A 44,065-nucleotide genomic window follows, 5' to 3' on the forward strand; every position below is an offset into this window, starting at 1 on the left:
AGTGTTCAAGCTCTTTACTGCAATTGAGATTGCCATTGAGATTGCTTGCGGATTTTAGGATTACCACTCTATACACTCTTGCCTTCTTTTATATGGATATATGGATGAAATGGCTTGAATAAGTGCACAGAGTACACAGCATAAAGCTGCACGCAATTTGATTGATTGCCACGTTAGAAATAGAACTGTCTGTTTTGTGAATATCTGTATCGTTGCCAGTGTTCCCTAACTGACCGTTATACAATAAAGAAGCGTGGGAACATTGAATATTACTACTGTGAGGCTCTGGACTGCCTAAGGTGAATAATAAACAATGCCCACGCCAGATATGTATATAGTTCACCCTACAGAGGTGAATATATAACACTGACGTGAGCGTCCTTGCCTATTATCTTCACCTTTTGAAATTGTCCAGATTTCACAGTAAGATAATATCTTAAACGCTCTTCGTTAACTAATATGTCCTTCCAACTTCCCAACGCATTAGGCTGTTAGAATTGCTGCAAAGTTACGAATTTACGTTTGATTGGCAAGAACTTATTGTTTATTAAATGCAGAAAGGCATTCCTACTCCATAAATCAAGGTTAGGAGCAAATTTGTAAAAGGTCTATATAAGTAGAATTTTATAAATTTACTCCCAACTTGAATTGTAGGCTTAAAAGGCAGTTCCGCTCCATTCTTAATAATTGGTGAGCGCAACCGCCAGTAATCAAAAGCTAAGGCAGTCATAAGTATTAAGTAGTTCTTCCTGCCTTAATCCCAAGTATCTCTTGGTAATTGATACACTGGAATGATTGAATAGCTCCATGAGTTTGACAAGTGCAAGCTCCGAACTTTCGCTGTTCATGTTATAGACCTGCCTGCCGAAAGTCTTTCTAAGGCTGTGGCATGAGAAGTTGCCTATATGCAGCCTATACTTCCTTTTAACCTCCTTGAGGATTACATTTATCCTCTGTATGGAATAGACCGTACCTTTCCGGCTAACCAATATAGGCGCGTCTATGCCTATAGGACTGATATGCTTGTAGCAGTCACAGATATGCTTCTGTAGCTGCATGTTAATTCTCACAGTCCTTTGCTTTCCCGTCTTGATTTCGATAACGGTAAATTCCTCCGCATTTAATATCTGATTCCAGCGTAAAGCCAGAATGTCAGATATTCTTAAGCCAGTAAAACAGCCCAGAGCAACAAGAAGCGAGATTTTATAATTCCCGTCTTTGGCTAACTTCCTTATCAAGTTCATTGCCTCGCTCTATTGCAGATAATCTGCGGTTGTACTTGAATATTTAAGTGACATAACGTTCAGTCTTATAATGAAATGAATAAAAGTGAATATCATTTTTAAGTTGGAATATCCAACTTATTGATAATCAAAGGAACATTCACTAATAATAGAAGTGAACATTTCTCCCATTAACAGTAAGAGGACACCTATACCTTGTTATATAGATGTCCTCCATACCAAGCTATCCTTTAACAATGGCATAGCCCAGCAGCAGGATATATCCTACCGCTATAAATGGAAACAATGCCATTGCAATGAAGAATACCAAAGTAGCCAGTAACACATAGAATAAATTCCGTAGCATAATCTCCAGTTTTGAGAAACCAGTAATAGGATATAATTCCAGATACAGCTAAGAGAGAAACCAGCTGTATCTTTCATCACCATGCAGAGCGGATGCAATGCCCGTTGCCAGTTCTGTAGCGTTGTAGGCTCTATCCAGAAAGCTGTCTATGTAGCTGCTCTTGTTGCTGCCAGTAAGCAGGTTGTAGAACTTCCACATGGATAGGTCACTGCCAAGACAGCCAAAGTTCTCATCATTAATGTAGGCTTTAGCCACACTGTTTACTTGTGTATCAGTAAGCAGCATTCTGGGGATAGCCTTCTGATAGCCTTGTGGCAAGCACTGATAAAGTCGCATTCTTCCAAGTAACTGGCAGAATTGATGTTCTGTCATACTGGTATTGCCAAGTGTCTGCATCAGATGTATGTGCTTGGCAGGGTCGTACTTGTTGAACATTTCCAATACGGCACGATATAATTCGTTGGTATTGGTTACTTCCAAACAAGTAAGATAACCGTCCGTAGATACACATAAATTGGTGCAGACATTACAAATGAAGCCTATGAACACCTTAAAACGCTCTGCACCCTTTTTACTGTACAGATTGGTATGGTTATAAGCCCTAACTCCACCTATGGTAAGGGTCAGCCTATTACCGTTCACCGTCTCGTAGATGGTAGGTATTTCAATCACGAAAGCGCAACGCTCGTAATAAATGGTCTTGTCACTCTCCAATAACTGATTGGCAGGCTTATGTATTGCTTCTGGAATACGACCTTTGATAACGTGTGACACCCTTATATCCGGCTGCCCTATCCGTTCACCGTTAAAGAAAGTATGTGCGGCATCCTGCACCGTTTCAATGAACGAGACGTGCGACAATGTAGCCTCGTTGTCTTTGGCGAATACTGGAATTATGCAGTCGTCCCTCAAATGCTGTAAAGTCGCTTCAACTGTATTAGCCTCTATGAACAGAGGTCGTTTCCCCTTTGTATCGTCCGTTACAACCGTTGCATCCTCTGCAAATTCGCCTAAATTGCTGTTCCTTCTCTGTGCCATGACTGGCATAATCTGTAATGCTTCCATAATCTGTAAATTATTAAGTTGATAATTAGAAATTTCTCCATCTGAACGCCATATAAACGATAATGTACAGCACTATGGCAAACATTGCCTGCGGTGCTGTAATGAACGGTACAACGAGTATTGCACCAATCGTCAGAATTGCCTTTAAATCTTCCATAAGCGATAATTTATTGGTTAGTAATAAGTGAATTAAAGGGAATAGCACGCTTTATAGCGTAATGCCCCATAGACTTCCGCAATTGTGCTCTGTAATACACAGACATTACTGTAGTAGCCAGTAATACCGTAGCCAAAGCGTTTGCGGTCTGGAATGCGATTGCGTTAAACCGTTCATTTCCCATCTAAGAGAGGTGAGGGACGTAGGAGTAACATGACAATAAAGCGCATAATATACACCTCATGCCTGCTTTCTGGCTGATAATTGCACTTTATGCAGTCTTGGTAACTGTATGGAAAGAGTTCCCGTATCTGGAAGGGAGGGGGTACTATTTAGACACTGCCTAATTTGAGTTGGGGTATAACAAGAAACTCCAGACCCGTTTAATAGTCTGGAGTTCAATCCTACTCAATCAATGCCTTAATTTCCTTTATGGTTCTATACCTTCTCAACGTCTGCCCAAGCTGTTTATATCCCTGCTCCAAGAATGGATATTTATCTGTTATCACCCTTAATTCCCGTTGCTCATTGTCCGTTAGGGAAAGCTTCTCCTTCAAGTCACAGAAGCGTTTGAGGCGGTCTCTGAATTGTGGCGGTTTGAGAGCATCCTTTACTGCACTGTCATCTGCGATACTCCACTCATACCCTTTGGTTACTGTCATCCCCAATTCCTTATAAGCCTCTTGCAGTGCTTCGGACGACCTATATACTATATGTGTAGTCCAGTGTTGGTAGAGCTTTAACTGGGCAACCATGTCATTGACTTCGTATCTGCCATCCTTCTTGATGATATATGTATGGACGCCCAGTCTTTCAAACTCCTTATCCTGCTGCTTTAATATCTTTATATCAGTCTCCCTATTCAGTTGCTCCACCCTTCTGCGAGCAGTAGCAAGTTCGTCCTCTATCCTCTCCTCCATCACATCAAACGGAACGTAGTAGTTGACAGCCTTTGCATTGAAGATATGGACTATCTTGTTTCTGAAAGGGTTGGACTTGGTTCTGATACGTCCTGCAATCTGGGGAATATCCATGTCAATGCTGATTAGGGTATGCTTGTTGTAGCCGTCACTGACGATAAAGCATATTGCCGTCTCTGAATAATAGTCCACTCCTTCAAATGCCTTGCAGGTCACGAATGTAAACCGTTTAACTGGGGCTGTTGAACTGGAGATTTCAAAGCCTTCCAGCTTGTAATGGTTCATCTCGTCGTCAGCGCATATAATCCTGCACTCATCATTGGTCAGCTTGGCTTGTTCAAGTATCTCCTTAATCTCCCTTACGCTGTTGACAAAGAAATATGCCTCCTCACTCTTAATCCCGTCCAACACAAAGTGACCGTTGTCTTTATAATGCTTGATAACATTAGCTGCTGTAGTGCTTGCTTTGACACATGGGCAGGGGTAGATTGTAATCTTATCCACTATCTGCCAGTTGGCAATATATTCCTTCATTTCGGCAAATACTTTGGGCTTAAATCGCTCTGGGATAGGAGTTGCAGTTAAGAAGCAATGAGACTTGAAGCATTTGAACTTCTCTATAATCTGATTTATTACCTTTGTCCTAAAGCCATACTGCTTTAACAAATTGTGGTACTCATCCACAAGTATCTTGAATTCAAGCGGATTAATGAGGTCAATCAGTTTATCCACCTTGTCATACGTACAGATTATCTTCTTAACTCCGTCCTTAGCAAGAAACTTGTTCAACTGGATTTGTACTATCTTAGTGAACTTGCCATATAAACCAAACAGTCTGTCATTAGTAGGACTTACGCCTGCTTGGATTTGTGACTTCTTCCAAGCAATGTCCCTGCCGTCTTTATCCTTAGGTGGGTAGCACTTATTGATTACCAGCTCTGTTGTAGGTACGGCAATAATGTAATTCTCGTCATTGGTAAGCGCTATTGTAGTAGCACCGCATCCCGTCTTTACCTTGTTGAAGATGCAATTCTTTGGGAAGTCGTCCATAATGAGGAAACCGTCCCGTTCTTGAATATCTAACTTTATCATAAGTTATCTTTTGTGATTTTAAATATGTTACCTGTGACCCTAATTATTGGACTTTAAATAATCCTAAACTCTGAATACTGGGGTAACTGACCGTTTTATATAGAGGGAATTCACCACTTTCTGGGAATTTCAACTCTATCATCATTTCTACTTGGTGATTGGAAAACAGCTATCTGTGACCCCAATAATCAGACTACAGATTACTCTCAACTTCAATTATTAGGGTAAACCACCTTATTATATGGGGGAAATTCACCACTCTGGAAGAATTGGGAGCAGAAGAGCCAACCTCTCACATTGGCTCCGGTTCTTATTAGCGGACTTCTTCCGCTTCCAGATAAGGAATGTCCTCATCTGCATCAGTGGAGGCTGTCCCAGTCCCTTCAACTGGAATGATAATAGGATTGCCATTCCGTTCTCTTATCTTCTTGAACTGCTCCATCACCAAACTCTCATCCAGATTTCCATGCGTATTGAACATTGCCGCCTTGTCATTCTGGGTGATGGTCTGGAATATCTTAATAGCTTCGTTGGCGTCTCCCGCAGTTGTTTTGATATTATTAAATTGCTGAATTAGGTGTCTCTTGGCAATATCCTTGTCATCAAAGCCTTTATCCTTGCAGATTTGGATGAACTTGTTGCCTATCTCCATATTATAGGCTGGAATGATAGGCTTCTTCACCTTCTTTCCTTTCTCATCCTTCCCAGAGCATAATAGAGAGAAGTCAGACTTTGATATGGCGTTATTATTGCCACAAAAGATAAGGTTCAGTGTTGAGATTGGATAACCGTCTGGGTTCTTCTCGCTCTTTATCAGTTCGTTATACCGTTGCAGGAATTCACTGTCTGGGTTAATATTGGCTGCACCACGTACATAATCTGGGGTAGTCCATTCCTTCTTGGTAATATTAATCTCGTTGATATATTCGGCAATGGTTTCATTCCCTTGCAATTCAACTTCAATGGCAGGGACATCTATCGTTTCCTTTCCGTTCTCCGCTGCCCATTCATTATAGAGGGCTGCGGCAATAACCCTATGCTGACCGTCCAATACAAGGAAATATTTGGCAGCATCTTCCGGCTTTATATCTTGCCCATTAATATCAACCAAGCTAATATCGCCAGTTTTAATTACATCTTCCGCCTTAATGACTTGTATCTGCTCTGCCTTTCTGTAGCCTTTGACCTTCATCATGGCTAATATCTTCTCTACATTGCCCAAGTTGATGGAACGATTAATACCCTTAGCGAAAGCTATGTTTCTTACTTCATTATTAGCTACAATATTAATTTGTAAATAAATTTTCTTCATAATTGTTTAAATTTAAATTAATAATTAAGTTTATAAATTGGTGCAATCTTCAACTTGGCGCCTTATCGTTTCTGATTACGTTGCAAAGTTGGGGAATACTTAGAAGGTGGGTTATAAAGAATAGAATGCGATTTGAAGGGTATTCTTTATATATAAGATAGCCAAATAGTTAGATATTATAAGGATATAAAAAACTACCACGTGATTACATGGTAGTCTGTGAGGATTGGCAGCATATTGCTTACCAGAGGTATTCTGTGGATTGATTATTGGGAGAGAAATTGTAGTCCTCTATCCGCTTGGGCTTCCATTGCGGTTTGTAGCCTTGCTTCACCAAGTAGGCTATAGCGGCATTGGTGTAGTTCTCGTCATTATTGAAACTGTCCGCTTCAAATAATATCTCCATGTAGCCTAAAGTCATACGTATCTGCTCGCTTCTGGTCTTTAAGGCTGAACACTTCTGCAAGAGATGGAATGTACCGTACATGATTAAGTTGCAGGCTGCATTATTGGCTTTCCTGCCTTTCCTTTCTGAATACACCTCCTTCAATTCCGCTTGCGCCTCTTCCAGACTGTCAACTCCCAAGTAAATATGCAGGTAGTTGTCAAGTAAGTCAGTCAGCCAATAGCAGGAGTTGTCAAGCCTAATCTTCTTTACCCCGTTATCAATGGTGATGGAATTTAGTGCCCTTACCTCCTCCTTTCTGGAAGGTGAGTATCTCTTGGTGTTCAATAACTCAAACAGCTTCAGCATTTCTGGACGGACTTGTTCCAGATACGGAAGTGTATTCTCTGAAATGGCAATCTCCGTATGAAGTTCATCCTTTACATGCTTGTCATATATGGCAGCTACAAACAGAAGGGATATTCCTATTACTTCATCTTCATCTGATACGCCATACTCCTCCAGAAGTTCCAATATTTCAGTCAGTATCTTATCATTGGATAGGGTTATGAATACTTCGTGCTCTGTATCCATGATGAAACTGGCAGCATCAAACAGTGTACTTGTTGAGGCTGGTCTGGGGGCATAGCGGTGATAGTCAAAAGCACCGTTATCCACCGCGTATTCATCCAGATACGGGAATGGCATACGATACTTGGAAACTATCTCCTCACCTGCCCCATTAGGGTAATGAAGGTGGTATGCTGCTTGTAGTTCATTTAAGAACATGGCACGTCTGTAGCCAAAGCATTCTGCCAGTATAGGCTCTAACGTCCTCAACTCTGGAATTGGTATTGAGTAGGTTATCATGTCATATCTGTATTAGTGCCGTAAAGATAAATAATGCCACTCCATTATGCAACAGAGCGGCATTATAAATTAGAGTAAATGCTTCATTACATCATTCCTTAGTACAGAATGTCCCCATTAACTTATCCATTTCTTCACCTATACACTTATCAACTAATTTAGCATAATGTTCAGTCATTCGTGTATTAGAATGTCCCAACATTTTAGACACCACAATTAAGGATATATTATTAGCTAAAGTAACCGTACTTGCAAATGTGTGTCTTGCTGTATGATAGGTTATTCGTTTATCTATGTGACATAGAATAGCTATATCCTTCAAATATAGATTTATATCCTTATCTGAATATATAGGCATTAAGGTATCTCCACCTGCATACTTATCAATCAACATTTTAGCATTAGGTAATAATGGAATACGAGCAAGAACACCAGTCTTTACCCTCTTCTTCTTAATCCACATTCTTCCTTGATTATCACGTTCTAAATGTTCAACCTTCAATGTTTTAACATCAATGTATGATAAGCCAGTATAACACGCAAATAAGAACATATCCCTCGTCCGCTCAAGTCTGGGTAAAGGAGAATTAAAGTTTATAATTCTGCGCAGTTCATCTTCATTCAAGAAATCAGGAGATACCTCTTGCCGCTCCAATTTATATGATGCAAATGGATTAAATGCAATCTTATTATTAGCAACAGCACGATTTACCACCTTCTTTAATAGTGATAAATACTTCACTGCCCCATTCTGAGATAATCCATGTTCTGATAGCAACCATATACGGTATTCTTCAATGAAATCACGATTTAATTCTCTTAAGAACATATCATCACGATTATATTTAGATTGAATAAATTTCTCAAGAAGTGATAAGCCATGCTTTGAATTAGCGTATGTCCCTTTAGATATTCCACAGCCAATCTGTTTATGCTGCATTTCATTATGTCTCTTATAAACGTTAAGAATAGTTTCTTCCTTTATCAGTTCCACCTTATTTAATAAGGCATCACGAAGTAACATAGCTGTTATAGCAAATCCATGCTTCACTAACTTAATCTCTTCCTCATAAATTCGTACTCTCAAACTCTTTAGAAATTCATTCAATACTACAGCCTCAGAATTTGTACCACGTACACACTGTTTATCTTTATTCCAATTCTCCAATGCAACTAACTTACCAGTTGAGAATACAGTTCTTTCATCACCCACAGCTATTAATACCTCAATTGGCGCTTTACCTGCCTTATTCATTTTACTTGCCCTAACAGTAAATGATAATGTATAGTTACTCTTATTTATCATATTCCATAATTTGTGACGTCACAGTGACGGAATACATAAATTACCGTCACAGACATCTATTTAATTCAATATCAAATAGAGTATAATACTCTATATTACAATATATTACAACAACATATACATTTCTAAACCGTCACAAGTTTACGTATGACCGACACAATGGGTCGTATGCACTCAGACGCTCAGTTCGCTGGTTCTTCATCAGTTCCTGCTCACGTGGAAATGATGGGATTCCTCGGTATCGGTAACAACCCGATGGTAGGATGTACAGTGGCTTGTGCGGTTGACGTGGCTCAGGCTTTGAGCAAGTAAGTAGCAAGTAAATAATTACATAGAAAAAGAGGATAGCCTTCATTGGCTATCCTCTTTTTCTATCTACCCACAATCGCCACCTTTATCACCCCCTCCAGCCTATTCTCAAAAATACGGTAGGCTTCGTCAATTTCCTCCAACGAGAAACGATGTGTGATAAGCGGTGTGGTATCTATCTGTCCCGCCGCTATCAGGCGCAGTATCTCGGCACAATCGCACCCATCCACACCACCGGTCTTGAAGACAAGATTCTTGCCATACATCTCCGGCAAGGGCAATAACTGAGGCTGGTCATAAAGCGCCACAATGGTGACAATGGCATTGGGACGGGCACACTCCCATGCCAAGCGGAAAGTATCTTCCGTGCCGGCAACTTCAAGTACGACATCTGCCCCACCATGGTCACTATGCTTCCTCACAAAGTCTTTGCAGTTTTCCGGCCCAATGACCAGCACCTCCGGATAATGCTCGCGGACAAAACGGATTCTTTCGGCCGACTGCTCGCAGACAATAATGCGACGGGGTTTCTTCAGCATGGAACAAAGCAGGGTACAAATACCCGTCGGCCCGGCACCGATGATGAGTACAGTGTCTTCCTCGGTTATTTCGGAGATACGGGCAGCCCAGAAGCCGGTGGCCAACACATCGCCTACCAAGAGCGCCTGCTCGTCGCTTACCGTATCGGGAATACGGTTCAGTCCCTGGTCGGCATAAGGCACACGTACATATTCCGCCTGGCCGCCATCGATACGGCACCCCAAAGCCCAACCGCCATTGGTGTCGGTACAGTTGTTCACATATCCGTGACGACAAAAGAAACATTTACCACAAAAAGTCTCCACATTCACAGTCACACGGTCGCCGGGCTTTACCGACTCAACTTCGGCACCCACCTGCTCTACGATGCCCACCATTTCGTGTCCTACCGTAATTCCGGGTACGGCGCGCGGTACACTTCCATGCTTTATATGCAAGTCACTGGTGCATATGCTACCCAGTGTCACCCGCACAATAGCATCACGTGCATCTTCCAATACCGGTATCGGTTTCTCAAGCAATCCGAACTTTCCGTGTTCAATATAAGTATATGCCAACATAATATATGCTTTTTTGAGTTATCACTTCTAAACGCGAAGTTGCCAGAAAGCAACAGCCGCTGCGGCCGCCACGTTCAGCGAATCTACACCGTGCGCCATGGGGATACGAACCACATAGTCGGCTCCCGCAATCGCTTCGTGCGAAAGACCATCTCCCTCAGTACCCATCACAATAGCCAACCGGGGCTCGGTCTTCAAAACGGGATTGTCTATGGAAATGGAATTGTCCGTAAGCGCCATGGCCGCCGTACGGAAACCCAACTCACCGAGCGTATCCAGAGGACCGTCCATCCACGTCCACGGCACAAGAAAAACCGTTCCCATTGAAACCCGGACCGCACGACGGTTCAGAGGATCGCAGGAATTACGCGTCAACAGCACAGCATCCATGCCAAGAGCTGCCGCCGAACGGAAGATGGCCCCAATATTGGTGGTATCCACCACCCCGTCGATAACCACAATACGCCGGGCTCCCCGGCAGACGTCCTCCATACTCTTCGGAACCGGACGGCGCATGGCACAAAGAACACCACGCGTCAAAACGTAGCCGGTCAGCTCGGCAAGCAATTCCCTACCGCTTGTGTAGACGGGTATATCGCCACAACGCTCAATGATTTCAGCAGCATCCCCATAGATGTGCTTGTGCTCACACAAAAAGGCCAAAGGCTCGTAGCCGGCATCCAGAGCCACCTTGATAACCTTAGGACTCTCAGCTATAAACAGCCCTTTGTCCGGCTCAAGGCGGTTGCGCAACTGGGCTTCGGTAAGGGTACTGAATATCTCCACACCGGGATGGGTCAAAGATGATATTTCGATAACAGGCATCGGATGATTTACTATTTGACGATTACTATTTACAATTCATGGCAGAAAGCCCTATAACCCCTTTATTGTCTTCATCAGTTGTTCTCCCAGTCCGATGGTATATCCTTGCGATACAAAGACCACCCGATTGAAAGTATCGGCTATGATGAATATCGGCAGGCTCTCTTTGTGCTTCAACTTCATGCTTTCTGCAATCTGCGCAGCGATACCGTCCGTATCTATACCATAAATAATGGTAGAGGGCAAATCGGGGAATGACTCGCGGGCGAACTTGCCGGCTTTGGCCTCATCAAGGAACAGCAACACCATCTTACGCCCCCACTTCTCCAAATCAGCCTTGAATGAAGCGATGTCGCGCAACGCATGATTGGTTGGCTCTTGGTTGACACCCAGAATGCCTACGACAAAGTAACCGCGCCCACAAGCCTGCAGCAGACTCTGCCGGGCTGCGGAGCCGGCGTCCGGCAGCGGAGTGAAGAGAGACTCCGAATTAAAGTTCCCGATAACCTGCACCTCATCCTCGCTCTCGCGCATCACCAATTCAATTTCCGTTGTCTTCTCCGGCAGAATATTGAAAAAGGTGGTTTTAGAAAGTACCGCACCGCTGGCAAGGCGTGTACCGGTCACCAAAACATAATCTCCGGCCTCCAGAGCTGTTCCTTCCTTCAGCAGATTGCTCCATGTAGTACCGCCGCCCATATCTGCATCGCCTTCGTCATAGGAAAGCAATTGCAAACTGCCCTGCGGGGTCTGTTTGGAAAGAGTGAAATGAGAATAGTATTTCGGGTTATCCAACGAACGGATAGGCTTATAGGAAGCCACCAACTTTCCCTTCGAAGCAATTCCTTCTGCCATAAAGACCGGCTCTTCCGAATGATGGTTCAAGTCCACATCCATCGCACCATCATCCCCTATCAACTGTACTTTGCCGGTCACTCCGTTGATACGGGCAGGGATTGCCATGCTGCGTGCCATGGAGACGAAGAAAATGTCACGGCTATGGGCATCAGCCACACGGGCCTTCCAGACCCCTTCCGGAGAAATGGGAGCCCCTCCCAAATTACAGTCATTGTCTACCCGGATATTTTGGGCCACCCATGCCACCAGTTTCATCGGTTCTGCCTTGTATGCCTCAGCATCTTCCTTTGAGACGGCTTTCTTGAAAAATCCTTTATAGGGGGTCAGCATCTCGTTGCTTACGCGTGGATTGCGCACATATCTGCGGAAATGGTCGGCATTCTTGCACATACGGGATTGCATGTGGTCCATCAGAACTTCCAGTGTAACGTCGCGGAGGTCTTTTGCCGAAATCCGTTGGAGCAGGTCCAGACCTCCTCTTTTGGACTTTTCAGAGCGCAACCGTGCCATGAAGTCGGCAATGACCCGATGGTTTCCTCTGGAAGCGACCAGTATCCGTGAAACGGCATCTTCGTCGAGCTTGTACCGCCGGGCAAAATAACGCGCCGTCTCATCCGTCATGAACATAGACACATAAGCGTTGCGGATGGAATCTTCATGGACCATGCGGCGGTCATTCGCCGCACGCTGTTCGGGCGTAACCGCCGGCAACTCCGCATTTTCGGGGGGCGGCACAAGTTCAAAATCTACCGCATGGCCGTCGCCGGCAGTCTTATCCATCTTCACAACCAGTTCATGGTCCTTACCGAAAGACAGTTTGGCATAGCCGAATTTTCCGTCTTTGGAAGCCCATACCAGCATGTCACCCTTACCGGCCGTCAAAAAAGCCTTTCCCTCTGCATCGGTCTGCTTCCGGGCTACAGTATAGAACTCCGCATAATTATAGAGCTTGAACTCCACACAAGCATCAGACACCGGATTTCCATGTCCGTCCATGACCGTAACTGTGGCCTTAGCCGTCGGTGCATAGTTACCGATTACATTGATTTCCGTATAAGTAGGAGTGACAGACATCACTTCCTCCGCTCCTTCATAACGTCCGAAGACCTTGGTATGCATCAGCATACCGCGACTGGCCGGAGCATTGAACCAACCAAGGTTGAGTACCGGTTCGGGTTCGCAGGCTCCAAGAAAATACCATTTCCCGTCTGCCCATGCTTCTACCCACGCATGATTGTCGTCGGTATGCGCCCACCGGGGTGTGTAGACCTGACGGGCAGGGATACCCACCGAACGCAAGGCGGCAACCAGCAAGGTAGATTCCTCGCCACAACGCCCGTATGCCGTGCGTACCGTTGCCAAAGGCGAACTGGTACGGGCATCGGAGGGAGTATAGATAGCCTTCTCGTGGCACCAGTGGTTCACCTCCAGAATGGCATCATAGAGGGACAGAGACTTGACACGATTCTTCAGTTCTTCGTAAAACACTACCCGTGCACTGTCCAGATGCTCATTGTTGACCCGCACCGGAAGTACAAAATGACGAAACAAATCCGCAGGAATAACTTTTCCCCAAGGCATCTCATCGGCAGCCTTTTGGGAGGCGCGCACGTTCATCAGATGAAATTCTCCGGAATAATCGGCAATGTCTGCCAAAGGCATATAGGCATAAAGGAACTCCAAAGCTTCGCGTTCGTACGACGTCAAGTCCGTATCGAATATGGCAAACAAATCGCCCTGCGGCAACCTTTCTTTTTTTTGATTGAAGTCTTGCTCCACACGTTGGCGGTAAGAAGTGTCTGTAATGAAAGAACGTTTGCCGCAAGAGGCAAGCAAACATACCAGTCCGAGAAATCCCAGAAGTCGTGCAACTCGTTTCATAACGCAATTATTAAGGTTGAGCCACAAAAATAGTGTAAATCGTCCGCAAAAGAAAATTAATTCCCGTTTTACTTACATAATCACTCTACTTCAGATGTATCACCAAAGTCGTGTCTCCGGAAAAAGTGAAGCTGCATTTGTCATAAGACGGCAGACCCATAACGCCTTGAGCATCATTGCTGAACCCGTACTTCTCTGTAGGAATGCCGAAAACGGCAGTATCCAGTTTCCCGTTTCCGTTCTCGTCTTGAAACAACGAAATGGCATACGTACCCGTAGGTAACCCCTGGCAAGGAATGGAGAGCGACGTATCTTTCACATCTATCCGGAAGGCGGTCAAGGGTTTCTTCATGAATGTTTCTTCCGAATTGTAGATGGCGACATAGAGATGCCCCTCCACCTTTTCAATGTCACACACTTCAATAGTCAGGTTCTGGGCAAAGAGCAGCTGGGCGGCACTTTGCATTACAAATACTAAAAAAATAATCATTGCTTTCATCTTTGTTTATTTAAAAAGGGTTATTGTCTAAAAATTGGATACATCGTAGGCGGCCTTCTTGCCTAAAGTCACATATACTCCTACATAGAAAAAATGGTCGCTGGAAGCCAGGACAGCCTTGTTATCCACCTTACCGAACTCATTCTTCCGGCAAAGGATATTGCTGGTGGAAGCATGGATGATTACCTTCTTGCTTGCCAGGAAGGTCACACCCAAATCCAGACTGTTATAAGGCTTCACTTCATCGTTCATCAGACCCGGCAGCATGGGGTTATGATAAGGACGTCCGCTACTGAAACGGTCGGTCACGCTGACAATGGAACGCAGGCGAGGCAAGGAATACTTCACCACCCAGGCTGCATTATGCCGTGTAGCATACTGAGGAGTAGTCAGTTCCAGATACTCCCGATATTTACGTTTGGCTATATTATAGGTATAGGATAACTGGTATTCCAGATTCTTGAAGGACGCTCTATCACGGAAGAACAAGTCTATGCCTTTGCTGTGTCCATAACCGTTGGAGGTCAAGAATACAGCTTTCGTATCGGCATCCGTTTCCTCCAATGCCAGACGGTCATAATCCTTATAATAAAGTTCAGCTTTACAGAAACGCCCTTCATAGTCGTACTGAACGCCCAAATTGTACTGCATACATACTTCCGACATCAACTGCGGCCGACGCACCAGACAGTTGTTCTCGGGCAACTGTGTGTATCGCCCTACAATCCCCGACAGCATCATGTTTCCCCAATAATAGTTCGCCGCCAGCCGGGGAGAGAAATTCATCTTACGGCTCGGAGAAGTGTATTCCGTGCGAAAAGAAAACTCCATCTTCAATTGTTCCATCGGATAATAAGCCATCGAAAAGAAACCCGCACCAATGGTAGGCGACATGCGATTGCTGTCATCCGTCCCGCACAACAGATAATGATTCCTGTAATTGCGGATATAGCTCTCTATCCCCATATCCAGGCGGAATACCGATGACAGCCGTTTGAAAACTTTAGCCTTCAGATGCGTCTCTTGCTGACGTTCCAGCCAGTTATCACCCGAAACAACTGCTCCTCCGATTCTCCGGTTATAGTAAGAATAGGCCGCCCCTGCAAACCAACTCCACTCTCCGGAAGTATGCCTGCGAAAGGTTGCATTTACATAGATATTGTCTTCACCCAGCCCGAACAATCTGCGGTTATCCCCTTCGTAAGTGGAAAAGTCCGTCCGGTCGTATTGTGCGTAAACCTTCCATACCACTCTTTCATCAAGAGTATAACGGAACTGGACAGCTCCGGAAAACATCCGGTAAGGCTTCTCGAAATCCCTCCTGCCCGAATAAACCTTGTCATACAAACCCAGGTTCTGATAATTCAAGTCAACAGACAAGGATCCTCTGTCAAAAGTCTTTGTGCCCCCTCCACCAACACCGACAACGGAAGCGTTCACTCCGACTTTATCGACCTTGCTGTAATCTTTTGTTTCCAATGGCAAGACTGCCGAAAGCGCTTCTCCATATTCTTGTGAAGCGCCTCCCGAAGCAAGGTTTACCCCACTGAACATAAATGTAGAGTAACGGCTGCGAGCAGGGGTATTTATTCCGTTCGAAGTATAGGGATTCAGTACATGCATTCCATCAATAAAAGTCTGCGTCTCGTAACTGCCTCCACCACGTACCAGCAATTCACCGGTTTCACCCTGCACTTGCGTACCGGGCAAAGTCTGCAATGCCTTGTATAAATCACCGTTCGCACCGCCCACCGTGACCAGTTCCACCGGATGCATATCGCTCCAACGGCTGTTGGCAGCAGGAGTTCTGGCTCCTTTTACCACTACTTCTTCCAAAGCGACACTGTCTATATTAAAATTCAGACGTACTGTATCGGTCACTGATTTCTGCGCTACGGAAGGCTGTGTATAAAGTAATACACCCAATATCCCAAAGACTGTTTCCCGTTTCATATCTTTACATTCGTTGTGTTTCCTGCCGCAAACATAAAGGAAGGGTATAAGACAAAAAAATATCCGGGACAGACAGCCCGGATATGTGACAACCAACAAACTCTTTGTGACGAACAACGTATTTCTGTGACGAGTGACTAACTCTTTGTTCGGTTTTCAATCAATGCTTTCACCTCTTTGGCGTATGCGCGTGAAACCGGAACATCTTCTTCGCAACCCTCCAGATTCAGCTTATATCCCTGAGAGTTTCCATCTACTTTCACCACCATCCGGATGTTTACAAGAAAGGCCCTATGGCAACGGATAATAAAAGGGCAAGCAGAGACAGCTTCCTCTGCCTGCTTCATGGTGGCACGCAACAATCTCCATGTAATTTTCTTTTCTTTATCCGAATCTGAACGGTAACCTACTTTTACGTAATTCCCCTTTGCCTCTGCATAAAGGAAATCTCCGGCCTTTACTTCCAGCATTTCTTTGGTGCCACCGGCAAACACCAACGCTTCTTCCGAGGAAAACACCTTGTCTTCCAAGCTCGCTATCCCAACTTCCGGGGATATTCTCCTTGAAAGGTGACCGTTCATCTCCATAGCTTCTTTCAGATTGCGGGTCAGTTGCAAATTGCGGTTCCACATCAGAAAAAATATGGTAGGAAAAGGTGCCAGCACCATTACCCAAGACAAAGCCAGAAAGAACAACCGCTTGTCCAACCACATTCCCATCAACCATGATTGATAGGCCCAAATCCCCACTGCTATCAGCAACAACATCAGCAGCAAATTCAACACATGCTTACCCAATGTCCAGTTCTGCTCCTTGTAATAAGCAGGAAATAATGCCGGAAGCAAATAGGTGAAAACTCCCGAAGCACCTGCCGCAATCAATGCAGAACCGGCAACCACCCCAAACACACTTCCCTTTATCCGGGAAATACCGAACGGCTGAAGTATATATAATATCAGAAAAATAATGGCCGAAGGTATCACTACTGCCTTCCAGCGTTGATAAAACGTAGGATAAGGACTCCGCCAAAGTTCCACCAATTTCCCCATAAGTATATAGTCTCTCTTGTTTACATGGTAATATATGCAAAGATAATACATTTACTCAACACATGCTCATACAGATACTATATTATCAATCTGTTTTATCACACGACAAGGATTTCCCACTGCCACACAATTCGCAGGAATAGAACGGGTAACCACACTCCCCGCCCCGATAACGCTGTTCCTCCCGATGGTGACACCAGGCAAAATGACAACCCCTCCACCAATCCATACTCCATCCTCTATTCGTACAGGTAAGGCATACGTACGGCAGATTTCTTGTTCTTCCGGACAGTCCTGCACCATACGTTCATCTACTTTGGTAGAATGGGTTGCCGTATATATCTGTACATTAGAGGCTATTAAGACGTTGCTACCTATGTCAATACGATTGTTGTCCACAAAGGTACAATTCATGTTGACAATTACCTTGTCGCCCATAAAAATATGCTTGCCACATTCACAATGGAAGTCAATATCCACATGCACATTCTTGCCTACATGTCCCAACATCTCACACAACAACTCCCTCCTGCGCTTGCTATCGGCATAATCTGTGGCATTGAATTGTGCCAGGAGACGTTTTGTACGCAAAATCATCTCCACTATTTTCGGATCCCTGCTTCCTATAAAAGGTTCGCCAGCCATGCACTTTTCATATTCTGTTTTCATACGCATCCTGTTTTTGCGGACAAAAATACAAAACTCTAATGTATAGGAATTTATCCTATGTTAAAAAATACCCCTTTGCCCTGATACGACTCAATGATTGTTGTGTAATGCCAAGGAAAGAAGCGATATGTCCCAAAGTCACTCTATGAAAAAGGGCCGGACACTCACTCATTAATTTTTCATAACGCTCATACGCAGACAAGTTGAGGCGAGATATATGAATATCTTGTAAGCGAAGAAAATTTTCCTGTTGTAACACCCTCATCCAATTTGCAATATCTATATCTGACTTATACAACTCATTAAGCGTTTCAATGGAAATAGAATAGACCAGTGTTTCTTCCAATGTTTCCACGTATTCAAAGCCTGCTTTGTTCCTATATAAATCCCACGAGCCACAAGCTACATCACCTTCCATAGAGAACCATGTCGTTACTTCTTTTCCATCGTGCAAGGTGTACGAGCGTGTCATTCCCTTCTCTATGAAGTGGACTTGCCTATCAAATTGTCCTGCACGGATAATAAGTGTTTTGACAGGAAACACTTGCTTTTCAAAACCATGTGCCAATGTCGCCAATGCTTCATCTGAAACCGGATAATAAACTCTTATTGTTCTGACAATATTCTCCATACTAAAATATCCCTTTTTACAAAGGTATAAAACAAGGAAGAGTTTGCGAAACTTGCGTAACATATTTGTCATATATAGATTGCAAAATCTAGTATTTCTAAAGAAAATAAAGGATGAATGGCTATTTTTTATGTTATAAAACACATTTCTCGCAAACATTTCGTATCTTTGCAACGTTATAAGATAAAAGAAAAGATGTAAAAACCCGCTTTCCGAAACGCGGAGAGCACAAAAAGATGAGAATTATGAAAAAGAATGCAAATGAAATTTTTATGTTACAGTACCAAATCAAACGCTATCAGGCAATGGGTAATGGAACAATGTGTCAAACACTGAACGGTAAACTACAAAAGCTGCTTGCAAAGCAGTCACTCGTAACCATGTAAAAAAACACCTTTAAATACAATGAATAAAGGGCAGGGAACTTTTCAGTTCTCTGCCCTTTTTCTTTTTTATCCATCTATACTAATGGTTAGCACCAACAACAAACTCACTTTGCATCCTTATCTCCCTACCGTCAACCGAAATTCCTTGTAGGGTAATTATATATATTCCGTTCATATCCGAAGTATAAAAGTTGAGTGTACCCATAGCGGAAGTTATCTCCGGATTCCAATAAAGTGTATGCCGAAAATCCGGTAAGCGAGAACCGGCTTGTTTCTCTGAATTGTATGATGGAGCAACAAATGCGATTCTCTTTTGTGGAAACTCATAAGAAAACATCTGTGAATTCTTATCCAAACGTATATCAGGCAATGTTCCCCGATGGGTTATAAACGAAACAATTCCATCATACAACTCCCCGCCAAAAGTATATTTGCCAGTATAACGATGTATATAGTGTATCAAACGGGCATCATAGTTCAGAATGGTTTCATGGTCATCAAACGGAATCCCGTCTAACAACACCAGTGTTTTCATATTACTGAATCTCCTTATATCCGGTTGCAGTATCCGGATGACATCTTTACCTTCCAGCTGACTGATACGTATTCCCTTGACAAATTCCACAAAAACATCCCTCACAGTCCTGAAACGAACATACTCATCCAGATTATAAGTGGAAGCGGGAACAAAATCATAAAGTTGTTGCAATATACTCTTGCTATACGAAGAATCTACCGGCAAAAGAGAATGTAATTGCGCGCTGAAACCACGCTCTATCAAGTCTTCTTTCCGAAATGACACACAGACTTTAGGAAGTTTTTCCGCCAACACCCCGACAAAAGGAGAAATAAGCTCCAATCGGCAGGGACTTTCCTCCTCCGGTAATGCAGTTAATACAATCTCCTGCATATCCGTTATTCCGGTCGTATAAAAAGCATAAATAGCGTCAGCCTTAGGCTGTCCGCCAAAGACACGAATATCCTTGCCCACACATGCCAGACGTGCATTTACATTGTCAGCAGGCGCTCCCATCAGCCTGCCGGTTACAATATGCCCTTCACACTCTGCAGCAAATGACCGTTCCGGAACACTTGTATAGTTCTTCTGCCCGTCGGCTGATATTGGAAACCCCTTTAGCACATAGTCTTTTCGTACTACGGACAAAGTAAGCTCCTTGACATCAGCAGGCAGATTGGGTAATGTCAAGGCTACTTTACTCCGGTTCCCATAGACCGATTTATCTGTCCATAAGTCCGCTCCGGAAAGCTGATTGCCGGAAGCTTGTGAAACGGTAATGGAATCCGTGAAAAGTTCCACATTATCCTCCTCTGTTGTCTGAACAGTATTAAGCAAGGCTATATACTTCTTTGGGAAACAAGCCATAGGATAGTTCCTCATATAACGCGTATATGCCGTCAGTTGGTAAGCTCCGGTATGCATGACTTGCGGAAGTCTGATACGTCCCCATCCATTCCCGTTCTGCAAGTCGATTTTACCTTGTGCGTATACCAGCTTCGTGTCACTTATCTCTACATAAGCTACTTTGCTTAATACGCTTCCACGAGACAAGGAATCCGTCACACAAACTTTTATCCACAAATCTTCTCCAGCCACATAGCAGTCCTTGTCTGTATAAATACGCATATTCTCAACAATTTGAGCGTGTAATCCCAATACAAGAACCCAACCTATAATACAAAATATCACTCTCTTCATATCATTTCAATATTAATTCATTTCATCCGGCCAGAAGGAAGGCTTTTCCAAGCTGGCACCTAAATAGCGTACGTCTGTACAACCTCCGGAAACCCATGCATAACCTACCATCAATGGATAAGCAATAGCATATCCCATCACATATAAATCCATGTACGAATCTGCCCAACCTCTAAATTCTTGGCAATAACCGTCAGGAAACCTATAATATATATCATCGGCAGAAATGAAAATACGATATTTTGCCACATTCATGCTAACTCCCACATAACCAACTACATTTTTGCCTGAATTGTTGCAAATAATATTCGTAGGAAGTTCTGAAGGCTGAGGAATAAACAATCCACCCATTTCTTCATTGATTTTTATTTTCTCCTGATAATATTCGTACTCGCCCCTCGAAATCTTACGCTGTTTCACCAAAGTGCTATAATGATGAAAGACACGGTTATTATCTGCCTTTATAGAATAGAGCCACTTATCCTTCAATTGAGTATCCTTATTTGTTCCTATATTACCTACTATGATTTTAGCCGACTTATCATGACACCATCCCCGTGCATATGATGTAGCATCAAAATCAACCACCTCATCAGTGGTAGGGTCATAACGGAACTTGGGATTATATACTGCCCTCACTTCCCAATCTTCCTCGTAACTCCAGAAATAACATCCGCCATCTTCACTCCGCATAGAAAAGCGGATAGAGATGTCACCGTATTTTTCCGGTTGCTCGTAGGTAACGTCATTTATTGTTTCTGTCTCCAATGGATATTGAGGCTCCGAAGTATAAATATCCCCTTCATACACAATTTTCAGACTATAGCTGGCATCTTTATTCAAAGAGCCAATTACAACTTGGTATTTTCCATCTCCCAAAGAAGTGCCATTAAAACAAGAACCATCACTTCCTACTACACTGACTTCTGCATCTATCTTGTTATAATCCTGAGGAATTCCTTCTACATTCAAAGGAAAGGAACAGCTCAAGGAAAAAACGACTGTACTATCTGATATGATGTTACCTTCAACTATAAGCACCCTCGTACTACTCTCCGGCAAGTGCGCATTGAATTTATCCACACAACTGCCAATAGTGAGCCACAACAAGCATATCCATGTTACTATATATTTTGCATTATTCATCGCTTTTTCTTATTAAAACAGATTGATTTCAACTGGCCAGAAGGAAGGCTTTTCCAAGCTGGCACCTAAATAGCGTACGTCTGTACAACCTCCAGAAACCCATGCATAACCTTTGAATCCCGTACGTGGGTCCGGGTCCGGATATGCAATGGTATACCCCATCAAGTATAAATCTAAAAATGTATACTCTTCTTTCAGCCCTTTCGCTCCCTGACAATACCCCTCAGGAAGCCTATATTGTATATCATCTGTAGAAATGAAAATGCGATATTCCGCCACATTCAAACTGACACCAACATATCCAATGGCCTGTTTATTTGAGCTTTCACATCTAATGTTCGACGGCAATTCCGAAGGCTGGGGAACAAACAACCCGCCCATCTCCTCATTAAGCTTTATTTTCTCCTGATAATATTCATATTCACCCTTCGAAATCTTACGTTGTTTCACTATAGTACTGTAATAGCAAGAAAAACGAATATCGTCTGCTTCAATGGAATAGAGACACTTATCCTTTACACGATTATCCTTGTTTATTTCCATATTACCTATTATTATCTCGGACGATTCACTATGACACCATCCGCGTGAGTATGGTCTAGCATCATAATCAACGATCTTATCTGTTTCGGGGTCATAAGCACACATAGGATTGTATACGGCCCTCACCTCCCAATCTTCTTCATAACTCCAAGAATAACATGCAGCATCTTTGCTTTGCATAGAGAAACGGATACTGACATCACCATACTCCCCTTGCTGTTCGTAGGTGACATCGTCTATGCTTTCCGTTCCTATCGGATATTGAGGTTCGGAAGTATAGATATCTCCCTCATAGACAATCTTCAAGCTATAGCGGACATCCCTATGCAATGTTCCGACAGCAACCCGGTACTTTCCATTACCCAACGCAACACCCCTAAAACTGGAGCCATCCTCACCGGTTACACAAACTTCAGCATCCACCTTATTGAAATCAGGAGGAACCCCTTCCACATCCAAGGAAAAGGAACGGCTCAAAGAAAACACGACAGCACTATCCGATATTATACTACCTTCAACTATGAGAAGGCCGATACTACTTTCCGGCAAGTGGGCATTGAACTTATCCACACAATTACTAAGGAACAACCATAACGGACATATACATATCACCCAATATACTTTATTCTTCATACCCTTTCAGAATTTAATATTATAAGTAACAAAAGGAATGGGAGCACCGAATATGGACATCTTGTATCCTTGAATCCTACCCTCCTCGGACACAAAATAGACAGAGTACACATTCTTCCTTCCGGTCAGGTTATAGATACCGAAAGAAAGGGAACTGTGGGTCAACAATGTCAGGTGGTGACTGGGTTCAATATTGAACGACAAATCCATACGGAAATAGTCGGGAACACGATAACTGTTACGGTCGGTATAGTAAACCTGCATTTTCTTCAAACCCTGGTCGTAGTATTGCCCGGCAGGAATTGTGGTGGGACGGCCCGTACTGTAATCCATATTGAAAGACATGCTGTAACGGCGGGTAAACTTGTAATTGCCTACAAGCTTGAAGTCATGCGGCTTGTCATACTCGGTCGGATACCATTCTCCACCATTGATGGGACGGGCTATGCGCGGATCATTCTGACGCAAGAAAGTGCGCGAATAAGTATAGCTCATCCACCCGTTCAGTTTTCCAGCCGGTTTTTTCACCTGGAATTCCACGCCGTAAGCATATCCCTCCGTATTGATGACATCCGTCTCCAGATGGTGGTTCATCAGGATTTGGGCGGAACTGCGATAATCCAGATAATCAATCAGCTTTTTGTAATATCCTTCTACAGATAATTCCAGAAGTTGCCCCGGCGTATTATAGTAGGCGCCTGCCGCCACCTGCCAGCCACGTTGAGGCTTGATATTGGGGTCGCTCAGCTTCCAGGTATCTGTAGGAGACATAACGGCAGTATTCGATACCTTATGGATATACTGCCTCATCGTATTGAAACCGGCCTTTACGGAAAAATCATCTGTAAAGGCATAACGTGCCGACACTCTGAATTCCGGTCCGTGATAGGTCTTGATGACCTTTCCATTCCCCGCCGTGATAGAATCCGCCACCGAAGACATGGAGGGCAGTATACCTTCCTGATATGTATAGTAAGTGCGCGGTCCCAAAGCATTGAGCATGGAATAGCGTATACCCGCATTGATGGAGAGCCTGGAAGTTATATCCCATTCATCCCCTATATAAACGGCACTTTCCAGTGCTTTATCCTTTTGCAGTTCATCATATCTTACCAGCGAATTAGGCCCCACCGGCTCGTAGGTCCCGGAATTCACATTATACAGCTGGCTCATCAAACCGAAGTTCACCGCATGGCTATTGCCGGCTTGATAAAGAAAGTCCGCTTTTCCAAACCATTGGTTAATGGCAAAAGACAGCCGTGCGGCAGACGCTTCCTCCACCGTTTCATCATTTCGGTAATCGTAGTGGTCATAACCGAAAGAGAAGTTTCCGGTCAGCTTTTCTGCAAAGACGGTCCTCCAGTTTGCCGAGAAATTCATATTGTTGTAGGCATACTTCTCATTGTCATTAAAGGCAAAACGGTCGTGACTATAATAGCCATAGACATTCAGCTTGTTGCGCTCGTTCACCGTATGCGAGAAGACAGTCCCCAAATCATAGAAACCGGCTTTCCCATCACGATACCCGCTTTTGTTGGGCAATGTCTTCATTATCCAGTCCGAATAGGTCGTACGTCCACTCAGCAGAAGGGAAGTCTTTTCCTTAATGATGGGAATCTCGAGATTCAACTTACTGGTCACAAGCCCGATACCTGCAGAACCGGTAAACTTTTCCTTGTTCGCCTCCTTGCTGGTGATGTTCAGTACGGAAGCGATACGCCCGCCATACTGGCTGGGGATACTGCTCTTATAAAGTTCCGCATCCTTTATCATGTCCGAATTAAAAGCCGTGAAAAAACCGAAAAGATGATTGGGGTTATAAATCGTTCCGTTATTGAAAAGAAGCAGGTTCTGGTCAGCGGCACTCCCACGCACATTGTAACCGCTTGATGCCTCCCCCACTGTCTTGATGCCGGGAAGTGTCTGTATCATCTTCAGCACATCCACCTCACCCATAGCCGTAGGAATGTTTTTCAGCAGGGCAGGCTGCAGCTTCTCCATTCCCAACTGCACACTTTTCACGTTCTGTATACGCCCCGAAACAATAAGCACCTCATCCAGCATATGGTCTTCCTCTTCCAACTCGATATGGACAATGCCTTCACCATAAAGCATAAATTGCCGATGGGTCACTTTGATATTCATCCCACTGATTTCAAGAATATTATAGCCTGCAGGCAGGTCAATGGTAAATTCCCCCTGACGGTTGGTCGTCGTAGCTACCCACGGCTCTCGATGAATGATGTTGATACCATCCAGATTCTGGCCGGTCTTAAAGTCAGAAACTCTTCCGGTCAAAGTTATCATATCTCCGGGGGCAGGCTTGTACTTGTTTCCTATCTCATAGACCTTGTTTTCTGAAGAAGACTTCACAATAGGAATGTATGAAGGCAATAGTTCCTCATCCGTCTCCAACTTTTCCCCCATCAATACCGGTGGCAGCGAGGTGGCCAGAAAAACCTCCGGCAAGACAAATATTCTGTCACCATAAACCGTCACCTTATAGATAGTAGCTGCCAAAGCCTCTCTCAAGTACTCGGCAGTGGGGTTCTTCACCTCTGCCCGCTTCACTTTAAAAGGAACCGTTATCGTTGTATAAATACGGCAAGACGTGCCCTTTTCTACTGCATCCATCAATTCGAATATGGAAATGCTGTCCATAGCCATCTGTTGCTGTGCAAACATGCCGAAAGGCGACAATAGGAGGAAAAAGGCTACTGTATATTTAAGATTATGTGCTTTCATATTATTTTCCATGAATTAAGGAATCAATATATTCCGTTAACCGAGTCATTGCCCGGACACCGCCATCTTCCTTGAAGTCCAGCCGCTCTTTCCGGCAATAAGCCTTCAACTGCTTCTTGTATGTAGGAAAAAGTTTCAAGAAACCCGAACGGGAAGTTATCACATAATCGGTTCCGCCACTGCGAAGACTGAAATAGCTCTTTTTCTTGAACCGGCTGTAATAAAGATCGTTTTTCTTCACCTGAGACTCCATTGTGGATACGATATACTGTGTCAGGCACATTTGCGGACTATCATATAGCAACGCAGCGAAACAGTCACCCTGCGGTACAAACTTCTGTCCTTCTATGACAAAATAATCCACTTTCCGCATATCTACCTGCAAGGTTATCCGTTTCTCCGGAGTAACCACAATCAGACTCTTTTTATAGGTATCATAACGGAGCTGCAAATCCGAGTAAAGCCATCTGCCATAACAGACAGCCCCCTCGCGAAATTCATCCGTATTCCAATAGGGATGGTTAAGATACTTCTGCTGGTTATAATTTTCCTCTGCCTTACCGGAGTAAAGAGCAGCATAATCTCCTGCCGCTTTTCTGAATTCATCAAAAACGGCTTGTTGTGCACAAACCAAAGATGGAAAACATAGGACGCATAGTAGCGTGTAAAGGTGTGTTTTTCGCATATATATGAAGTGTTATAGGTGAGGATAATCACAAATATAACATTTCACTTTTAAAAATAAAATTATTATTATATATAATTCAAATAAAAACAAAAAATAGAGCCATAATCGGATGCTAAACACAAAGCTAAACATTTAGCATGCAAGCAGAAGCACATTACAATAAGATTAAAGCACCATTCATCCTCCACCATCAATTATACTTACATATATTTATAAAAAAACGATACAGCACAATCGCTCAAGCCGCAACAATATCCTTCCCGAAAGGAGTCAATGCCAGCCCTGCCAGCTTAAAGTGTTGGATACCGAAAGGAATGCCTATAATGGTGATGCACAGCAATAACCCGAATCCCAAGTGCGAAAGGCAAATCCAAATGCCGCCCAAGAATATCCAAAGAATATTCATCAGCACATAGAGGCAACCGTTGGAACGTTCCCCGCTACGAACCTCTTTGCCGAAAGGCCACAAGGCAAGGCTTGCCATTTTCAAGGTCTGCATACCGAAAGGGATGCCAATAATGGTGAACATCATCAATAAACTTGCAATAAGATACTCCACAGCAGTGATGATACCTCCAAACATCAACCACAAAATATTCATAAAACAGCCCATAGCTTTCCTTTTTTTAATACTGAACACAAATATAGCATTATTTATTTGAATGGTCCGTCTCCCAGTCACTAAATTCAAAACTCAGTTGTTCCCAGACTCCCTTCTCCTCCTCTTCACGGGGATTGGAAACGGAAAGTCCAATCAAACGGATAGGATGATGTTCATAATCCACTTCCTGCAGCAACTGCTTTGCCAAAGGCAGAATCACGTCAAGGGCACCCAGCTCCTTTGTTTGGGTCATACTGCGGGTAATCTGGCTAAAATCATGAAACTTGATTTTCAGCGTCAGCGTATTCCCGCGGAAATTGGTGTGCTCCAGTCGCCCCACCAGCTCCACTGCCGCATGGTACAGCTCTATAATGACGGATGAACGCTTGCTGATGTCCTTCTCCAACGTATGTTCGCAACCCACAGACTTGCGGATGCGGACAGCCTCTACCGGACGGGTATCGATGCCACGGGCAAAATCATAATAGACTGTCCCCACTTTGCCAAATTCGCGGGTCAGCATCTCCAAAGACTGCATACGCAGCTGTTCCCCGTTGTGAATCCCCAAAGTGTGCATCTTCTTCGCCGTTACCGGTCCCACTCCCCAGAAACTTTCAATGGGCAGCCGGGCAACAAAGTCCAGTGCCTGGGCAGGATGTATGGTGCAAAGCCCGTCCGGCTTGCGGTAGTCCGAGGCTATCTTGGCAAGAAACTTATTATAGGATATGCCGGCAGAAGCCACCAGATTCAACCTCTCCCGCACCTTCCGCTTTATCTCCTTCGCGATGTCTACAGCCAATGGAATGCCCGGTTTATTCTCCGTCACATCCAGAAAAGCCTCGTCCAGCGAAATGGGCTCGATGACATCCGTATATTCATGAAAGATTTCGTGTATCTGGCGGGAAACGGATTTGTAGACTTCCATCCGTCCCGGGATAAAGATAAGTTGGGGGCACAGCCGCTTTGCCTTCAGTGACGACATGGCAGAACGCACCCCGAAACGCCGTGCCTCGTAACTGGCTGCCGCCACTACTCCCCGTTCCTCCGCATGACCCACGGCAATGGGCTTGCCCCGCAATGCAGGATTATCACGCTGTTCTACGGAGGCGTAGAATGCGTCCATATCGATGTGTATAATTTTTCGTCCGGTCATTCTTCTTTCAACTCCCCGATACAAAGATACACTAATTTTTCTTCATCCGAAGTATCCGCCGATAGACATAAATGAAGGCTGGTATTAAAAAGGCATCTGCAAAAATCCATGCAGTAGGGTCACCAAAACACACGGCCAGATAGCCGAAAGCCGGAACAGCCAGCAGGCTGACCAGTATCCGGGCAATCATTTCCGAGACACCGGAAAGCATGGCAAGATTGGTATATCCCACCCCCTGGATAGTGTATCGCAGGATGCAGAGCAGTCCCAGAACCGGGAAAAAGGAAACGGAAATGTGCAGGAACAACTCCGTATTCTTTAAAATCTCCAACTCAGAGGCATCTACAAAGAGCAGGACAAAAGTCCTGGCACCGAACATCAGTACACAGAAAGTGAACGCCCAATAAACAATCATCATCAGGGTGCTTGCCTTGACTCCCATCCAGATACGTTCCGGCTTGCCCGCACCGTAGTTTTGCCCGCTATAGGTGGCCATTGCCATGCCCAGACTCTCGAAAGGACACATGAAAAACATCTTGATACGCATGGCTGCCGTGAATGCAGCCACACAAGCCGTACCCAAAGCATTATTGGCGCTTTGCAGCATAATGCTGCCAATGGCAGTAATGGAAAATTGCAGTCCCATGGGTACGCCGATGTACATCTGTATGCGTGCCAAAGCACCGTCGAATTTCCGCTCGGCTGGCGTTGTCTTCAGAATGTCGAAACGACGCATCATATAGATGTAGCACAATATGGCCGAGACGCCTTGTGAAAATACGGTAGCGATGGCAGCTCCTGCCACTCCCCAACCCAGTACCAGAATGCAGAACAAATCGAGCAGGATATTCAGTACCGTAGAGAGAAGTAGAAACCAAAACGGCGTCTTGCTGTCACCCAATGCACGGATAATACTGGACAGCAGATTATAGAAGAAAGTAAAGGGAACCCCGATAAACGTGACAAGCAGGTAATAATAGGCTCCCGTGAATATGTTCTCCGGCGTACTCATCATGTGCAGAATATCTGCACAGTAAATGCTGGTAACCACGGCAATGACAACAGACATCACCGCAGCCAGCTGCAGGCTGACAGCCACATAACGGCGCATCGTGACATAATCCCGCGCACCGAACTTTTGCGCCACGGGAATGCCGAAACCTCCGCAACAGCCATTGCAGAATCCCAGAATAAGAAAAACGACCGAAGTGCTTGCCCCGACTGAAGCCAAGGCGTTGATACCCAGAAAGCGCCCCACGATGGCTGCATCCACCAATGAATAGGTCTGTTGCAGCAGATTGCCGAGCAGTAAAGGCAAAGTAAAGTTGAAAATCAACGGAAGAGCCCGTCCTTCCGTCATTTCTCTGGATGTTGCCATAAATCTAATACCTCCGAAATTGGGTGCAAAAATACGAAAAGATAGCGTTTACAGACTTGACGAAGGTCAAATTTAATAGGGAAGCTTAAGGAGAAGGAAGGCGAAGGACAAATCGTTCCATTATGGGGAAAATATTATTCCACCACTGGGAAAAAATCGTTCCACCATGGTGGAACGATTTTTCCTCCACGATGGAACGATTAAATCTATGCAGATTCGGAGCTTAGTATTTACACTCGCGAATTATCTCTATCAGCTGCCGGAAATCTTCGGGATGAACATCTCCGATATTGCCGATACGGAAAGTGTCGGCTTGCGAAATCTTTCCCGGATAGATGACAAATCCACGCTCTTTCAGTTGTGTGTAGAAAGTTTTGAAGTTGAAATCGGCATGAGGATAGAGGAAAGAAGTAATAACGGGCGATTGAATCTCGTCCGGCAGCAACGTTTGGAAACCGAGGGAACGCATGCCGTCCACCAGCACGCGGTGGTTCTCGCAATATCTGTTGTGACGGGCCTCCACACCGCCCTCCTCTGCCAGTTCGTCCATGGCTTGCTTGAAGGCGCGGACCACGTGTGTGGGAGAAGTAAAACGCCATTTGCCATGTCCTTTCTCCATGGCTTCCCATTGGTCGTAAATGTCGAGAGAGAGTGACTTGGAGACGCCCTTGCAGTGCAACAGCTCGGAACGGCGGGCGATGATGAAGCCAACCCCCGGAACACCCTGGATGCACTTGTTGGCACTGCTGATGAGGAAGTCTATGCCCAGTTCGTGTACATCGAGGGGAACACCGCCGAAGCTGCTCATGGCGTCTACAATCAGTTTCTTGCCGTGCATCTTGACGAGGTGGGCTATCTCCTTGAGGGGATTGAGCACGCCGGTAGTGGTTTCGCAATGCACCACGGCAACGTGGGTGATTTCGGCATTGTGCGAAAGATAGTCGTCGACGTAGCTGACGGAGACTTGCTCTGTTTCGTCAAAAGCAAGCATGTCGTACGAGATGCCGTGATACTCGGCGATGTTGCCCATGCGGTCGCCGTAGGCGCCGTTGCTCAGTATGAGGAGTTTGTCGCCAGGCTTGATGACGCTACCGATGACGGCTTCCACACAATACGTGCCGCTGCCTTGCAGGAGGATGGAAGTATAGTCGCCGGTATGCTGGGTGGCGAGGGAGACGAGGGACTTGCGGATTTCTTCCACAATGTGGAGGTTGTAGTCTTCGTCCCAGGTACACCAGTCGGTCAGCATGGCTTCCTTGACGGTTTGTGAGGTAGTAAGGGGGCCGGAGGTAAGGAGAATGTAGGGTTTCATATGCATTGAGTTTTTAAGTTTATACGTTTATAAGGGTTACAAAATCTCAAGTTTACGGTTTATCTCGGCGATGACTGCGGGGAGCTCGGCAATGGTATCGACCACATAGTGGGCACCGGCGGCAAGCATGCGGCGGCGGACATCGGCCTTACGGGCTTCGAGCTCATCGGCAGGCAAGGAGGAGACTTCCTCTTGTGTCAGTCCCAGTTCGTTACTGCCGAGGACTACGCCGACGGTCCATGCTTTGGCATTGATACCCTCCTTGATGTCGGCGATGGTGTCGCCATACTTCAACACACAATCTACGGAGGGGATGGCGAAGTCTGCCATATTCTTATATATCATGTAGGGAGCAGGACGGCCTGCAGGCAACCCGTCGGGAGTGACGCAATTATCTACCGCATAGCCTTTGGCTGTGGCGGCAGGCAGCACAACATCCATCATAGAGCGGGTATAGCCGGTGGTGGAGCCAATGCGGATACCTTGCGCACGCAGTGCGGAAATCGTTTCCACCACACCGGGAATAGGGTCGGTATAATCTTCGAGCGAGGCAAACAACACCCGTTGGAATTCGGCATAACGTGCCTGCACGTCTTCCTCACCAGCGGGACGGCCGAATTTCCGTTCAAATTCCGCACGGACACGCTCTATATCGAACAGCGCACGGATTTCTTCTACTTTGGTCAGCCCCATGTGCGCACGTGTTTCGGCAGCAGTGACGGGAACGCCGATGGCCCGAAAGCTCTCGACAAAGGCGGCGACGGGAGCAAAGCAACCGTAATCGACGGCAGTTCCTGCCCAGTCCATAATGATACATTCAATTCTTTTCATACGATATATTATTATTATTATTCAGTCTCAAGAAGCAAGGAATTGCCCGGCCGGGACCAACGGCGCAAACGGAAAAGGGAAGAGCCCAACGGTCCCGAAGCATTCTCCTTGCGATAGCGCTGCACCAGGTAGACAGCCGAGCATAGGAAAGCCACGCTGCACACAATGCCGACATAGCCCGACATCAGGTTATAGAAATCCAGCCAGTTGATGTCCGGATTGAAGAATTCCTTGAATACCAATACCACCACCGTACCGGTATACCCGATAAAATCGAGTGTGACAATAAAGAACCCCACATTCCCCTTGATGCGGAAGCAGGCGATGAAACGCTCGAAGAACAACGTCTGGAAGCTGAGGTAAACAGTATAGAGCGACAAACTCTGGAGGAACAGCCACGTCATGGGTGGCAGTTGCAACCCATCGTAATTGAAGGCCACGAATCCCAAGGTCGCTGTGCCGCACGTCACAAGCACCAGCAGCAGGCACAGCACCTTTATATTACTCCTCACCGCGGACATCAGCCCGAAAAGCAACAAGATAATCAGTGTCACCACCGCATCTACCTTGGCAAATGCCCACGACGACAGCTCCGCCGCCTCCACATCCAGAATCTTCACCAGGAAGTCCTCCTTGATGTCCTGCAAGACGGTGATGAACAAGTTTGCCGCAAACAGCATCAGCAATACCGGCATGAAGCTCTTGAAGAGGTCCGCACGCGCCCTGCCGTCCAGCGTCACCCGTTCCGAGCGTAGTGCCCGGTCTGCCGCGGTAGGTTGCGGCATTCTCGTCATCAGCCAGCCCAGCAACGACAGCAGCGGGAAGGCAAAGGCACCGATAAAGGCAGGCATCCAGAACTCACTGATGTGGAGATGCTCCATCACAAACAGCCCGACGGACTTTGCCGTGCCCGAACTGATGGCAATGCTCAGCCCCATTAGGCTCGCCAGCAGGTCCGTCACCCGCCGCCCCTCGAGGAAACTGAAAATCACTCCCCACATGCATCCCAACGAAAGCCCGTTGAAGAACAGCGCAAAGACATTCAGCGGTCGGGGCAACGCTCCGAACAGCACCAGCGAAAGCTCGGCCACCGCCACCGAGAGGATGATGAACTTCAGACGGTTCTCCTTCTTCAGTTCCGAAATTACCTTGATGCCAATCAGCTTGGAAATAAAATAGCCGGAAATCTGCACGGTGCTGGTTGCCGTCTTGTAATCCATCCCGAAGAAGTCGAGCCCGTCGAAGCCCGCAGCCGTAAACGGCTTGCGCAGCGCATAGACCAGTGAATAGGAGAGCAAAGCCGCTCCACCCGCCCAAAGGATGAATAAGGCATCAGCCAGTCTCTTGCTCTGTATTATCTGTTTTTTCTCACCGTTGAACATAGTGTGTCGTTTAAGTTGGTTCTTGATTTCGGCGGCAAAGATAGAGGCGGGTGCTGACAGCAAAAATGAATTTCCATTATTAATAAACTTCATGAGATGCTCCACTCGGCGCAGGAAGTGTACAATTACAGCGGCATCTACATCAGTTACAGCCTCTCTTCCTCCTCCAATGCCTTAAAGGTAGAGCCTTACCTGATAACCCCTGCCGACAGCAACGACCACGTCAAAGTGGTGCACATGAGCGCCTACAACACCACCCACTTCGGCACTGCTGTCTTCAACAACCACCAGAATGCCTATATCTTCTTCAACGAACGCGAGGCGCCCCAACTGGCCTTGTTCACCATCTACCTGCAACTGCCCATGTACGACTTTCCCCACCTGCTCAAAGGGCTCTACCTCTGTCTGGACTACAACCGCAACCCCATAGCCCGCCGCATCCTCTTCATCAAACACTCGGACAGCACCTCCATGGACGACTTCCTGGAACTGAAAGGCCAGCTCATCCCCCAAGACCAGCTGACCGACGAGCAACGCCCCTACTACAACTACACCTGCCAGCCGGGCGACTTCATCAAAACCTGCTCCGTCCCCTCTCCCCTGCTGAACGAGAAAGACCTGGAACGGGAGAAGCGGATGCTGGAAATCTAAGACAGCCCGGACAGTCCGGGAATTTTCACTTTGCAACCAAGTTGCATCTCCTTTCCGCTACCTTTGCTGCAGAAAATAGAAAATAGGAGGAAACAATATGAGTTGCAAATGCTGCTGCACACACGGACATACAGCGATACAAGAAAAAAGAAACAGTCTGCTGAAAGATTATTGGAGAATCATCCTCTCCGCCCTATTGCTCTTCGGAGGGCTCATCCTGAATGCTACTGACACCACCTTCTTCAAGGGAGAGTATGTACCTTTTATATGGTACTTGCTTGCCTATCTCCCCGTAGGCCTCCCGGTGATGAGGGAAGCCTGGGAAAGCATCCTGCAAAAGGACGTGTTCAGCGAATTCACCCTTATGTCCATCGCCACCCTCGGCGCCTTCTATATAGGCGAATATCCCGAAGGCGTTGCCGTCATGCTCTTCTACTCCTTGGGAGAGCTCTTTCAGGACAAAGCCGTAGACAAAGCCAAGCGTAACATCAGCGCCCTGCTCGACGTACGTCCCGAAACGGCAACGGTCATCAGAAACGGCAGTACACTTGTCGAAGCTCCCCAACGTGTGCAGGTAGGCGAAACCATCGAAGTAAAAGCCGGAGAGCGCGTCCCCCTGGACGGAACGATGCTGGACGAAGTTGCCGCCTTCAACACCTCCGCACTGACGGGAGAAAGTGTTCCCCGCAACATCCGCCAGGGCGGGGAAGTGCTTGCCGGAATGATTGCGACCGACAAAGTCGTACGCATCCAAGTCACCAAACCCTTCGAGAAAAGTGCTCTTTCCCGTATATTGGAACTGGTGCAGAATGCCTCCGAGCGCAAAGCGCCGGCAGAACTTTTCATCCGTAAGTTTGCCCGTATCTATACGCCCACCGTCACCGGACTGGCGGCATTGATTGTACTGCTCCCCTTCCTCTATTCGCTGGCAGATGCACAATTCTCGTTCATCTTCAATGACTGGCTATACAGGGCATTGGTCTTTCTGGTTATCTCCTGCCCGTGCGCCCTCGTCGTAAGCATTCCGTTAGGCTACTTCGGAGGCATCGGCGCCGCCTCCCGCCTGGGTGTCCTCTTCAAAGGTAGCAACTACCTCGATGCCATCACCCAAGTCGACACGGTGGTATTCGACAAGACGGGTACGCTGACCAAAGGCACCTTCGATGTACAATCCTGCCAGGCACAACCGGGAGTTACGGAAGAGAAGTTGATACAGCTTGCCGCCTCGGCAGAGCGAAACAGTACGCACCCCATAGCCAAAGCCATCGTAAGCTATGCCAAACAAAGAGATATAGAGCTGATTGCCACAACGGACGTTACGGAGATTGCCGGCCACGGACTGCAAGCCACTATGGATGGAACGCGTGTCCTGGTGGGCAACACCCGCCTGCTGACTAAGTTCGGGATAGAATATCCCGATGAATTGTCATCAATTGTCGATACGATTGTGGCCTGCGCCATCGGAACAAAATATGCCGGTTATCTGTTGCTATCAGACACATTAAAGGAAGATGCCGTCAACGCCGTCAAAGAATTAAAAGCTTTAAATATCAATAATATTCAGATATTATCGGGAGACAAACAAGCCATTGTTACTAACTTTGCAGAAAAGCTAGGCATCACCCAGGCATACGGAGACCTGCTGCCGGACGGAAAGGTGAAGCACATCGAGGCACTCCGCAGCAACCCTGCCAACCGAATAGCCTTTGTGGGCGACGGCATCAATGATGCCCCGGTTCTTGCCCTTAGCCATGTGGGCATCGCCATGGGCGGACTTGGCAGCGATGCCGCCATCGAAACCGCCGATGTAGTGATACAGACAGACCAGCCTTCGAGAGTGGCCACCGCCATTCATGCGGGCAGGCAAACCCGCCGGATTGTCTGGCAGAACATCTCGCTGGCTTTCGGAGTGAAGCTGCTTGTCCTCATCCTCGGTGCCGGTGGAATCGCCACACTTTGGGAAGCTGTCTTTGCCGACGTAGGCGTCGCCCTCATTGCGATAGTGAACGCCATACGCATACAGAAACTTATTAAATAGAAAAAATGGAAGAAAAGAAATATTTGGACCTATTGGCCAAAAGGGACATACAGCCCACTGCCATCCGCATCCTGGTATTGCGCACCATGATGCAGGCAGGCCGTTCCGTCTCATTGCTCGACCTTGAAACCATGCTGGATACGGTGGACAAATCCACCATCTTCCGTACCCTTACCCTATTCCTCTCCCATCATCTGATACACAGTATAGATGACGGGACGGGTTCCTTCAAGTATGCCGTGTGCAGCGACAGTTGCTCTTGCGACGTAAGCGACCTGCACACCCATTTCCATTGCGAGAAATGCAACAAAACCTTCTGCTTCACCAACATTCCCACTCCGGTGGTGAAGCTGCCTCAAGGATTTACACTGAACAGCATCAACTATGTACTGAAAGGCATTTGTCCGGACTGTGCAGCAGAAGTCAACCGGGAGGCTTAGTTAAAAAATAAAAATCCATGCAGTCATTCATGTTCTTCTCTATCCTTAAGAAATAACATTGAGACAAACACATGGATACAAAAGCTCTTGTCACTTTATGCCAGAAGGGAAACGGGCAGGCCTTGAGCCTGCTCTACGAAAACTATTCAGAGAAAATGCTGAAAGTATGCCTACGCTATATTCCCGACCCAACGATAGCCCAAGATCTTCTTCACGACGGTTTTGTCATCATATTCACTTCCATTCATTCGCTGCGCAACCCGGAGAAACTGGAATACTGGATGAAAAAGATTATGAGAAACCTGGCACTGCAATACCTCAACCATGCCAATGCCAACCCCACCATCCCATTGACAGATATTCCGGAAGAGGAAGAGCCTGCTGAAAATCCTTTTTGTCCGGATTTCATTTCGTACGATAAGATGCTGGATATAGTGGAGAGCCTTCCGGAGGGCTACTGCAAGGTATTTAAACTGGCAGTACTGGAAGGATTGTCCCACAAAGAAATCGGAGATTTACTGGGTATAGCGCCACACTCCTCTTCCTCCCAATTGTTCCGGGCGAAAATTTTACTTAAAAAGATGCTGGCAGGATACCGTGTATTCATTGTTTTGACAGTATTGCTTCTCTTTCCAACGCTGTATGACTATCTGTACAGAGAGAAAAAGAGTATCAGGGAAAACCGTTTGTCCAAAGTTTCTTCCAGGCAAGCCGGGAGTACGCAACAAACAAAGAAAACCGATACTCCCCGAACCGGCGAACAATGCCATACTAAAGAAAATCTGAACAAAAGGGAACGAATCATCCCTCCCGTTCCAGTTTCCACAGAATGGCCCCTTGCCATACCCACAATGAAAGATAGTATCCACAAATATCCCATACCTTCTCCATTCACCGGACAGACCATCACCAACCGGCAGATGGCTTTCGCCTCCTCCCCTTCCCTGATGCCGCCAACCCGCAAGAAGAAATCCGGAAAATGGAAGTTGATGCTGGCTGGTTCACTCGGACCGCAACTGGCACAGAACTTATATAAGCTGATTGCCACTCCACATACCGACGGCATTTCAAGTGACTTCCCTCAACAAGTCAGCACGTGGGAAGAGTATTATTCTTATCTGCACACCCGCTATCAGCAGGGTACTCTGGGAAAAGATTCCATCGGACTCATGCAGATTGCCCAGAATAACAGCGGCAGGATTGTTGAGAACCAGCAACATCATGCCCCCATCGTCGTGGGACTCTCTCTCAGCAAGAAATTGAATGAGCGTTGGAGTCTGGAAACCGGATTGCAATATACGCTTCTCAGGTCGGAGTTCACTACCGGCGAAGCATTCCGCATTCAAGACAACCAGAAGTTGCATTATATCGGCATTCCTCTCCGGCTTTCCTACCGTTTCTGGCATTACAAACGTTTCTCCAGTTATGCCACGGCAGGCATGCAGGTGGATATCCCCATAAAAGGGACACTCCAAAGCTTCCATGTCACGGACAGTATTCCACACAAGCTCGACAGCCAGCCGGTAAGTGCTCCCTGGCAGTGGTCGGTCAACACAAGTATAGGCATACAATATCGCCTCACACCCCAGGCAGGCATCTATCTGGAGCCGACTGTAAACTATTATATCCCCGACGGCAGCCAACTGCGCACCATCCGAAAGGAACACCCGTTCACATTCACCCTCCCGGTAGGCCTCCGCATTTCCTGGTAAAAAAACGATGCGCCACGCAGTCTTTTACCCGACTGATTATCTATTTATATGGATAATTAAACTCAAGAAGGAACAAAGAACATGCAGAAACGACATACCGACCGGGAAAGCTACTTTGATGAACAGTCACAGACCAGCAAGAACTATTATATCCCCTACATAAAGGAAGTCATCGGACACATCCCCGATAAAGTGCTGGAAGTGGGCTGTGGAGAGGGAGGCAATCTGCTTCCCTTTGCCAAAGCCGGTTGCCGGGTGATGGGCGTAGACATTGATGCCATGCGAATAGAGCAAGCCAGGGCCTTCTTCGCCCAAAGGCATCAGCAGGGACAGTTCATTGCCACCGACATTTTCCAGCTTGAGGACAAGGCTACGAATTTTCCCCTGATTCTTCTACACGATGTGATAGAGCATATCAGAGACAAAGAACGGTTCCTCTCCGGCCTACAAAAACATTTGTCTGCCGACGGAGCTGTATTTGTAGGGTTTCCCGCCTGGCAAATGCCATTCGGAGGCCACCAGCAGATAGCACACAGCCACATTGTTTCACATTTCCCTTTTCTCCACCTCCTTCCCCGCACTTTATACAGATGGATATTAAGACTATGCGGTGAGCAGGAACGCGTAATCACGGAGCTACTGGATATAAAGAGCACCGGATGCACCATCGAACTGTTCAATCGCATCGCCCGGCAAGCCAACTATCAAATCATTGACCGGAGACTGTACCTTATAAACCCACATTATAAAATCAAATTCGGCTTGTCCCCACGAAGGCTCAACGGAGTTATTGCTGCTATCCCGTACATAAGAAACTTCTTTTGTACAAGTTGCTTTTACATATTAAAGAAAGGGACTAAAACTGTTAATCACTACTGATTTCCCAGCTTTAGAATTGATTCCGAACCATCAATTTAAGATTATATATTCAGAAGAAACCATTAAATTTCTGAATAGCCCTGATGAAAGAGGGTGTGTAGAAACCCTCATAAACTAAAAAATCCCCCTCGCTGCAGATGGTTGTAGCGAGGGGGATTTCAATAAAAGGGGAACTTGCACTTCCTCCCTTTTAATGTTTTTACATCGTTACTTGGTTCATTACAGCCTCGTCAGGTGTCGTTCCTATTTCATCGGCAAATAATATGTGGGTGATAGACCCTCTCGGGGTCGGAGTTTCGATTTTAATTCTTTGACCTTGGTACATCTCCGGAATATCAACCAGCTTACATCTATGGGCTTCGTTATTGCCAAAACTGACATAATAGTCTTTCCCTATTACCAGCTTTACAGGTTTACGTTGAGAGAAATGAGTCGGACAAACAGAGCTATCCACTTTTATATCTATCACAAAACCAAGAGCGGATGTTACCTTAGATAGTATATCAATGCTCACATTATAAGCCCCTTTCTCTATCTTGGCTATATTAACACGATTAACACCACAAAGATTAGCCAATTTCTCTTGGGTCATATTTCTCTTCTTGCGAAGAATGGCTAACCGACTACCAATCCGTTCACGTTCTTTCAAAATCTTCTCTGTACATTTTCCTTCGTGAATTTTCATAAATCTGTTGCAGAATTTAAAGTGTTGCCCCCACTTCTAATAGTTATTGATTTTTGAACAGACAAAAGTAGATATTAATTTTGAATTGTAGCACATTTACTACAACTGTTTTCTAAATGAATATAAAAGGTAGGGGGAGTAGAAGAAAAGAAAAAGCCCCTGAATTACTGGAATTCAAGGACTTACAAACTTCTTTTTACTATTTCCGTGGAGCTGGAGGGTGTCTCTCGAACCTTTTTATAAAATCTCACAGAACATCAAATATCATATAATCAGTTATTTATCTCTTTCTTTCATTAATCTAAATATCTCTTAATATCATTGTATATCTCATTTTTCGGGTGTATTTTTGGGTGTCATTTTCAAACACACCCAATTATGAATATTAAAAGAAATATCATTTTTGCACCGGAAAGCCGCAAAAAAGACGGTATTCCAGTTACAAAGAATGTGCCAATCCGTATGCGTGTTATCTTTGCCAGTCAGCGTATCGAATTTACAACGGGATATAGAATTGATGTAGAAAAATGGGACACAGACAAGCAACGGGTTAGAAACGGTTGTACCAACAAACTAAAGCAAAGTGCATCCGAAATCAACGCAGAACTATTGCGGCAATACACCGAAATACAGAATGTGTTCAAAGAATTCGAGGTGCAAGATGTAATACCCACCCCTGCACAAATTAAAGAAGCGTTCAACCTAAAAACAAAAGAGGAAAAAAAAGAAAGCCATGAAGAAAAGCAGAAGGTTGAATTGGATTTCATGAAAGTTTTCAATGAATTTGTTGCAGAATGTAGCAAACAAAATGACTGGTCTTCCTCAACCCTCAAAAAGTTTGCAACAGTCAAAAAACACATTTACACATTTGACCCTAATACTACGTTTGACAGTTGGACGGAAAAACATTTCAATGACTATATAGAATTTTTACGTACAGAAAAAAACATGCGCAACACTTCCATTGCCAAACAAATCAAGTTCGTAAAATGGTTCTTACGTTGGGGTAATCGAAAAGGGTATCACCAAAACATGGCTTATGATAAATTCACGCCTAAAATGAAAAGTGCACCAAAAAAAGTGATATTCCTCACCCAAAATGAAATAAATAAACTAAGAACCTGCCCAATACCACCAACAAAGAAATACCTTGAAAGAGTAAGGGATGTATTGCTATTTTGCTGTTTCACAGGATTACGTCACTCCGATGTGTATAATTTGAAACATAGTGACGTTAAAAACGGTCACATCGAGGTTATTACCATAAAGACAGCAGACAGTCTTATTATTGAATTAAATGATCACAGCAAGGCAATACTCGAAAAGTACAAAGATGTGCCGTTCCCTAATGACAAGGCATTGCCAGTTGTAAGCAACCAAAGAATGAACGAATTTTTAAAAGAACTGGGACAACTGGCAGAAATAGATGAACCAATACGAGAAACATATTATAGAGGAAATGAACGAATAGACGAAGTTACACCTAAATACGCATTGTTAAGTACCCACACTGGAAGACGAACATTTATTTGTAATGCTTTGGCGCTTGGGATTCCAGTACAAGTAGTAATGAAATGGACGGGACACAGCGATTACAAAGCGATGAAGCCCTATATTGATATAGCGGATGAGATTAAAATCAATGCCATGACTAAATTTAATCTGATATAACTATGGACGAAAGAATAACATCAATGATACCCCGCTACGGGAAACTCAACAAGATATACACCGAAATAATGTCCGGAGGCAGTTTCTCTTTTGAGAAGCAACAGTTCATTTCCGGTTTTTACAGAGAGTACGGGGACACGCAGACCTTTGAAACCGCACTTATCAGCCTCATACTTGAAATGGACGCTACACACTATTCCGTACTCCTGAACAGCCTGAAACGTGAGATTGAGAACAATATATCGACCTACAATACCTGCAAGGAGTTTTTCGACCGTCTCGATACCGGATATGTCTGCCGACAGCATGAAAGCCGTTTTGACTGGGGCATTGACAGACAGATGAAAGTCACAAATGAATATTACCGGGAACTCATGGAAGCCAACGGCTCTTTGGAGGCGGTAGGTTTCAGGGAGCACGACCGTCAGGAAGAGGAGCTTTTGGAAAGAAGGTACGAACGGTGCAAACGGGAATACGACAAGGAGAAAGCCAGGCTGGACGAACTGTACAAGCAAAAGGAGCAGGCAAAGCGTGAAGCCCTGCAATGCCTGAAAAACCATTGCGGGGATATTTGCAGGCTGAGCGGCTCACTATTGGCTATCCTTGAAAAATACCTGACAGACCAAAAGAAAAAGGAGGGAGAAGAAAAGGAAGCTGTCACCGCACAGACAACCCCGCCCACCTACTTCCCCATGAAACTCTTGTCAGCCGTTTACGAAAAATGCAACGGTGAGCAGTTCGAAGCCGTTTCCGAATTGGACTTCTACGCCAACATGAACCTGCAACCATACGAAAGCAGACTGAAAATAAGACCGAGGGAGAAGGCACGTGTATGCTATCTCATTTTCCTTATGGGTGAAACGCTACCCAAGCCGGACAGAGAAAAATGGAAAGAGGACATCATGAACCTGCTGGGAATAGACGATACATACTACAAGTCAAAATACAAAGAGCCCGTTTCCGATTTTCCCAGTGACAGCAATCAGGAATTTGCTAAGGAAATGCGGTCAATATTCCGATAGCCGATGATATGTCCCGACATTCCACGACACAACCACTTTTACCACTCAAAATAATTTCTACCACTTTTTATTACTTACTGATATTTAACAAGATAGCGTGATACCCCAATCACGCTATCCACATCCTTACCACTCGTACCCGGGACTAACTTTGCACTGTTCGAACGAGGTAAAAAGCCCACGCGCAGGGCTTACAGTGTAAACTTAATCATATCAAGAAAATGGAAGTGAAAGAACTTTTATCAAAACCCGTATGGCAGATGACGGGCGAGGAATTCATATTCCTGAACCGCCATGCCTTGCAGGAAAAAGAAATGGGAGCAGCGCAGCCCGTAGCCAACAAGGACAAGAAATACGTGTACGGGATAGGCGGCATAGCCCGGCTGTTCGGGTGCAGCATACCCACCGCAAACCGTATCAAGAAAAGCGGAAAGATAGACAGAGCCGTCACGCAGATAGGACGCAAAATCATCGTCGATGCGGACATGGCACTGGAACTGGCAGGACACAAAAACGGGGGACGCAGATAAGGAGGCAGGCTATGGAGTACAGAGAAAGAAAAGAGGTCACGCCCGAAGAGGCGGTGATACTATGGCAAGCCTCACGGCTCGACCTTTCGGATGACTACGAGAAGGCACCCGAAATCCTGAAAGTGCGGGGCTCCGTCATAGGCACGCTGGGCAATTTCAGTGCGTCAATCGGAAAAGCCAAAAGCAAGAAAACATTCAATGTTTCCGCAATCGTGGCGGCTGCGCTGAAAAACGGAACGGTACTAAGCTACACGGCTGAACTGCCCGAAAACAAGCGGAAAATACTCTATGTGGACACCGAGCAAAGCACCTACCACTGCGCAAAGGTGGCAAAACGGATATTGCGCATGGCGGGACTACCCACAGACAGAAACCATGAAGACCTTGAATTTCTCGTCCTAAGGAAATACACGCCCGAAGAGCGTATAGCAATCGTAAGGGAGGCAATCTACCGAACCGAGAATGTAGGGCTGGTAATCATTGACGGAATACGGGACATGGTGTATGACATCAACAGTTCCGGCGAGTCCACAAGAATTATCTCCCTACTGATGACATGGACGGGGGAAAGGAATATCCACATCCATACTATCCTGCACCAGAACAAGGGGGACGAGAACGCAAGGGGGCACATCGGAACCGAACTCAGCAACAAGGCGGAAACCGTACTGCAAGTGGAGAAGGACAGCAAGAACCCCGACATAAGTACGGTCAAAACCGCACATATCAGGGCGGTGGATTTCGAGCCGTTCGCATTCCGTATCAATGAGGAGGCACTGCCCGAACTGCTGGACGGCTATCAGTTCAAGGAGAAGGAGCCGGGCAAAGGGAGGAGGAAATTCGACCCGTACAAGGATGTCACCGAGCAGCAGCACCGCATCGCACTGGAAGCGGCATTCACCCTGAAAGACGAATACGGCTACAAGGAACTCGAAAGGGTATTGAGGGAAACCTACGCCTCTGTCGGTGTCATGCTTGGCGGAAACAGGGTGACAGACCTCATTACCGTATTGAAGAACAAACGGATGATCGTGCAGGAGAACGGCAGGAAATACACCTTCAAACCCGATTTCCACTATTAGCGGTATTGCATGGAAACCACTTTACTTTAGTCACGTACTATATATATACGGAAATAAAGTAAAGTGGATATAGCCCGTAATATATAGAAAAGGTACGGGCAAAAACAAAAAAGACATTTGCACCACTTGACAAGAAAAACAGCATGACAGCCCGGAAACCGCTTTACTTTAGTCAGGGTGCATATATATAGCGAAGTAAAATAAAGCGGATGCAGCTCACAACATGCAAAAAGTACGGGCGAAAAGAAAAAACAATGTCCACTTAAACAGAAACCCACATGAATACGAATGAAGCGAAGCAGATACGCATAGAGGAATATCTGCACAGTCTTGGCTACAACCCAGTAAGACGGCAGGGAGACAGCCTAT

General features: G+C 45.6%; 36 protein-coding genes and 2 pseudogenes. 11 read left to right on the forward strand and 27 right to left on the reverse strand.

Annotation, left to right across the window (positions count from 1 at the left end; genetic code table 11):
- Positions 1-710: 710 nt before the first annotated feature.
- The 7 genes from DWY55_RS17990 to DWY55_RS18015 form a co-directional block, all read right to left on the reverse strand.
- A complete protein-coding gene (locus DWY55_RS17990; protein WP_243633674.1) occupies positions 711-1,244 on the reverse strand; it encodes a tyrosine-type recombinase/integrase in 534 nt (177 codons plus the stop codon).
- 223 nt (positions 1,245-1,467) lie between these two features.
- Positions 1,468-1,590 carry a hypothetical protein gene (locus DWY55_RS22555; RefSeq protein ID WP_255342452.1) on the reverse strand — a complete coding sequence of 41 codons (123 nt, stop codon included), beginning with the start codon at positions 1,588-1,590 and terminating at the stop codon, positions 1,468-1,470.
- A gap of 48 nt (positions 1,591-1,638) precedes the next feature.
- Positions 1,639-2,655: a DUF3871 family protein gene (locus DWY55_RS17995; RefSeq protein WP_117703233.1), complete on the reverse strand. Its 1,017-nt coding sequence runs from the start codon at positions 2,653-2,655 to the stop codon at positions 1,639-1,641.
- Between the two features lie 561 nt (positions 2,656-3,216).
- Positions 3,217-4,824: a hypothetical protein gene (locus DWY55_RS18000; RefSeq protein ID WP_008665363.1), complete on the reverse strand. Its 1,608-nt coding sequence runs from the start codon at positions 4,822-4,824 to the stop codon at positions 3,217-3,219.
- 313 nt (positions 4,825-5,137) lie between these two features.
- Positions 5,138-6,136, reverse strand: coding sequence for a hypothetical protein (locus DWY55_RS18005; protein WP_117703234.1), 999 nt, complete (start codon positions 6,134-6,136; stop codon positions 5,138-5,140).
- Positions 6,137-6,377: 241 nt separating this feature from the next.
- Positions 6,378-7,391: a hypothetical protein gene (locus tag DWY55_RS18010; RefSeq protein ID WP_008665359.1), complete on the reverse strand. Its 1,014-nt coding sequence runs from the start codon at positions 7,389-7,391 to the stop codon at positions 6,378-6,380.
- Positions 7,392-7,482: 91 nt separating this feature from the next.
- Positions 7,483-8,697 (reverse strand): site-specific integrase, encoded by a 1,215-nt coding sequence (locus tag DWY55_RS18015; protein WP_117601706.1) that lies wholly within the window; start codon positions 8,695-8,697, stop codon positions 7,483-7,485.
- A 138-nt stretch (positions 8,698-8,835) separates the two neighbouring features.
- Between DWY55_RS18015 and DWY55_RS18020 the strand changes: the two are divergent.
- A pseudogene (locus tag DWY55_RS18020) lies at positions 8,836-9,009 on the forward strand (GGGtGRT protein); the annotation flags it as partial.
- Positions 9,010-9,068: 59 nt separating this feature from the next.
- Here DWY55_RS18020 and DWY55_RS18025 read toward each other — a convergent pair.
- The 8 genes from DWY55_RS18025 to DWY55_RS18060 all read right to left on the reverse strand — a co-directional run bounded on the left by DWY55_RS18025 (position 9,069) and on the right by DWY55_RS18060 (position 18,471).
- Positions 9,069-10,106 carry an alcohol dehydrogenase gene (locus DWY55_RS18025; protein ID WP_005832802.1) on the reverse strand — a complete coding sequence of 346 codons (1,038 nt, stop codon included), beginning with the start codon at positions 10,104-10,106 and terminating at the stop codon, positions 9,069-9,071.
- A gap of 27 nt (positions 10,107-10,133) precedes the next feature.
- The gene (locus DWY55_RS18030; protein ID WP_008665308.1) at positions 10,134-10,931 is read right to left on the reverse strand and encodes a TrmH family RNA methyltransferase; all 798 of its coding nucleotides are present in this window, start codon (positions 10,929-10,931) and stop codon (positions 10,134-10,136) included.
- A 51-nt stretch (positions 10,932-10,982) separates the two neighbouring features.
- On the reverse strand, positions 10,983-13,670 hold the full coding sequence (locus DWY55_RS18035) for a transglutaminase domain-containing protein (protein WP_057252334.1): 2,688 nt from the start codon (positions 13,668-13,670) through the stop codon (positions 10,983-10,985).
- 85 nt (positions 13,671-13,755) lie between these two features.
- On the reverse strand, positions 13,756-14,169 hold the full coding sequence (locus tag DWY55_RS18040; protein WP_008665305.1) for a DUF2141 domain-containing protein: 414 nt from the start codon (positions 14,167-14,169) through the stop codon (positions 13,756-13,758).
- Positions 14,170-14,196: 27 nt separating this feature from the next.
- Positions 14,197-16,122 carry a TonB-dependent receptor plug domain-containing protein gene (locus DWY55_RS18045; protein ID WP_117878413.1) on the reverse strand — a complete coding sequence of 642 codons (1,926 nt, stop codon included), beginning with the start codon at positions 16,120-16,122 and terminating at the stop codon, positions 14,197-14,199.
- A 137-nt stretch (positions 16,123-16,259) separates the two neighbouring features.
- Positions 16,260-17,171: a LytTR family DNA-binding domain-containing protein gene (locus tag DWY55_RS18050; RefSeq protein ID WP_008665300.1), complete on the reverse strand. Its 912-nt coding sequence runs from the start codon at positions 17,169-17,171 to the stop codon at positions 16,260-16,262.
- Between the two features lie 66 nt (positions 17,172-17,237).
- Complete coding sequence (locus tag DWY55_RS18055; protein WP_005832814.1) at positions 17,238-17,840, reverse strand: sugar O-acetyltransferase; 603 nt, start codon at positions 17,838-17,840, stop codon at positions 17,238-17,240.
- A gap of 55 nt (positions 17,841-17,895) precedes the next feature.
- Positions 17,896-18,471 carry a Crp/Fnr family transcriptional regulator gene (locus DWY55_RS18060; RefSeq protein WP_008665297.1) on the reverse strand — a complete coding sequence of 192 codons (576 nt, stop codon included), beginning with the start codon at positions 18,469-18,471 and terminating at the stop codon, positions 17,896-17,898.
- A gap of 245 nt (positions 18,472-18,716) precedes the next feature.
- Between DWY55_RS18060 and DWY55_RS22045 the strand changes: the two genes are divergently transcribed.
- Positions 18,717-18,857 carry a hypothetical protein gene (locus tag DWY55_RS22045; RefSeq protein WP_005832819.1) on the forward strand — a complete coding sequence of 47 codons (141 nt, stop codon included), beginning with the start codon at positions 18,717-18,719 and terminating at the stop codon, positions 18,855-18,857.
- A 79-nt stretch (positions 18,858-18,936) separates the two neighbouring features.
- Here DWY55_RS22045 and DWY55_RS18065 read toward each other — a convergent pair whose 3' ends face one another.
- The 11 genes from DWY55_RS18065 to DWY55_RS18120 all read right to left on the reverse strand — a co-directional run bounded on the left by DWY55_RS18065 (position 18,937) and on the right by DWY55_RS18120 (position 33,079).
- The gene (locus DWY55_RS18065) at positions 18,937-20,502 is read right to left on the reverse strand and encodes a hypothetical protein (protein ID WP_227212788.1); all 1,566 of its coding nucleotides are present in this window, start codon (positions 20,500-20,502) and stop codon (positions 18,937-18,939) included.
- 84 nt (positions 20,503-20,586) lie between these two features.
- Positions 20,587-21,720 carry a DUF4249 domain-containing protein gene (locus DWY55_RS18070; RefSeq protein ID WP_005831875.1) on the reverse strand — a complete coding sequence of 378 codons (1,134 nt, stop codon included), beginning with the start codon at positions 21,718-21,720 and terminating at the stop codon, positions 20,587-20,589.
- A 12-nt stretch (positions 21,721-21,732) separates the two neighbouring features.
- On the reverse strand, positions 21,733-22,896 hold the full coding sequence (locus tag DWY55_RS18075) for a DUF4249 domain-containing protein (protein ID WP_005832823.1): 1,164 nt from the start codon (positions 22,894-22,896) through the stop codon (positions 21,733-21,735).
- Between the two features lie 6 nt (positions 22,897-22,902).
- The gene (locus tag DWY55_RS18080) at positions 22,903-25,641 is read right to left on the reverse strand and encodes a TonB-dependent receptor domain-containing protein (RefSeq protein ID WP_008665291.1); all 2,739 of its coding nucleotides are present in this window, start codon (positions 25,639-25,641) and stop codon (positions 22,903-22,905) included.
- Between the two features lies 1 nt (position 25,642).
- Positions 25,643-26,326 (reverse strand): hypothetical protein, encoded by a 684-nt coding sequence (locus tag DWY55_RS18085; protein ID WP_005832827.1) that lies wholly within the window; start codon positions 26,324-26,326, stop codon positions 25,643-25,645.
- Between the two features lie 241 nt (positions 26,327-26,567).
- The gene (locus tag DWY55_RS18090; RefSeq protein WP_005832831.1) at positions 26,568-26,942 is read right to left on the reverse strand and encodes a YccF domain-containing protein; all 375 of its coding nucleotides are present in this window, start codon (positions 26,940-26,942) and stop codon (positions 26,568-26,570) included.
- 37 nt (positions 26,943-26,979) lie between these two features.
- A complete protein-coding gene (gene dinB, locus DWY55_RS18095) occupies positions 26,980-28,083 on the reverse strand; it encodes a DNA polymerase IV (protein WP_005831892.1) in 1,104 nt (367 codons plus the stop codon).
- A 31-nt stretch (positions 28,084-28,114) separates the two neighbouring features.
- Positions 28,115-29,461 carry an MATE family efflux transporter gene (locus tag DWY55_RS18100; protein WP_022401954.1) on the reverse strand — a complete coding sequence of 449 codons (1,347 nt, stop codon included), beginning with the start codon at positions 29,459-29,461 and terminating at the stop codon, positions 28,115-28,117.
- Between the two features lie 223 nt (positions 29,462-29,684).
- Positions 29,685-30,773 carry a 2-aminoethylphosphonate--pyruvate transaminase gene (locus DWY55_RS18110; protein WP_120178235.1) on the reverse strand — a complete coding sequence of 363 codons (1,089 nt, stop codon included), beginning with the start codon at positions 30,771-30,773 and terminating at the stop codon, positions 29,685-29,687.
- Positions 30,774-30,809: 36 nt separating this feature from the next.
- Positions 30,810-31,604 carry a phosphonoacetaldehyde hydrolase gene (gene phnX, locus DWY55_RS18115; RefSeq protein ID WP_117878409.1) on the reverse strand — a complete coding sequence of 265 codons (795 nt, stop codon included), beginning with the start codon at positions 31,602-31,604 and terminating at the stop codon, positions 30,810-30,812.
- 17 nt (positions 31,605-31,621) lie between these two features.
- Positions 31,622-33,079 carry a DUF5690 family protein gene (locus tag DWY55_RS18120; RefSeq protein WP_117878407.1) on the reverse strand — a complete coding sequence of 486 codons (1,458 nt, stop codon included), beginning with the start codon at positions 33,077-33,079 and terminating at the stop codon, positions 31,622-31,624.
- Between DWY55_RS18120 and DWY55_RS18125 the strand changes: the two are divergent.
- From DWY55_RS18125 to DWY55_RS18145, 5 genes and pseudogenes are all read left to right on the forward strand, one after another.
- Positions 33,080-33,637: pseudogene (locus tag DWY55_RS18125) on the forward strand (hypothetical protein); the annotation flags it as partial.
- Between the two features lie 97 nt (positions 33,638-33,734).
- Positions 33,735-35,675: a heavy metal translocating P-type ATPase gene (locus DWY55_RS18130; protein ID WP_005831907.1), complete on the forward strand. Its 1,941-nt coding sequence runs from the start codon at positions 33,735-33,737 to the stop codon at positions 35,673-35,675.
- A gap of 5 nt (positions 35,676-35,680) precedes the next feature.
- Complete coding sequence (locus tag DWY55_RS18135; RefSeq protein WP_005831909.1) at positions 35,681-36,115, forward strand: Fur family transcriptional regulator; 435 nt, start codon at positions 35,681-35,683, stop codon at positions 36,113-36,115.
- 71 nt (positions 36,116-36,186) lie between these two features.
- Entirely contained in the window at positions 36,187-37,827 is a 1,641-nt protein-coding gene (locus DWY55_RS18140) for a sigma-70 family RNA polymerase sigma factor (protein ID WP_117878403.1), read from the forward strand.
- Between the two features lie 81 nt (positions 37,828-37,908).
- On the forward strand, positions 37,909-38,706 hold the full coding sequence (locus DWY55_RS18145; protein WP_117878401.1) for a class I SAM-dependent methyltransferase: 798 nt from the start codon (positions 37,909-37,911) through the stop codon (positions 38,704-38,706).
- 199 nt (positions 38,707-38,905) lie between these two features.
- Here DWY55_RS18145 and DWY55_RS18150 read toward each other — a convergent pair whose 3' ends face one another.
- Positions 38,906-39,391, reverse strand: a complete 486-nt coding sequence (locus DWY55_RS18150) for a helix-turn-helix domain-containing protein (RefSeq protein ID WP_117878399.1) — start codon at positions 39,389-39,391, stop codon at positions 38,906-38,908.
- A gap of 378 nt (positions 39,392-39,769) precedes the next feature.
- Here DWY55_RS18150 and DWY55_RS18155 point away from each other — a divergent pair, with 378 nt between their 5' ends.
- The 4 genes from DWY55_RS18155 (at position 39,770) to DWY55_RS18170 (ending at position 43,696) form a co-directional block, all read left to right on the forward strand.
- Positions 39,770-41,062 carry a site-specific integrase gene (locus DWY55_RS18155; protein ID WP_117710131.1) on the forward strand — a complete coding sequence of 431 codons (1,293 nt, stop codon included), beginning with the start codon at positions 39,770-39,772 and terminating at the stop codon, positions 41,060-41,062.
- Positions 41,063-41,064: 2 nt separating this feature from the next.
- Entirely contained in the window at positions 41,065-42,084 is a 1,020-nt protein-coding gene (locus tag DWY55_RS18160) for a hypothetical protein (protein WP_117710132.1), read from the forward strand.
- A 221-nt stretch (positions 42,085-42,305) separates the two neighbouring features.
- Complete coding sequence (locus DWY55_RS18165; protein WP_117710133.1) at positions 42,306-42,614, forward strand: DUF3853 family protein; 309 nt, start codon at positions 42,306-42,308, stop codon at positions 42,612-42,614.
- Between the two features lie 11 nt (positions 42,615-42,625).
- Positions 42,626-43,696, forward strand: coding sequence for an AAA family ATPase (locus DWY55_RS18170; protein ID WP_117710134.1), 1,071 nt, complete (start codon positions 42,626-42,628; stop codon positions 43,694-43,696).
- Positions 43,697-44,065: the final 369 nt, after the last annotated feature.

Origin of the sequence: Bacteroides sp. AF25-38AC (assembly GCF_003602995.1) — a bacterium.
Taxonomy (GTDB): Bacteria; Bacteroidota; Bacteroidia; order Bacteroidales; family Bacteroidaceae; genus Bacteroides; species Bacteroides uniformis.

Coding starts and splice junctions, on each gene's coding strand:
- DWY55_RS17990 (WP_243633674.1), bottom strand. CDS start 1,244: ATGAACTTGATAAGGAAGTTAGCCAAAGACGGGAATTATAAAATCTCG.
- DWY55_RS22555 (WP_255342452.1), bottom strand. CDS start 1,590: ATGCTACGGAATTTATTCTATGTGTTACTGGCTACTTTGGTATTCTTC.
- DWY55_RS17995 (WP_117703233.1), bottom strand. CDS start 2,655: ATGGAAGCATTACAGATTATGCCAGTCATGGCACAGAGAAGGAACAGC.
- DWY55_RS18000 (WP_008665363.1), bottom strand. CDS start 4,824: ATGATAAAGTTAGATATTCAAGAACGGGACGGTTTCCTCATTATGGAC.
- DWY55_RS18005 (WP_117703234.1), bottom strand. CDS start 6,136: ATGAAGAAAATTTATTTACAAATTAATATTGTAGCTAATAATGAAGTA.
- DWY55_RS18010 (WP_008665359.1), bottom strand. CDS start 7,391: ATGATAACCTACTCAATACCAATTCCAGAGTTGAGGACGTTAGAGCCT.
- DWY55_RS18015 (WP_117601706.1), bottom strand. CDS start 8,697: ATGATAAATAAGAGTAACTATACATTATCATTTACTGTTAGGGCAAGT.
- DWY55_RS18025 (WP_005832802.1), bottom strand. CDS start 10,106: ATGTTGGCATATACTTATATTGAACACGGAAAGTTCGGATTGCTTGAG.
- DWY55_RS18030 (WP_008665308.1), bottom strand. CDS start 10,931: ATGCCTGTTATCGAAATATCATCTTTGACCCATCCCGGTGTGGAGATA.
- DWY55_RS18035 (WP_057252334.1), bottom strand. CDS start 13,670: ATGAAACGAGTTGCACGACTTCTGGGATTTCTCGGACTGGTATGTTTG.
- DWY55_RS18040 (WP_008665305.1), bottom strand. CDS start 14,169: ATGAAAGCAATGATTATTTTTTTAGTATTTGTAATGCAAAGTGCCGCC.
- DWY55_RS18045 (WP_117878413.1), bottom strand. CDS start 16,122: ATGAAACGGGAAACAGTCTTTGGGATATTGGGTGTATTACTTTATACA.
- DWY55_RS18050 (WP_008665300.1), bottom strand. CDS start 17,171: ATGGGGAAATTGGTGGAACTTTGGCGGAGTCCTTATCCTACGTTTTAT.
- DWY55_RS18055 (WP_005832814.1), bottom strand. CDS start 17,840: ATGAAAACAGAATATGAAAAGTGCATGGCTGGCGAACCTTTTATAGGA.
- DWY55_RS18060 (WP_008665297.1), bottom strand. CDS start 18,471: ATGGAGAATATTGTCAGAACAATAAGAGTTTATTATCCGGTTTCAGAT.
- DWY55_RS22045 (WP_005832819.1), top strand. CDS start 18,717: ATGAAAAAGAATGCAAATGAAATTTTTATGTTACAGTACCAAATCAAA.
- DWY55_RS18065 (WP_227212788.1), bottom strand. CDS start 20,502: ATGCGTATTTATACAGACAAGGACTGCTATGTGGCTGGAGAAGATTTG.
- DWY55_RS18070 (WP_005831875.1), bottom strand. CDS start 21,720: ATGAATAATGCAAAATATATAGTAACATGGATATGCTTGTTGTGGCTC.
- DWY55_RS18075 (WP_005832823.1), bottom strand. CDS start 22,896: ATGAAGAATAAAGTATATTGGGTGATATGTATATGTCCGTTATGGTTG.
- DWY55_RS18080 (WP_008665291.1), bottom strand. CDS start 25,641: ATGAAAGCACATAATCTTAAATATACAGTAGCCTTTTTCCTCCTATTG.
- DWY55_RS18085 (WP_005832827.1), bottom strand. CDS start 26,326: ATGCGAAAAACACACCTTTACACGCTACTATGCGTCCTATGTTTTCCA.
- DWY55_RS18090 (WP_005832831.1), bottom strand. CDS start 26,942: ATGGGCTGTTTTATGAATATTTTGTGGTTGATGTTTGGAGGTATCATC.
- dinB (WP_005831892.1), bottom strand. CDS start 28,083: ATGACCGGACGAAAAATTATACACATCGATATGGACGCATTCTACGCC.
- DWY55_RS18100 (WP_022401954.1), bottom strand. CDS start 29,461: ATGGCAACATCCAGAGAAATGACGGAAGGACGGGCTCTTCCGTTGATT.
- DWY55_RS18110 (WP_120178235.1), bottom strand. CDS start 30,773: ATGAAACCCTACATTCTCCTTACCTCCGGCCCCCTTACTACCTCACAA.
- phnX (WP_117878409.1), bottom strand. CDS start 31,604: ATGAAAAGAATTGAATGTATCATTATGGACTGGGCAGGAACTGCCGTC.
- DWY55_RS18120 (WP_117878407.1), bottom strand. CDS start 33,079: ATGAAGTTTATTAATAATGGAAATTCATTTTTGCTGTCAGCACCCGCC.
- DWY55_RS18130 (WP_005831907.1), top strand. CDS start 33,735: ATGAGTTGCAAATGCTGCTGCACACACGGACATACAGCGATACAAGAA.
- DWY55_RS18135 (WP_005831909.1), top strand. CDS start 35,681: ATGGAAGAAAAGAAATATTTGGACCTATTGGCCAAAAGGGACATACAG.
- DWY55_RS18140 (WP_117878403.1), top strand. CDS start 36,187: ATGGATACAAAAGCTCTTGTCACTTTATGCCAGAAGGGAAACGGGCAG.
- DWY55_RS18145 (WP_117878401.1), top strand. CDS start 37,909: ATGCAGAAACGACATACCGACCGGGAAAGCTACTTTGATGAACAGTCA.
- DWY55_RS18150 (WP_117878399.1), bottom strand. CDS start 39,391: ATGAAAATTCACGAAGGAAAATGTACAGAGAAGATTTTGAAAGAACGT.
- DWY55_RS18155 (WP_117710131.1), top strand. CDS start 39,770: ATGAATATTAAAAGAAATATCATTTTTGCACCGGAAAGCCGCAAAAAA.
- DWY55_RS18160 (WP_117710132.1), top strand. CDS start 41,065: ATGGACGAAAGAATAACATCAATGATACCCCGCTACGGGAAACTCAAC.
- DWY55_RS18165 (WP_117710133.1), top strand. CDS start 42,306: ATGGAAGTGAAAGAACTTTTATCAAAACCCGTATGGCAGATGACGGGC.
- DWY55_RS18170 (WP_117710134.1), top strand. CDS start 42,626: ATGGAGTACAGAGAAAGAAAAGAGGTCACGCCCGAAGAGGCGGTGATA.